Origin of the sequence: Rhodococcus sp. NPDC057135, from assembly GCF_042670865.1 — a bacterium.
GTDB lineage: Bacteria > Actinomycetota > Actinomycetes > Mycobacteriales > Mycobacteriaceae > Rhodococcus_F.
The window spans coordinates 1-57671 of sequence record NZ_JBHUUU010000023.1; the positions used below are offsets into that span (position 1 = coordinate 1).

At 60.7% G+C, this 57671-nt stretch carries 48 protein-coding genes, 2 pseudogenes and 1 riboswitch; of the genes and pseudogenes, 31 read left to right on the forward strand and 19 right to left on the reverse strand.

The annotated features are described in order from the left end of the window. Nucleotides 1-752: pseudogene (locus ACFT1A_RS29320) on the reverse strand (glutamine synthetase); the annotation flags it as partial. After that, nucleotides 745-1419, reverse strand: coding sequence for a hypothetical protein (locus ACFT1A_RS29325; protein WP_378449868.1), 675 nt, complete (start codon nt 1417-1419; stop codon nt 745-747). The gene ACFT1A_RS29325 and the pseudogene ACFT1A_RS29320, both read right to left, overlap by 8 nt. Before the next feature lie 341 nt (nt 1420-1760). Here ACFT1A_RS29325 and ACFT1A_RS29330 point away from each other — a divergent pair, with 341 nt between their 5' ends. The 12 genes from ACFT1A_RS29330 to ACFT1A_RS29385 all read left to right on the forward strand — a co-directional run bounded on the left by ACFT1A_RS29330 (nt 1761) and on the right by ACFT1A_RS29385 (nt 17887). Then, on the forward strand, nt 1761-2354 hold the full coding sequence (locus tag ACFT1A_RS29330; RefSeq protein ID WP_378449869.1) for a TetR/AcrR family transcriptional regulator: 594 nt from the start codon (nt 1761-1763) through the stop codon (nt 2352-2354). Between the two features lie 409 nt (nt 2355-2763). Then, a complete protein-coding gene (locus ACFT1A_RS29335; protein ID WP_378449870.1) occupies nt 2764-4095 on the forward strand; it encodes an APC family permease in 1332 nt (443 codons plus the stop codon). A 583-nt stretch (nt 4096-4678) separates the two neighbouring features. Beyond that, on the forward strand, nt 4679-5626 hold the full coding sequence (locus ACFT1A_RS29340) for a phospholipase D family protein (RefSeq protein ID WP_378449871.1): 948 nt from the start codon (nt 4679-4681) through the stop codon (nt 5624-5626). A 700-nt stretch (nt 5627-6326) separates the two neighbouring features. Further along, the gene (locus ACFT1A_RS29345) at nt 6327-6584 is read left to right on the forward strand and encodes a hypothetical protein (RefSeq protein WP_029256882.1); all 258 of its coding nucleotides are present in this window, start codon (nt 6327-6329) and stop codon (nt 6582-6584) included. A gap of 4297 nt (nt 6585-10881) precedes the next feature. Then, nucleotides 10882-11664, forward strand: a complete 783-nt coding sequence (locus ACFT1A_RS29350; RefSeq protein WP_029256883.1) for a ParA family protein — start codon at nt 10882-10884, stop codon at nt 11662-11664. Then, the gene (locus tag ACFT1A_RS29355; RefSeq protein WP_378449872.1) at nt 11661-11975 is read left to right on the forward strand and encodes a hypothetical protein; all 315 of its coding nucleotides are present in this window, start codon (nt 11661-11663) and stop codon (nt 11973-11975) included. The genes ACFT1A_RS29350 and ACFT1A_RS29355 overlap by 4 nt, the downstream gene beginning before the upstream one ends. 615 nt (nt 11976-12590) lie before the next feature. Then, nucleotides 12591-13565 (forward strand): DUF2637 domain-containing protein, encoded by a 975-nt coding sequence (locus ACFT1A_RS29360; protein WP_378449873.1) that lies wholly within the window; start codon nt 12591-12593, stop codon nt 13563-13565. 109 nt (nt 13566-13674) lie between these two features. After that, complete coding sequence (locus tag ACFT1A_RS29365) at nt 13675-14301, forward strand: TetR family transcriptional regulator (protein ID WP_378449874.1); 627 nt, start codon at nt 13675-13677, stop codon at nt 14299-14301. Between the two features lie 374 nt (nt 14302-14675). Next, the gene (locus tag ACFT1A_RS29370; protein ID WP_378449875.1) at nt 14676-14912 is read left to right on the forward strand and encodes a YlcI/YnfO family protein; all 237 of its coding nucleotides are present in this window, start codon (nt 14676-14678) and stop codon (nt 14910-14912) included. Further along, on the forward strand, nt 14912-15211 hold the full coding sequence (locus ACFT1A_RS29375) for a type II toxin-antitoxin system PemK/MazF family toxin (protein ID WP_378449876.1): 300 nt from the start codon (nt 14912-14914) through the stop codon (nt 15209-15211). Before ACFT1A_RS29370 ends, ACFT1A_RS29375 begins: the two co-directional genes overlap by 1 nt. 28 nt (nt 15212-15239) lie before the next feature. Beyond that, nucleotides 15240-17090, forward strand: coding sequence for a hypothetical protein (locus ACFT1A_RS29380; protein ID WP_378449877.1), 1851 nt, complete (start codon nt 15240-15242; stop codon nt 17088-17090). Then, a complete protein-coding gene (locus ACFT1A_RS29385) occupies nt 17090-17887 on the forward strand; it encodes a hypothetical protein (protein ID WP_378449878.1) in 798 nt (265 codons plus the stop codon). The genes ACFT1A_RS29380 and ACFT1A_RS29385 overlap by 1 nt, the downstream gene beginning before the upstream one ends. A 129-nt stretch (nt 17888-18016) precedes the next feature. Here the strand turns inward: ACFT1A_RS29385 and ACFT1A_RS29390 are convergent, their stop codons facing one another. Further along, nucleotides 18017-19087 carry a YhcG family protein gene (locus ACFT1A_RS29390; RefSeq protein ID WP_378449879.1) on the reverse strand — a complete coding sequence of 357 codons (1071 nt, stop codon included), beginning with the start codon at nt 19085-19087 and terminating at the stop codon, nt 18017-18019. A gap of 250 nt (nt 19088-19337) precedes the next feature. On the opposite strand from ACFT1A_RS29390, the gene ACFT1A_RS29395 reads away from it, so the two are divergent. Beyond that, complete coding sequence (locus ACFT1A_RS29395) at nt 19338-21329, forward strand: cutinase family protein (protein WP_378449880.1); 1992 nt, start codon at nt 19338-19340, stop codon at nt 21327-21329. A 347-nt stretch (nt 21330-21676) separates the two neighbouring features. Here ACFT1A_RS29395 and ACFT1A_RS29400 read toward each other — a convergent pair whose 3' ends face one another. Next, nucleotides 21677-21817, reverse strand: coding sequence for a hypothetical protein (locus tag ACFT1A_RS29400; RefSeq protein WP_378449881.1), 141 nt, complete (start codon nt 21815-21817; stop codon nt 21677-21679). A gap of 94 nt (nt 21818-21911) precedes the next feature. Between ACFT1A_RS29400 and ACFT1A_RS29405 the strand changes: the two genes are divergently transcribed. The 6 genes and pseudogenes from ACFT1A_RS29405 to ACFT1A_RS29430 all read left to right on the forward strand — a co-directional run bounded on the left by ACFT1A_RS29405 (nt 21912) and on the right by ACFT1A_RS29430 (nt 27260). Next, complete coding sequence (locus ACFT1A_RS29405) at nt 21912-22178, forward strand: hypothetical protein (protein WP_378449882.1); 267 nt, start codon at nt 21912-21914, stop codon at nt 22176-22178. Between the two features lie 224 nt (nt 22179-22402). Continuing rightward, nucleotides 22403-22756, forward strand: a complete 354-nt coding sequence (locus tag ACFT1A_RS29410; RefSeq protein WP_378449883.1) for a hypothetical protein — start codon at nt 22403-22405, stop codon at nt 22754-22756. Nucleotides 22757-23151: 395 nt separating this feature from the next. Continuing rightward, a pseudogene (locus ACFT1A_RS29415) lies at nt 23152-23349 on the forward strand (cutinase); the annotation flags it as partial. A gap of 300 nt (nt 23350-23649) precedes the next feature. Further along, nucleotides 23650-24702, forward strand: coding sequence for an Lrp/AsnC family transcriptional regulator (locus ACFT1A_RS29420; protein ID WP_378449884.1), 1053 nt, complete (start codon nt 23650-23652; stop codon nt 24700-24702). A gap of 856 nt (nt 24703-25558) precedes the next feature. Next, entirely contained in the window at nt 25559-27103 is a 1545-nt protein-coding gene (locus ACFT1A_RS29425; protein ID WP_378449885.1) for a CoA transferase, read from the forward strand. A 34-nt stretch (nt 27104-27137) separates the two neighbouring features. Beyond that, nucleotides 27138-27260 carry an alpha/beta hydrolase-fold protein gene (locus ACFT1A_RS29430; RefSeq protein WP_378449926.1) on the forward strand — a complete coding sequence of 41 codons (123 nt, stop codon included), beginning with the start codon at nt 27138-27140 and terminating at the stop codon, nt 27258-27260. Between the two features lie 393 nt (nt 27261-27653). Here the strand turns inward: ACFT1A_RS29430 and ACFT1A_RS29435 are convergent, their stop codons facing one another. Beyond that, the gene (locus ACFT1A_RS29435) at nt 27654-28268 is read right to left on the reverse strand and encodes a trimeric intracellular cation channel family protein (RefSeq protein ID WP_378449886.1); all 615 of its coding nucleotides are present in this window, start codon (nt 28266-28268) and stop codon (nt 27654-27656) included. A 716-nt stretch (nt 28269-28984) separates the two neighbouring features. On the opposite strand from ACFT1A_RS29435, the gene ACFT1A_RS29440 reads away from it, so the two are divergent. The 4 genes from ACFT1A_RS29440 (at nt 28985) to ACFT1A_RS29455 (ending at nt 33533) form a co-directional block, all read left to right on the forward strand. Then, entirely contained in the window at nt 28985-29830 is an 846-nt protein-coding gene (locus tag ACFT1A_RS29440; protein WP_378449887.1) for an SDR family oxidoreductase, read from the forward strand. Between the two features lie 74 nt (nt 29831-29904). Further along, on the forward strand, nt 29905-30387 hold the full coding sequence (locus ACFT1A_RS29445; RefSeq protein WP_378449888.1) for a nitroreductase family deazaflavin-dependent oxidoreductase: 483 nt from the start codon (nt 29905-29907) through the stop codon (nt 30385-30387). A gap of 824 nt (nt 30388-31211) precedes the next feature. Then, a complete protein-coding gene (locus ACFT1A_RS29450) occupies nt 31212-32009 on the forward strand; it encodes a DUF998 domain-containing protein (protein ID WP_378449889.1) in 798 nt (265 codons plus the stop codon). Nucleotides 32010-32456: 447 nt separating this feature from the next. Next, nucleotides 32457-33533, forward strand: a complete 1077-nt coding sequence (locus tag ACFT1A_RS29455; protein WP_378449890.1) for an NADH:flavin oxidoreductase — start codon at nt 32457-32459, stop codon at nt 33531-33533. A gap of 282 nt (nt 33534-33815) precedes the next feature. Here the strand turns inward: ACFT1A_RS29455 and ACFT1A_RS29460 are convergent, their stop codons facing one another. From ACFT1A_RS29460 to ACFT1A_RS29480, 5 genes are all read right to left on the reverse strand, one after another. Next, nucleotides 33816-34049, reverse strand: a complete 234-nt coding sequence (locus ACFT1A_RS29460) for a hypothetical protein (RefSeq protein WP_378449891.1) — start codon at nt 34047-34049, stop codon at nt 33816-33818. An 845-nt stretch (nt 34050-34894) separates the two neighbouring features. After that, entirely contained in the window at nt 34895-35884 is a 990-nt protein-coding gene (locus ACFT1A_RS29465) for an aldo/keto reductase (RefSeq protein ID WP_378449892.1), read from the reverse strand. Between the two features lie 22 nt (nt 35885-35906). Then, entirely contained in the window at nt 35907-36671 is a 765-nt protein-coding gene (locus tag ACFT1A_RS29470) for an SDR family NAD(P)-dependent oxidoreductase (protein WP_378449893.1), read from the reverse strand. Between the two features lie 40 nt (nt 36672-36711). Next, a complete protein-coding gene (locus tag ACFT1A_RS29475) occupies nt 36712-37461 on the reverse strand; it encodes an NADPH-dependent F420 reductase (RefSeq protein ID WP_378449894.1) in 750 nt (249 codons plus the stop codon). A gap of 54 nt (nt 37462-37515) precedes the next feature. Further along, on the reverse strand, nt 37516-38361 hold the full coding sequence (locus tag ACFT1A_RS29480; protein WP_378449895.1) for an SDR family oxidoreductase: 846 nt from the start codon (nt 38359-38361) through the stop codon (nt 37516-37518). 368 nt (nt 38362-38729) lie between these two features. Between ACFT1A_RS29480 and ACFT1A_RS29485 the strand changes: the two genes are divergently transcribed. Then, complete coding sequence (locus ACFT1A_RS29485) at nt 38730-39686, forward strand: helix-turn-helix transcriptional regulator (protein WP_378449896.1); 957 nt, start codon at nt 38730-38732, stop codon at nt 39684-39686. An 8-nt stretch (nt 39687-39694) separates the two neighbouring features. Here ACFT1A_RS29485 and ACFT1A_RS29490 read toward each other — a convergent pair whose 3' ends face one another. Continuing rightward, on the reverse strand, nt 39695-39964 hold the full coding sequence (locus tag ACFT1A_RS29490) for a hypothetical protein (protein WP_378449897.1): 270 nt from the start codon (nt 39962-39964) through the stop codon (nt 39695-39697). 1014 nt (nt 39965-40978) lie between these two features. Continuing rightward, on the reverse strand, nt 40979-41899 hold the full coding sequence (locus ACFT1A_RS29495) for a helix-turn-helix domain-containing protein (RefSeq protein ID WP_378449898.1): 921 nt from the start codon (nt 41897-41899) through the stop codon (nt 40979-40981). Nucleotides 41900-42090: 191 nt separating this feature from the next. On the opposite strand from ACFT1A_RS29495, the gene ACFT1A_RS29500 reads away from it, so the two are divergent. Together ACFT1A_RS29500 and ACFT1A_RS29505 are read left to right on the forward strand one after the other, a co-directional pair. Beyond that, nucleotides 42091-42243 (forward strand): hypothetical protein, encoded by a 153-nt coding sequence (locus tag ACFT1A_RS29500; RefSeq protein ID WP_378449899.1) that lies wholly within the window; start codon nt 42091-42093, stop codon nt 42241-42243. A 38-nt stretch (nt 42244-42281) separates the two neighbouring features. Further along, the gene (locus ACFT1A_RS29505) at nt 42282-42644 is read left to right on the forward strand and encodes a hypothetical protein (RefSeq protein ID WP_378449900.1); all 363 of its coding nucleotides are present in this window, start codon (nt 42282-42284) and stop codon (nt 42642-42644) included. 417 nt (nt 42645-43061) lie between these two features. Here the strand turns inward: ACFT1A_RS29505 and ACFT1A_RS29510 are convergent, their stop codons facing one another. The 6 genes from ACFT1A_RS29510 to gcvP form a co-directional block, all read right to left on the reverse strand. Continuing rightward, nucleotides 43062-43253: a hypothetical protein gene (locus tag ACFT1A_RS29510; RefSeq protein ID WP_378449901.1), complete on the reverse strand. Its 192-nt coding sequence runs from the start codon at nt 43251-43253 to the stop codon at nt 43062-43064. Nucleotides 43254-43503: 250 nt separating this feature from the next. Further along, nucleotides 43504-44886, reverse strand: a complete 1383-nt coding sequence (locus ACFT1A_RS29515) for an L-serine ammonia-lyase (protein WP_378449902.1) — start codon at nt 44884-44886, stop codon at nt 43504-43506. A gap of 3 nt (nt 44887-44889) precedes the next feature. Then, entirely contained in the window at nt 44890-46158 is a 1269-nt protein-coding gene (gene glyA, locus ACFT1A_RS29520) for a serine hydroxymethyltransferase (protein WP_378449903.1), read from the reverse strand. Beyond that, entirely contained in the window at nt 46155-46562 is a 408-nt protein-coding gene (gene gcvH, locus ACFT1A_RS29525) for a glycine cleavage system protein GcvH (RefSeq protein ID WP_378449904.1), read from the reverse strand. Before gcvH ends, glyA begins: the two co-directional genes overlap by 4 nt. An 86-nt stretch (nt 46563-46648) precedes the next feature. After that, the gene (gene gcvT, locus ACFT1A_RS29530) at nt 46649-47758 is read right to left on the reverse strand and encodes a glycine cleavage system aminomethyltransferase GcvT (protein WP_378449905.1); all 1110 of its coding nucleotides are present in this window, start codon (nt 47756-47758) and stop codon (nt 46649-46651) included. Beyond that, on the reverse strand, nt 47755-50553 hold the full coding sequence (gene gcvP, locus ACFT1A_RS29535) for an aminomethyl-transferring glycine dehydrogenase (RefSeq protein WP_378449906.1): 2799 nt from the start codon (nt 50551-50553) through the stop codon (nt 47755-47757). Before gcvP ends, gcvT begins: the two co-directional genes overlap by 4 nt. A 250-nt stretch (nt 50554-50803) precedes the next feature. After that, nucleotides 50804-50895: riboswitch (glycine riboswitch) on the reverse strand. Between the two features lie 356 nt (nt 50896-51251). Here gcvP and lipA point away from each other — a divergent pair. Both lipA and ACFT1A_RS29545 read left to right on the forward strand, forming a co-directional pair. After that, nucleotides 51252-52181, forward strand: a complete 930-nt coding sequence (gene lipA / locus ACFT1A_RS29540) for a lipoyl synthase (RefSeq protein WP_378449907.1) — start codon at nt 51252-51254, stop codon at nt 52179-52181. Between the two features lie 31 nt (nt 52182-52212). Continuing rightward, nucleotides 52213-52353: a hypothetical protein gene (locus tag ACFT1A_RS29545; RefSeq protein ID WP_378449908.1), complete on the forward strand. Its 141-nt coding sequence runs from the start codon at nt 52213-52215 to the stop codon at nt 52351-52353. Nucleotides 52354-52834: 481 nt separating this feature from the next. Here ACFT1A_RS29545 and ACFT1A_RS29550 read toward each other — a convergent pair whose 3' ends face one another. Next, nucleotides 52835-53593, reverse strand: a complete 759-nt coding sequence (locus tag ACFT1A_RS29550) for an IclR family transcriptional regulator (RefSeq protein ID WP_378449909.1) — start codon at nt 53591-53593, stop codon at nt 52835-52837. Between the two features lie 161 nt (nt 53594-53754). Between ACFT1A_RS29550 and ACFT1A_RS29555 the strand changes: the two genes are divergently transcribed. The 3 genes from ACFT1A_RS29555 (at nt 53755) to ACFT1A_RS29565 (ending at nt 57401) form a co-directional block, all read left to right on the forward strand. Then, nucleotides 53755-55089: an SLC13 family permease gene (locus ACFT1A_RS29555; RefSeq protein WP_378449910.1), complete on the forward strand. Its 1335-nt coding sequence runs from the start codon at nt 53755-53757 to the stop codon at nt 55087-55089. Between the two features lie 13 nt (nt 55090-55102). Continuing rightward, entirely contained in the window at nt 55103-55912 is an 810-nt protein-coding gene (locus tag ACFT1A_RS29560) for an enoyl-CoA hydratase/isomerase family protein (RefSeq protein ID WP_378449911.1), read from the forward strand. Nucleotides 55913-55979: 67 nt separating this feature from the next. Continuing rightward, nucleotides 55980-57401: an acyl-CoA synthetase gene (locus ACFT1A_RS29565; RefSeq protein WP_378449912.1), complete on the forward strand. Its 1422-nt coding sequence runs from the start codon at nt 55980-55982 to the stop codon at nt 57399-57401. The last annotated feature ends 270 nt before the right edge of the window (nt 57402-57671 follow it).

The window sequence follows — 57671 nt, forward strand, 5'->3', positions numbered from 1 at the left end:
GGCGACCACCGAGCCATGAAGGTGATGGTGCGACCGTGCTCGTAGGCGACTTCCCGCATGATCTGCTTCGTTCGTACGTACCAGTCCGCTGCGGTGAGAATGTCGGTCGGTGGGAGATTTACTTCGATCTGGCCGTGCGCGGACTCGTCTGCCCAACCTTCCCAAGGGATTCCGGCCCGTTCGATGCGGTCAGCCATTGCGTCCATGAGCGTCGTGTAGTCCCGCGATCTGCTCAACAGGTAGATCGCGCCCTGGGTACCACCGAGTGGATGCAGGTTCGTGAAACGCTGTTCGCGGGCCTGCTCGATCGACTCTTCGAACACCGTGGCCTCGATCTCCACGGCCGCCTTACCTGTGAATCCAAGCTCGGCAAGCTCTTTGACCACACGTGCGAGCGTGGATCGTGAACACACCGGAAGCGGTGCCCCGTGTTGATCGACCAGATCACACATCACCGTGGCGAGACCTGGTAGTGATGCGTCGGTTGACAGAGTCGTAAGGTCGGGACGAAGGAAGACGTCGTGCATCTCACCGCGCCAATCCCCGAAGTCGAACCCGAGCTGAGCGGTGTTCCCGAGATCGACTGCGAGGGCGATATCGGCGAATCCCCAGCCCGATTGCGCTCCGGACTCAAACTTTTTGGGTGACAGATGTTTTCCGACCAAGGCGCCATCCAACGTCACGGTTTGTGCGCGAATCGTGCGAACGGAATTGTTGCCGATCCATTCACCGGGGTTGGTCGTGTCAGACATGGAGGACCGCCTTCATTGATGCTCCCGCGACGACCGACAATTGTCGGTTCGTGCCTTTGATGTAGAACTTCCCTGCGCGCAGGGAGTAGACGAACAGCTCGAAACCCGCGACCAGTCGGCGTAGATCTATCTCGAGGCCGTGAATTTCATACGCATCCGTTGTCGGCCCCACGTGCACGGCTGCGCCCGTGTCGAGAGCAGCCAGCGACAATCCGGGCATTCCCGGCAGGCCCGAAGCTTTCTCCCAGAATTCACACGCTGCGATGTCCAGCGTCGGTGGCTCTGGTTCGACAAGAGGGGTTAACGCGGCAACATTCGCAGTGCCCGCCAGGTGCTCGTCCTCGGATATCGCCAGTTCGTCGACGCTGATGCCGACCACAGGAACTGTCGACCCCTCGGGGCTACTGACGTGCACGCCGGTTGCTGTTCGAGTCAATCGCGCGCTTTGCGGATCACTGGTCGACTGCAGGTCGACTTCGGGGGGCATTGCCTCGAGAGCTTTCCTGCCTGAGTCGGAATCGAGAGCAACGCGCAGGCGGGTCACGACAGCTCGTACCAACGGGGGTGGGTCGAACTCCATCGTGACGGCGACGTCGGGCGCACACCGGGTATGGGATTCATCGGGTCGCGGTGGATCTGTATCCACCCGCTCTCGGATGTCGGTCATGGGGTGGTCCCTCCAGTTTCGGGGCATGGGGCAAGCGATTTGGTTGCGCGTCAGTGAGGCGCGGTTCTGCGCGATGTCGCAGCTCTCGCCCTGGTGTGATCTGCCAAGCGCTATAGTCGAGCAATGAAGTCAGTCACATGACTAACTCATGTGACTGAGATTATGGCGGATCGGAGCTAGCGTCAATAGGCAAACTGCAAGAGACCCCGAAGAGCGGCAACGACGCACCCGGAACGCACCGGGCAGATCAAGGATCGACCAGGGTGTCACGCACGCTGAGTGACATCGATACGCTCGACCCCTGGAGTCCCACGACAACGAGAAGGTGAACGGTAAAGCGAATGGCGTATCTGACAGCATCCGAGCGGCGGACTGCGATCGTCAAAGCCGCCGCCCGAGTCATCATTCGCGACGGACTGGCCGCGGCGACCACCCGCCGCATCGCCGACGAAGCCGGAGTCAACCTCGCTGCGTTGCACTACAGTTTCGACGGCAAAGGAGAGATCTACACCGCCGTGGACGACATGTTTCGTGCCACCACAGTGGGATCACGCCTGGTATCGACAACTGGCCGGACACGTCAAGAGATCATCCGTTCATTGCTCGAACGCTTCCAAGATCTTCTCCACACCGATCGGGACGTCCCGATCGCCCAATACGAGCTGCTGCTGTGGGCGCTGCGCAATCCGGACAAGGCCGAACTCGCCGGAGCCAGCTACACGACGTACATATCCGCCTTCGCCGATGAGCTTCGGCACGCAACCGACATCGCCGGCAGCGACGCCACACTGCTCGCCCGCTACACGATCGGCGCAATCGACGGAATCTACATGCAGAATCTCGCGACTGGCGCGACCGGAGTGAGCGCACCCGAACTCGACGCCATCTCGTCCGCGATCGTCGGCATCATCGATTCGATCCACCCGCCCCACTAGAGTTTTCCCGTTTCCCACCCGGCGCTGCAATCGACAGCGCCGGGCCACAGTCATGCCCGTAATCATCCGAATCCCGCAGCTGCATTCAAGGAATTTTCCGGAACTCCCGGAACTCATTGACGAACAGCAAGGGCGAAGCTAATCTCAGTCGATCGACTGATTCATGTGACTGACATTACCATCTCCTGAGGGCTATCCCGATCCTCACACGCGCGATCGCGGCCGATCCCGGCATATAGCCCCTGCCCGCACTCGACAGTGCACAAATTCAAGGACGCACATATGAATCACTCGTCGAATAATGCTGTAGCACAGACTGATACGAAGTCCATCAACCTTGAATCCGGCCATCTCAGCCGCCTTCAACTGACCCTCGCTGGCCATCTCGTCAATGATCCCTGCCGTCGGCATGGCGTCGTTTCCAATGCTGCTGGTACTCAACGCAGGACTCGGTGGTTGGGTCGCTGCTCTGCTCGCAGCGCTGACAGTCATCTGCGTCGGCAGAGCAGTGACCGTCTTCGCTAGCCGGTATGTCGCCTCCGGATCGCTCTACTCCTACGCCGGCGAAGTATTCGGGCGATGGGCACAGTCACTGATCGCAGCCTCGTTGTTCCTCGGGTATCTGGCGATGGTCGCAAGCATTTTGCTGGTCATCGGCGCGTACAGCGGTAGTTTTCTGCAATCTGTCGGCATCGAGGGCGGCCTCGATCGCCCTGCACAAATCGCGATCTACCTCGCCTCCGCAGCAATTGTCGCGGCGGTCACCTGTCGCGGACTAGATGTTTCGATCGTAATCGCGGTCCTACTCACCGCGATTTGTCTTCCACTGTTGCTGGCCATTACCGGGGCGAGTGCGATTCACACTGGTCTACATCTGCAGGAACAACTGACTCTTCAGGGCGCGTCCGTCAGCGGGATCGTGGCCGGCATCGCATCCGGAACTGCGTTCCTGGTCGGTTTCGAGGGGAGCGCGGCCCTGGCCACGGAGACCCGCGACCCGAAGAAGAATGTGCCGGCCGCCGTGATGAGTGTCCCCATCGTGCTTGGAACCTTGTACGTGATCGCAACCTTCCTACAGGCACCAGGAATCACGGAGACGTCCGACCAAATCCTTTCCGGCACATCATCCCCCGCCGCCCTGGCCGAGAATGCGGGCTTACCGACCGCGATGGGACAAATGACGGACCTCGTTGTCGCCGTAGCGACCTTCGCCGCACTGATCGGATTCGTCAACTACGGATCCCGCTTCGTCGCCACCCTGTCAGCCGAAAAGCTTCTACCACAAATGTTCACACGCATACACTCCCGATTCCACAGCCCTGTTTCCGCAATCCTGCTGATCATTCTCGGTGGCCTCTTCGGCATTTGCACTTTGGTGATCGGCGCCACGGGCCCACTTCCTTCTATCTATAACGCAGTGTCAACTCTGGTCGTCTATTTCTGGGTTAGCCCATACGTCGTCATCAGCATCGGCGCCGTGATGCTCCTCTTCCGCGAGCGCGCAGCCACCGCCGTGACAATCGCAGCACTGAGCGCCGGTGCCGTCGCAACCTCCTGGATCTATCTCAACGGAATCTTCTTCCCCGCACCGTCTCCAGTCAGTGCCATGTCCTACGTTGCGCTCGCAACCATCACGCCGGCCACTATCGCTTTTTACCTGATGGGGCGTCGAAGCCACGCTGACGCCTCCCAGCCACCACCTCACTTGAACTCGGAACGAGCGACTGCCCGAGAGCAGTAGACGAACCTCAAATTCAAGCCAACAAACCGGCTTCCCCGTCGCGAGGCACGGGCCCACTGGTGCATGAAGACCACGCCGCCCAACCTGCACTGGAACTTCGAGAAGCTCTCTGCACGTTCCTTTTTCGAGCACTGTCACGAGTCGCTCGGTCCGCCAGCGATCTTCATCAGTCACCACGTATCCACACGGTCAAGCGCCCACGATTTCAGGCCGACACGCCCCCTCCGTGCGTGGGGCCCCCACGATCCACCAGGCCCACCCTCACCTCCGCGGGATCGCGCACGGCGGAGAGTCTCCCGGTGAACTGTGCATTGCGCTGTTCGGACGGGTGGCAGACGCCTTCACCCGCACGTCCAGCCCTATTACTGCCACTGCCCCGTATCGGGCTCGAATGCCGAATCGACAGCGCTGCAGTAATATTGGGAATCACGCCGTCTGACCCAGCGGGGGGTGATCGCCACACCGTACTTCTACCTCTACGACAGATATCCGGACGGTACATTGCTTCGGAGGTGACGCAGAACAACGGCAGCTTCACTCAGGCGACAGAAATCGGGCACGATTCGCGCTACCGTTCTAGGTTATGGGGACCAGCTTCCACGGACCGAACCCGTGGCCACACATCACTCGCGCGATCCGTACACGAGGCCCGCGCTATGCCGCTGTCCCCTATCTTGGACACCTTGCACCTGAACTACTTCCACTTCGCAGTGGAGACCTTCTGGTCGTCAATGCTTCTACCGCGGCGATCCGCGCCCACGCCACTTCACCTGTCGTTCTTTCGCATTACCTCAGCAAGGGCGTTCGCATCCTCTCGTCGTCAGCACTGCACGCCAAGGTCATCGCGACGAACCAACGAGCTGTAATCGGCTCGGCGAATGCTTCCGAAAACTCTATATTCACCCATGAAGCTGTCATCATTTCCGATGACCCTCAAGTGGTCGCCGACAGTCGCGCATTTATCAACAATATCGACGAAACCACAGCGGTAGACCAGATATTCATCGAGAACGCTGAACGTGAATGGGCAATCGGGCGAGCCGTACCCATCCCCGGCATCGCAGGACGAACGCAGGTCCTCGACAACGACTTTCTTCCAACTCCGATCAACAGAGTATTTATCAGGCAAGACAGCGACCGCGAGAGCCATCCTCACATGCGCACAACAGCTGTGAAAAAGCCTTCAAAGAAGGACCTTTCGGTTGATCCGACTGCGAGATACCGACTCGAAACTGTCACAATCGAAAAGCCACGCAGCATTGCACGCGGGGACGTAATCATCCGCATCTCCATGGATAACGAATTGCTACTGCCACCCGCTGTCGTGATATCCAATCAGGAACGAATACCCTCCTCCCCCAGACAATTTCACTGCTTTCTCCGTGTTCGCAACGACCTACAACCGCTTCCTGTTGCATACGCCGAAAAGCATCTCGCCGACGTCGGGTTTCCCAGCGTACAACTGAGGCCCAACCACTATGTTCGCTCACTCAGGCTTCGGGGCGAACTCTTGGCGTTATGGAGTCTTTGACACCGAGAAACAAACATTGACGAAACGCACAACATCCCATCGAACGCAGGAGCACTTCGCTTCCGATATGTCGATCCGAACATTGCACCAGCGGAAGTCGAACAACATGCAACTCTGGTGCCCCACCTGTCGAACGAAATCCTTTGTGTAACTGCGATGAAGAGCAGTAACCGTGGCATTCACGCAGATCAACCTCGCCCCAACCGAAGTCCCATCACGACTCGCCCGCGAACACGATCGTAAAGTTCCCCCCATTCGAGACGCACATTCGACAAGAGGCCACGTCGAGGTTTCTTTCCGGATCCTTCCGACGCTCCTCTCACCCATCCACTGTCGACAGGCCCCTCTCCGCGTCACACGACAGTGCGCTGCGTAACCCCTCCCCCTCGTTCGATCACACATGATTGCACCCCGGCATTTCACAGTATGAGAGCCAAGCGTCTCTCTCAGCTCCTCAAAATTCGAACCGACTCCGACATGAGGACGCCATCGAGCGAACAAGCGCCGACACACCCAGGATCCGCCTTCGGCGAAGCCGTAGAAACACCTCGTCGAGCTCGTCGCTGGATGGGCCGGCGGCGGCCTGTGACGCGGGCCGCCGCAAAATCCCACAGAACTCCATGGCAACATCAACCACACGCGACACACCGAACAAGCGCGCCTACCCGTATCAGTTACAGATTGGTTCTAGTCTTTCCTCATGGCACAGCACAACAAGGGACCTCGCGGACACATCGCGACTCGTGCTCCCCTCAAGCAGCACAAGGTGTACGAGGATCGGGCCGCCGAACTCGGAATCCCTGCTGGGGACTACTCCGTGCTCATACTGGCCATCACACACGGACTGGATATACCGGACTACATCAGCGACAAGCTGCATCCGGAGCAGCTTCGACTTCTCGAAGTCGAAGCGGCCGGATCGTTGCGTCGCATCGAGCAGCTTGCGGTCGGCGCATGAACTATCCCTAGACAGCGAACAACCCCCAGGGCTTGGCGGCATCGGGGGCTGTCCGTTTATGCGGTTGTGGAAGCTTCCCAGCTTCCTGACCACCACTAACCCAGTGAAGGAAGAGGCGGTGACCACCACTACCTCGAAAGGAAGAGGCGGTGCTTACTCGATGATATCGCAGAAACGCAATTCCGCCACACCCGCGGACGTGTTCGCGGTGTCATTTCTGGCACGTCCAGATCACATTTCAGCTTTCGCGACGCCCAGATCATACTTCTGCGTCCCGAATGTCCCATCCGAGCAGGCCAGCACCGTACCCATAGCGGTACCGATGTGCGGCCGCCGGGTCGAACAGACCTCTCGAATGACCGCGGCCGCAACGCGCGTACAGCGGACCCGCAGACAGGGAGGCCGCCCCTAGTCGGCAGCGAGCGAAGCACCCCGATACCTAACTAAACAGCGCAGACCTCTTGAAAAGCACAAAGGCCCCCGAAGGGGGTGATTGGGAGCGGACCGCATCGCGGCGAAATAGGACTGGCAGGTCCTTGACGTCGACTGAGAACTGGCAGGTTCTCCGACATCTGTTCTCGAACATTCTCGAGAGGTGAGCTTCGAAAGTTAGCGCTTTCTCCGCTCGTACTGCATCCCCTGGAAGGGACTTACCTATGGCAGGTACGTCTCAGGGTAGCGCATACCCTGAATACACCCCAACTCATTCCATATCACCAACCTTCGGCGTGTCGCACATCGGCACCCAATCCGCTGTCCCTCAATCGACAGAAGTCGACGAATGGCACGCGGCAGTCGACGCTGCTCTCTCACGTATCGCTCGCATCGAAGCCGCCACACGGCAACTCAATGAGTCCACTGACCAGCGTGGACGCTCTTGGTCCCTACCTGTCGAACCAAGAGAACAAGCACGCGTTCCAGTTTGGACATCACGCAGGGAATGGCTCCGCCAATTCCGGCATCACACCACCAGTCCGGCCGGCAAGGCGTTGTGCGCGCGCAACCTGATCAAGCCCGACAAGGCTTACGCAGTGGCACAAGCTCACGCACATTTCGCCGAATCCCACACAGGCCGCGGGGTCTCCGCAGCAAAATCAACAATCGCTGCTCGGGCCAAAGTCAGCGAATCCTCTGTCAACCGCGCCAGGAGAGTGCTCATCGCTCTTGGAATGGGCATCGAACACGTCCGGGGGCGAAATCTCAAATCCCTGGAATTTCTCGCTGCTGAGGCCCACCACGGGGGTCAACAGCACCGCGCTGCGTCGACATGGTCACTGTCATCTCCTCGAACAGTCGTAGCAACGACACCACCTCGAAAGGTCGCCAAGACACTGCCGTCTCGTGCCTCTGAAAGAGCACCCCGCCGCGGCGCTCGCGGCCCTCTGAGGGACGACATCAGCCGAGTCAACCAGCCCCACACCGGTCGACCAGGGCCAACAGGAACTGACACCCTATCTAGTGTTGGTTTTTTATCTTCGGAAGTTCTTCCGTTAGGAAGAACTCACCAACGCGTGCGCGCGCGAACTCAGTCCACAACAAAAAAACGAAGCACCTCTCGGAGCACACCCCGGCCTCTGGCACTTCAAAGGACTGCGGCTGAACTCGTCAACCATGCGCCGGCCCTCAGACCACCCGGGCATATCGGGGCGATCTGCGATCTTCTCCGCGATGTCAAGATCGATGCGACGCGATGGACCGGCCGTGACATCGCACTGACGCTCTCCCGAGACACAGCAGACCGGGGGTGGATCTGGCCGACGAGATCCAGCCTGAGCTCGCCGTTGGGGTATCTCAGACGAAGGCTCGATGGCATCGACTGGACCGGAGAATCACCCAGCGAACAGCGTAGGTCGGCCGACATGGCGAGAAGGAGGGAACAACAACTACTTGAAAACTCACATTCACACCGTACGAAAATGGCAGCGGACCCGGACCACCGCTCGAAGATTCTTGCCAGCATTCGTGCGCACCTGAGCAAACTTCAGCATTGAGGCTTGCATGGCCCAATCCAAAGCTGCAAAGCACGTCCAGAATCGCGCGCATGGCGGACGACGATCATTGGTGAGAAGGATTGGGCTTGGATACAACCACAGGTTTGCCCCTGGGTTCGAATGCACATGGCGAGTTGATCGGGCACTAAGAATCAGGAGGACAGTATCCGGATGAGCCCTGCGCTCGACAACCATTTTCGACGAACTGACCCCTCCCAAACCAGTGAATAGTGGCCGTCGGGTCGCGTGGTCGCGCCGAAAACGGTGCGTTGGTGCCGGTTCAGGATCTGGGAAGGTGATCGAACGACTGCCGTCCCACAGTGTCGACGCGTTCGCACGCCTGAGGACGCGTCGACCTGTCGTGCGTCCCGCAATGCTTCGGTGCGGTGCGTCCGATCGTGAAATTTGATTTTCGCAGGTAGAACACTATTTCGCGCGGAGGAAATGCCTTGCGATCACTGCATGTGACGCATGCGTTGCGAGGCATTCTGGTCGCGCATGCCGTACATGCAATGCGTGCTTTGCAAGGCATGCATTGCATGTACGGCACTACTGTCGCGGGAAACTGTGGGCCACCTTGTGACGTTCATATCCGCCGACACGGCAGAGTAGGCATCCTGCATGGGATCCTTGTAGACCCCGGACGCACGTCTCCATCGCTCCCCCCACTCGGTCGAAGGAAATGCATGTTTGGGCTTAGCGAACTACGCGCCGCTGCGTGTGATTACCCTCCACGCGAAAATTCTGGTCTCAAAGCAGCGAAATCGGCCCTGACAGTGCTGATCTTTCCCACCCCGTTCCCTTACCTTGTTTCGTCACTGTGACGTTAGGTCGATGCCTGCTTTGATTCGCTTCGATGCCTACACCTCGACCGAACTTCGGCCCCATTTGGATCTCTGTATGTCGCTTGCCTCGTACCTCCGGATTCACACACTTCGACGTGCATTTCGCGCGGAAGTTTCGTTTCGGTACGGGCCCCGCGGTGCCTGAGATGTTAAAAAATGTTGTTCGCGACTCAGATGACAACACCGCTTGGCAGTGAAATCAGCTGTAGCTGCAAACTCTCAATGGACTTAGGTCTCCCTCCCCCCCCCCACCAAAAATGAGGGGGTTTCAGTGTGGTTGCTCCCCCTCCCCCCGCGTGCCGGACTCCACCTTGAGTGCACTCATGCAGTTTATTTGTGTGCTTCTTGCGGAATCGGTCCTTTGGAGTCCGATGAGATTAAATGTATTTTGGCTTCGAAAGGCAGCATGTGCATGTGTTGACATGCCTCCGCGGGGCAGCATCAGAGAGTTTCTGAAGTGGCAGTCCGTTCCCTCCGGCCTCGAAATGGTGGCCTGGGTACGGATGGCTGGATATTCCCCCTCGCGACTGCTGGACAATCCGTGTTGCCCACACCGGAAATTGTCGAATCCTTCCCTGATTTCGGGCCTTGAGTCCGTTGGCATCCGAGGAATTTCAGTTCGACCTCCTCGACAAGCTCACGGCTGCCATCTGCCTCCCGGTTCGATTCGGTGTCTGCAACATTTCGTGGGCGGGCGATCGCGGTAGTCGAACCGTTCTCGGCCGGTCGAAATTTAGCACCAATGTCGAATACTCGTGGCGGATTATCTTGATTCGCTCGATACCCGCAAGTGCTTTGACCTGCTTTTTTACGCGTGCATGCACTGCGTTTAATGCATGCAGTGCATGCAGAACATGCTGACTATGCAATGCATGTGCGGCATGCTCTGCATGACTGGCATGTAATCCACGCACAACGTGAGACGCGTTGTATGCACGCAGTGCGTGGTGCGCATTCACTGCGAAGATTGCGTGCTGCGAGAGCATCGCAACTGACGCACGCAGGGCATGCCGTGCAAAGATTGCGGGGTGTGCAGACGGTGCGATGAATGCGTTGTACGCAATTCGAGCGTGTATTGCGAGGAATGCAAGAAGAGCGTGTCGAGCGAAGCACGCATGACGTGCGGCGCTTGCATGGAGTGCGTTGTCCGCACAGTGTGCACGTAACGCAATGTATGCACGAAATGCATGACACGCACAGAGCGCAAGGCGTGGACGGCATGCAACACATGCGTGTTATGCTACGCGCGCACGTAATGCACAGTGTGCGTGTCTCGCGGGCAGAGCAGCCACAGCATGCACTGCATGCGGTGCTCAGATCGCGTGTGACGCGCAGTCTGCATGCAATCCACGTACAGCGTGGATTGCGCACACGGCAAGCAGTGCACATATTGCATGCAGCGCGTGATCCACACGCACTGCACGCCTCGCAAGCGTCAATGCCCTCGACGAAAGGTCCGCAATGCAGCCACGCAAAATCGCACTCGGCAACCAGAAGGGTGGCGTAGGCAAGACAGCCTCCACGCTCGGGCTTGCCAGCGCCATCACCGCGGTCGGCGGAAAAGTACTTGTCGTCGACATGGACCAGCAGGGCAATACAACCGGCGGCCTCGGCGTCACGCTCGAAGAGGGCATGATGACGGCCTACCACCTCATGAACCAGACCAGGGAAGGCATTGCAGCGGAGGCGATCATCGCTACTCCATGGGATGGCGTAGACCTCATTCCCGCGGACGAAGAGCTCGGAAAAATCGAATCGGATGGGTCGAATGACCTGGTGTTTCGCCTAGACGTTGCGTTCGAAGGGCTCGACCTTTCTCCCTATGACGCCGTGCTGTTCGACTGCCCTCCCAATATGGGCAAGGTGCTGTTCGCGGTTCTCATCGCAGCAGATGGTGTTGTCGCCATCACCGAGCCCACAATCGACAGCGTCGGTGGCGTTCAGAAGCTCGAAGAGACGATCGACACCGTTCGTAAACGAGCAAATCCCAAGCTGGCGTTCGACAAGATCGTGATCAGTCGAAAACGCTCCACCGGCGAACATGAGTTCCGAGAGAGCGAGTTACGGGAGACCTACGGAGCTCTCGTCGCCAAGACGTCGATCCCGGAACTCGCGGCTCGTCAGGATGCGCATTCGAATCGCACTCCGATTCACCAGTTCAAGGGCGGGAAGGCCTTGACACTGCAACTTGCATACAGCGACTTGCTCGCTGAGTTGCCCATCGTGATCGGAGCGCCGGCATGAGCGTGAAGCGGGAACCTGCCATTCGTAAGACCCATCCGGCTGAACTCATCCCGGAACGTCCGCCCAGGGGAGACGCGACCCCTACGGCACCTACACCTGCACCGGCGGCGCCTTCAGCGGACCTCGGCGGCCGCAAAGATGAGGAGGAGAAGCTGTCGATGACGCACAACACGCGCATCAAACCTTCGACCAAGGATCGTCTCCGGCGCGGTGTCGACAAATTGCGGTACGAGACAGGTGATCGCGAAATCAGTGAGGCGTCGATGACCGAGGCTGCGCTAGATGAATATTTGAAGGCCAGAGGATTGTAGAAACTGTGCGTGCACGGCATGCACTGCGTGCATGCACATGATGGATTGTCTTGATTGTGAATTTCGGTCACGGGCAAGGGTGGGGGCATCTTGTGCTTCGGTTGGAAGACCTGCGCAGCGGTGCTTAGCGCCCGCCGAATGGGTTTGCACCCGGGGAGAATTCCACGGACTTCAATATTTCGAGTGGCAGGCGCACGGCGAACCCGCCCCGGAGTGGGAGTCCTTGCTGGGGCCTGCAATGCCATGTTCCCTCAATCTGCTGACATTCCGCTCTGTAGCTCTTGAAAGCTATGGCAGCGCAAAGCGGCGAGCAATTTGCGTGAGCAGTCCGCTGCAGTCACGCAAAATCGCAGATCGCCCGCCATGCCTCTGGAATCAACAGGCGGGCAGTCGGCACGACATCGCCAATGTGCTTTGAGTACCACGCAAAGACAACATCAGTCGCCTCTCGCATGTGACCGCCACAAATCGCTATGAGCCCACACCGCACGCAAAAGCGGACCAACCACAGGAGTTCCACCACAAGAAATCTTCCGAAAACAAGAGGAGCCCCGCCGGCGGCAACCAGCGAGGCTCCAGACCGAGAACACCCCTTGCAGGAAGGAAAACCCGATCATGGGTGATTTTAGTCTGCGCGCCGCGCGGATCCAGCTTGGAGCACTGATCGCCGCACTACTCATCGCGATCTTCATCGCGATCGGGATCACCGCCGGCGCATTTGTCCTCTCCTTCGCAGTCCAGCGGGACCTCGCGCGCCAAGCAACCATCCCCGAAAACCTCGCATGGATCTTTCCCGTCATCGTTGACAGTGCAATCCTCGGATCCACCGTAGCCATCGTCATTCTGAGCAAACTGAAGATGCATCGGCGCGACAAATACTTCTACATTGGCGTTGCTGTTGCAGTGGTCGCGATCAGCATCCTCGGGAACGCCTACCATGCGTTCCACTCTGCAAATGTTGCGCAACAGGCCGTTGCGGCAGGTCAGAAGATTGGTTACTCGCCTCTCGACCCTGCCGTTGCTGCCATGATCGCGATCATTCCGCCGGTGCTCGTACTCGCCTTCACACACGGTCTGGGAATCCTGATCAAAGCAACGGGTATTGCATATTCCGACTACAAGATCGAGATCGACAATGCCGCTGCAGGCGTGGGCGCGGTCGCTACGCAAAGCCGCGTCGTGCGCAATGAAACAGCCGAAGGAGTTCAGCACTCTCTCGGCGTCGTAGAAACGCATCACGCACCGGAAAGCGATCCGCATCCGAGCCCCTCCGAACAGGCGAGGTCGTCAGTCGATCGGGAATCGTCGAACGACGAGTCGGTAGCGCACGCCGAACTGGAATGGTTCATTGCCACATCGGACCTACCCGACGCAGTCAAGGACACCGCACGACGCAAGCTCGCAGACCCAACTCTCACCTGGGAGATGATCGCTCAGACATCCAACCCTCCTGTTGCAACATCGACGTCGTGGCGCCGGTACGAAAAATTCGACACCGCGGCCCGAGTGGCCGGCTTCGAGAACCCCCCGCTCATCGACATGCGAGCCTCCGACGCCCAGTTCGCCGACCAACTCGTCCCTACAGCGTGACTTGCGCCGCAACTCAGCAATGCCACGGTCTCCGAGGGGCAGGAAACGCGCCATCATGGAGGGGATGGCGCCCGCGAAGTCCCCACCGACTGCAGGTAAGGAACCCGCATTGACTGACCCAGACGACCGACTCCACGTGATCGTTCCGTCCGGCCAACGCCAACGACCCCGACAACAACGAGCGCACGACACGAAGGCAAAGATCCTCAAGGCCGCTGCACGCTCCTTCTCGATCGATGGGTATGCCGCTACCTCGTTGAACGACATCATCGCGGAGGCTGTCTCCACGAAAGGAGCGGTGTACTTCCACTTCGACTCCAAGGAAGCGATCGCGCGAGAACTCATCAACCACTGGTTGACCGCGCTCGGCGGAATCCGACAATTAACCGACGAATCAGCAATACCGGCGAGCGAGCAGTTGGCTGCCTTCTTCAACGGTTCGGCGGCGCTTATCGCTGACGATGCCCTGGCCCGAGCAGGCCTCAGGCTCACCACAGAAGCAGGTCTCGATACCGCTCGACCCGCATTCCGCAAGTGGGTGGAACTCGTCAGCCGATTCGTCGATACCGCGATCGCAGACGGACAGCTCCCTGCCTCCGCCGCCCGGCGCCTGGCTGAGAATCTGTGCGCGGGATTCATCGGCGCGATTCAAGTCATACAGGTGCTCGGCGACCCTGGAGATTTCACTTCGCGGATTGACGACTTAGTGAACGCGTATTTGATCTCAGATGTGTAGTCCGCGCGCTGGCGAGATCGTGGGTAGGGGAGGGGCCGGACTCAATCCTCGCGGTGACGTCGCCAACCGTGTACACGGTGTACTGCTAATTCCTCGACGCTAGCGAGGCCGTCGCGTCGTCGAGAGGGGCGACAACGTGCCAGGCATCGAGAGTTGAATCCCCGAAGGGCTTTGTTTCATGGCGAATATTTCAGCAATAGCGATCCGCGCCGTGCCGACGTGAAAACGTGACCATCGACGGGACCGTGGGAAGGTGTGCCGCATTAGGGCCTCTGAGTACTTCATCGACCCTTGCCTTCCGTGGAAATGATCGGTTCCTCAACTCGCACACGATCGTGGTACCAAAGCGAATCCCATTTCGGTACCATGGACATATGAGCACGCAGATCGCGATACGACTACCGGACGAGATCGTGGCATTTCTCGACGACGAAATCAGGGAACATCGCGCCACCTCGCGGGCCTCGGTAGTGTTGCGCGCTCTCGAACGCGAGCGTCGCCGTCAGATTGCCGCACGTGACGCGGAGATTCTCGCGAACGCCACATCCGACCATGACCTGAGTTCTCTCGCTCACCACGCCGCCAATCCGCAGTCAACAGGCTTGAGTTGATGCGACCAATTCACGAAGCCGACCTCGACACAGTCCGCCCGGTCCTCGTACTCACCCGAGATGTGGTCCGTCCACACCTCGGGACCGTCACGGTAGCGCCCATCACCGACGAGATCCGAGGACTGTCCACTGAGGTGTCCGTCAGTGCCGCGAACGGACTATCCGCCGACGCGGTGGTCAGTTGCGATCACATCACCACCATTCCCGTCAGTGCACTCGGCAACGTCATCGGTTATCTTCTTCCAGCACAAGAAGAATCACTGTCCATAGCCGTGCGCGCCGCATTCGATCTCGAATGAGGACGACAGTGAACGGAAAGGATGCAGCATGGCGCTGAAGAAAGGGGAGCAGTTCGCGCTATTCGAGCTCGAAACACCAGAATCCGCTACCTGTTCGGACGAAATTCCCGAGCCAGACCAGCCTTCACTGTTCGACGTTGACGACATCGCTTCTCTCGAAACGAGTTCCGACGCCGCTGAGATCCCAGCCATCGACCATATCGGCGCCCCTCCGGATAAGCGCTCCAAAGACGTGGAACCGGAACCCACCCCGGCGTCTGAACTCGACACAACCGAACCCGCCGCCCTACCTCCCGCCAGCGAGTCAGCAGACGGCCACGCCGTCATTGTCACAGCAGCTGGAACCTACACACCATCCGGCCATACACTCACCGGCCCAGTCGATTCCATCGAAAAACTCGACAAACTCATCAGATGGGCAACGCTAACCCCTTTGGGCGCACCGGCACAGATCTGGATAGTTGGAATCGAAGCCTGCGAGATGCTCGGATGGATCATCGACCCGGGCAGCGAAGACGACGTCGACGATATGGAAATTCTCCGCACCCGCGCTGCCGAAGAACTCACCGCGATCCTCCATGCCACGCTGACCCCGATGCTGACCGCAGGATGGGAACTCCGCGGAGAACCCGGCCACGTTGTTCACCTCTCCCGCACCACCGGGAACTTCACGTCCATGGTCGACATTTTCATCGAACCCTACGTGTGGACCTACTGGAACAAAGACTTCGGATGGGGCAATCGCGTGGGGGACATGGGGATCCTCGGATCACCCACCGCCGGAACCTACCTACCCGACGACGACCTCCCCGCTGCGCAGGAACTGGGACGCCGACTCGCCTGGTGCGCACAACACCTCGGCGTGCTACCCGGCCCCACCCCAGCACGCACCGGCGCCGCCATCGTCGACAAGATCAAACGCGACCGCACCCGCAGCGGTAAAGGAATCGTCGTCACTGTCGGTGGACCGGTCCCACCGCTGGACGGCGAACCCCGCGGAGATCTCGAACCTGCAGTCGGATGGACCCGCATCCCGGACCTCGAAGAACTTTCCGACGCAACACAACTGGTATCGATAGACCAACGAGCTGCGTACCTCGCTTCCGCTGGCATGCTCGAATTCGGCTACGGAAAACCTCGACATCTTCGCGGCGAGAACGCGCTCGACGCTGCGCGGCAATCGAAAACCCCGTTCGGACTCTGGCGTGTAACCCTCCCCCCGGGTGACATGCTGGCACTCCCACCCGCTCTGCCGTTGCCTCACCCACACATGCTCGCCGACCAACCTGTGCAGACCTGGATCACCACCGTCAGCCTCGACGCACTGCAAACGTCCATCGCAGATGGCGGAATCGGCGCAGAACCCGACGACCTCGACATCACCGAAGCCTGGGTGTATTCGGAACAAGGTCGAGCTCTCGACAAGTGGGCGAAAATCCTCCGCGAAGCCCGCAAAGTTGCTGTCGACACAGGCGACACAGCTATGAAACGGTTCATCGGCGCCTGCTACAAGGGTTACATCGGCCGAATGGTCAACCCCGACATGTGGACCGCCAAACAAATGCAGCACCACCACCAACCGCTCTGGCGAGCAGCGATCATCGCGCACTGCCGCTGGCGAGGTCGCCGCGTCGCGATGCGCATCGCGCGCGAAACCGGCCGATGGCCGCTGCGCACGGTCACCGACTCCTGGGTCTACCCCCTGCCCCCGGGCATCGACATCGCAGACGACAGTGACGCACTCGGGAAGATGACTCTCGAAAAGCACGCCCCGCTCACCGAGGACATGGCCGTCATGCTGACCGACGCCCGCGACACCCACGAGATCAACCTCGCACTCAAAGCTGCGTTCACCGACGAAGATGAAGGAAACATATAGTGGCTCTGCATCTTCCGAAACCACGATCTACCAAACCCGCACAAAAGACCGTCGGCTTGGACGGCCTCAACGTATCCGTCTCGACAGCAGCGTCCAGCGGTATCGAAAAATCCAAATCGGTCAAAAGTGGGGGATTGGCCGGACTCACCAGCAAAGTCTCCGTACGCCAGATCCGTACCGAAATCGGCAAAGAAGGCCTACGGCAAGCAGCTGTCGACGCCGGAAGGAAACCCCCATCCGACCGAACACTGCGCCGCTGGGCCCAACAAGGACGAATCCCACACCCCGACGTCATCGAACGCGCACAACGGCGAGCCGCCATCGAACGGCTCGGCGGAATCGATGCAGTCGCAAAGAAGATCGGCCGTTCACGATCAGCGGTCTCTCGCTACCGCTCCGGCGAAACGAACGAACTGCGCGCCGACGCGAAAAAGAAGCTCAAAAACGTCAAAGCACGCGACATCATGGACCGCGCCGGCGTTCTGCGACCCGACGGACAACCCAAAAAGGCGACCATCCGAGTCCGTGGGGGCGTGTCCGTCCGCAACGGCTCCGAAGAGGGCTACGACTACCGAGTGCGTACCCTCGACTTCGCGAACTCCGACAGCCCCTTCAGTCTCGACGAAACACGGGAACTCGCCATGGCTTTGGCCAACGACGATCATGCCAGGGTGGTTGCCATCCTCGAACGTCACGCCACGATGGACTATCCCGAAAACAAGGGATTCGATCAGTACGGCGACGCTTTCGGATTCCACTTCGATTCCATCGAATCCGTCCACATCGATTGGACGTAGAAACTGCCCTGCCTCTCGACGCGCCTGGCAGGACCGGGAATTTCGTTCGCGGGCCCTCGGACCGAACACCGATATCGATCTCTCAGCACCAGTGGATACGTCGGCCAGGTTCGGAATCGAATGGCGCCCTCAGTCGGAGTTGTCAGGTCTGGCAGGCAGATGGGAGTCGAGTTCGGAGACGGTGGCTTCCACAGCTGCAGCGATCTCGTCGTCAGTAGGAACGAGAGCGCGAACCTGGGAGGGGAGAGTCTCATAGGTGTAGTCGGCTACGGCGAGGGGTGCAGTTGTCCCGGCAAGTGAATACCGGACGACGTTGTCGTTGCGGCCCGCGCAGAGCAAGATTCCCACAGTCGGTGCGTGGATGTCCTTGTTGCGGAGGTTGTCGTCGATCCACGAAACATAGAAGCCGAGCTTCCCGACATACTCCGGCTCAAACCTGCCTACCTTCAACTCGACGACAACGAACCTCGCTTGCACCCAGTTGAAGAACAGCAAGTCGATATAGAAATCCTGATCACCGACCTCAAAATGGTACTGGCGTCCAACAAATGCGAACCCGTGTCCCAGTTCGAGGAGGAACTGTTCCAGCCGACGCATCAGCGCGGACTCCAGCTCCCGCTCCGCGACACGTTCGGTGATATCGAGAAAATCGAAGACGTACGGGTCACGTACCAACTGTTGAGCGAGATCGGAATCCTCGGCAGGAAGATGGTCCTGAAAATTCGACGGTGCCGCACCGATCCTGCGCCGTAAACCGCTGTTGATCTGATTTTGCAGCACATTGCGCGACCATCCGTGTTCAGCAGCGGTCGATGCATACCAGTCGCGGTCGGACTGGTTATCCAGCTTGTCTAGCAATACCGTCACATGACCCCACGGCAATTGGCCAACAGGTTGTTGGCCAATTGCATCGCGACCCCAGATGCTCGCCATCTGCCGCATGTACTTCAGATTGGTCCGCGACAACCCTCGCATGTCGGGAAAGGCGGATCGAAGATCGACGGCGAGCCTGTCGATCACCTTTGAACCCCAGCCCTCGGCCTCCTGGCGCTGCACGATTGCGTGCCCTATGTCCCAATAGAGGCTGAGCAGTTCGGTGTTGACGATTCGGGTGGCGCGAACTCGCGCTTGCCGAACTTGCGACTTGAGATGATCGAGGAGCTGGGCGTAGTCGGCGGGCAGTTCGGCTGGAGCATTCACCCATTCATCTTTACCCAGCGCTGCTGGGAACGCCCACCGGACATGCCCCCACTGGACACCTCAGCCGACAGGAGCGTGGATGCGCACTCGACACAGCATCGCCCGGCCTCGCACAGCTCAGTTCTTCACAGGGCGCGTTGAGCGGAGTCGATCCGTCCAGCACCATGACGGCCCTCACCTGAAATCGGGCGCTTCAGACCAGTCCGCGCGCGGACAGGTACATCGTGTCCCCTGGTAGAGAAAGGTTTTCATGCCGTTCATAGGTTCGACCATCCACCGTCCGGTCTCCATGCTGATGACGGCAACAGTCGTCGCAGCCTCCATCGCTTTGATGTCGCTGGGCATCGCGTCCGCCCAATCGAACGAATGCTCGAAGACTTTCAACCTGGTCATCCCCGGAACCTGGGAAACCGCAGAAGACGCCGATCCCTCGATCCCGGTCGGTATGCTCAAACCGATCGCCGACAGCCTCGCGGACAAGCACGGTAGCGCGGCACAGATCTACACTCTGCCGTACATGGCCCGAGCCTTCGACAACGGAAAAACCTACGCAGACAGCAAATCTGATGGTTCAGCGAGGGCGAAGAACATTCTCTCCGAGATCGCAACGAAATGCTCTGGCATCAAGTTCACCATCACCGGCTATTCCCAGGGCGCGGACATCGCAGGTGATCTTGCCTCTGAAATCGGCAACGGCTCCGGCCCCATCAAGGCAGAGCAAGTCCTCGCGGTCGGGCTTCTCGCCGATCCAGGTTCCGGAACGAACGGTGAAGCAGTCATCGGCCCGAAGCCGTCAGGAAAGGGCATCGCAGATCCGCGACCGCAGGGCATGGGGAAGCTGTCGGGCCGGGTCGCGTCGATCTGCGATCCGAAAGACCTCTACTGCTCGATCCAAAAGGGCTCAAGCCCGCTGCTCGGATCGCTGGGTTCAGTGCTCACCGACGCCGCGAGTACTGGACGTGATGGCCAGGTAGACGGCAATTCACACCTGGCCACCGCGCTGGCGTCGGATTTCTCCCAAGCCGACCTTCCCAGCCTCGCCACAGCCACTGGCAATCTGACCAGTGAACTATCGAAGACGGACGGCACAGTCGACCTCGAACAGATCGCCTCCAGAGCAAAAACTCTGGCGAACACCATCAGCCCGCTTGCCGAATTACTCGGCTCCGGTGCCGCCAATCCTGCGGCGAACGGGCAGCTCGCTGCAGCCCCCGCCGGGACAGCCGAAAACAATGCAGGCCAGGTTCTGGACAAGGCCAGCAAATCTGATCTCAGCAGTGCGCTCTCGACAGTGACCGCGATCGCCGACACCGCGAGCACGCTCGTCAGCAAGGGCTCCACGACGCTGCCGGCCGCATCTCCGGACCTGACCTCCCTGTCGACCACCGCTGGCACCCTCGACAGCCAGATCGCCCCGCTCCTGGCGACACCGAGCGACGTCCTAGGATCCGCCTCCGGAGTCCTTTCCTTGCTCAAACCCACCGTAGTGGTTAACCAAATCCTCAACTTCGCCACCGGCTTCACATCCCTGGATATGCCTGCGATCCTGGCGAACCTGAACCTACTTCCGCAGAAGGTCGCCGCGCTCGACGCGCAGGGTGCCCACAAGGTCGCGGGGGATCTGAACAACCAGTTGTCGTCAATGGTGAAGATGGCCGCCGGTATCGATCTGAAATGGGTCTCACAGGTCCTGTCGGCAATCCCGGATCCGTCCGGGTATTCACAGGTCGCGGCGGTCGCCGCATCGATCCTGGGAGGCGTCGACATCATCAAACTGGCAAACCTCGTCGGTCAGGTGCAGGAAATCGCCTGGGCCGCAGTCGAGAAGCTGCTACCACCGCCAGGGCAGCTCCCCGACCCACTCGGGGCTGGAGCCGCCATGACCGGCCTCGTCCCAGTCGGACTCGAACTCGCCTCCGTCGCGGTCAACATTGTCTCCGGCAAAGCTACGACGACTGATCCGACATTGCTCAGCAAGCAGTCCTCAACGGCCGCGACCACCATCACCGCTCAGACACAGGATCTGGATCTTCCAGCACTGGCTGGGTCGTTGACCACGATGGCCAGCTCACAAGGCGCCAACGACCTTGCCTCCGTGATAGGAGAGGGGCTCGATGCGGCGTCCTTCTTCGCCTCCGGAGCGCACCAGAATTACAACTCCCTCGTCGTCGACAACGCGGGCCGCAATGCGATCCAGTGGATCTCCGACTGGCTCAATCTGCAAATCGGACGTGCAGCATGAGTCGATACCGCGCCCACAATCCTGCTTCTCAATGGTTCATCTGCGAGCATCGCCAGCACCGCGGCTATTTCACAAGGGGTCGTGCCAGGGCGGTCAAAAAGAATCATCACACGGAAAACGTCTGACCGTCTTCTCATGCCCACATCACGAAGGGATGTTTCACGTCGGCCATCGGCCCGAAGCCCTGACAACGGGCCCAATCGATCGATGCGTTCCCGCGGCGTTACCGTCGGAAGTGATGGTCGATCACGCTACATGTTTGGCACGCGGTCAACGGGTCGAGCGGTTTGGCGATTACGTCACGCCTGTCCGTGCCTGTCTCTGTTGCGTGTTGTGCTGCCATGGTGTTACGGCGCTTCTTCGATTGCCTTCGTAGCGTCGACTGCGATCTCGTGTTGGCCGGCGAACGGGGCGCTGCTTTGCGTGATGGTGAAGAGCTTTCCGTCGTCGGAACCTGATTCATGCATCTCGCCCGGGGTCCACAACATGACCTCGCCTAAAGTGATCGAGAAGCGTTGTCCGACTTGATTTGCTACCCAGCCTGATCCGTGGACGACGACGAACAGTTGCCACCGCCGGGTGATGTCTGCTCGGGACGCTGTCGGGGCCGCACCAAACGACGCGGACGTCGTCCGACACGGTGCCACCGACAAGCTCGTGTTCGAACTTCTCTGCCCATGGTTGTTCTCGACGGACTACCTCGCCGATCACCGCAACGTCGAGAGCTTGAGTTTTCTCGAGCGAGTGGAAGTGAAAGCTGGTGACCTGTGGCTGAACCAATACCTCGCCCACCGCACATTCGGAGTTGGCCCGGATCACCGCGCAGACCCTGGTGCTCGGAGAAACTGACGACTACCTGGTGCCGCAAGTCGACATCGAACAGCTCGCCGACGGCATCCCCGGCGCGCGGTTGCCTCTCTATCCCATCTGCGGACTCTCGTGCGCCCCACTGGTTTTTCCATTCGGTGCTTCCGGCCGCCGGCACCGCCTCGACGCGATTGGCGAGGCGTTCGAGCAGCACGTCGAGCGACTCCAGCAGAGCTTCACATGCCTCTGCTACAGCCTCATCCCTGATGCCGTCAACCTTCGATGCCCGCCGTGCAGCTATCACCGTCCCCACGTCGATGCTGAGAGCGGCGACGGTGCTAGTGCCAACCACAGCCAAGATGATCGCGGCGGTATGCCCGAGTCCGCCCGACATGGCAACGCACACCGGAACACACAACTGTGCGGCGACGACAGAGGGCGTGCGAGGAAACCTCAACCTACGTGACGTGCCGACGATCCACGTTGCCACCGCGATGGCACCGACCGCGACGAGCTGTCCGACACCGATCCCGGGATGCGCGCCCACCTCCACGGGGGTGCCTGCCGCTGCGATCATCGACGCCACCATGACGGCTGCTCCGTACAAGGACACCGCGTAGTTCAGCCCGGCGGCGCCGAGGACCGCGACGGACAGGATCCACGCTCCGACCTCAGCGTCGGCGACGAAACCTGGGATCACGGCAGCGGCACCGCACACGCCCAACACAATCGTCGAGACGCGAATTGCGCTGCGGTTGCGGCGGTATCGTTGTTGTTCCCCTCGATACCGCGCAGGCTTCGTGCAGCGGACTCGACAGGATCGCTTTTCGTCGACCCCCAGCGCTGTCCGGTGCGCGTCTGCTGATACTTACGCGGACCACGCTAAACCGTCGAGTTCCGTACTTCCATCGTCTTCCAAGCGTGAGGCGTACCAGTCGCCACGATGAGAGGCTCCGACTCGAGTATCGACCATCCCATGGAGTGGCATGAAAACCATGAAAACCATTGGCCGCCGATCCTGGCGAATGTGGACATCATCAAGCTCGCAAACCTCGTTGGGCAGGTGCAGGAAATCGCTTGGGCCGCAGTCGAAAAGCTGCTACCATCGCCAGGACAGCGCCCGGACCCGCTCGGTGCCGGAGTTGTCATGGCCGGCCTCGTCCCGGTTGGACGCGAACTCGCCTCTTTCGCGGTCAACTTACTCTCCGGGCGCATCGCGATTCCATTGTCCCAGCACGGCGTCCGCGTCGACGGGATCGAACTCTCACCGGACATGATCGCTCGGATACGAGGAAAGCCCGGCGGCAACAAGCTCGACGGGACGACGGGCGACGTGACCCACATCCGCTTCTTACGAGCAGTAGGCGCTCGTCTATCGCGTCTTCAACACGATCCAAAACCTCCTCACGCAGGATGATCAGTTTCGGTGCTTCGAGAACGCGGCTCGGCAATTTGGTGCGCGGGCGGGGTGTCGTCGTACTCCGTCAAGTCCGACATGTGATGACATACATGGATGGGTGCGGCAGGCGTAGATGAGATCGATCTTGCGTTGTTGGACGCAGTTCATGTCAATCCGCGTGTGAAGTATGACGAACTGAGCCGCGTTCTGGGTATCTCCGGGGTGACGGCAGCTCGCCGATGGCGACACCTGGTCGATACCGGGCGAGCTTGGGTTTCGTCATCGATCGGTCCAGCTTTACCTGTCGTAGGCTCGATGATCGAGGTCGAGTGCGAGCCTGGTACTGCCGACGCGGTTGCCGCACGGTTTGCCGCCCTCCCTCAGGTGTTCAGCGTGCATCTGACCACCGGCCGCTTCAATTTGTACGCGCTGATCGTAGCGGCGGACCAGCCGATGACCTCGACACTGCTGATCGATGTTCTGCCTTCGATTTCAGGTGTCCGAGCCCTGCGCACAGCTGCGGTGGTTCGCTTGTTCAGTGGCACGTTCTGGCGACTCGGTGCGATCAGCTCTGTGCAAGCTCGGCAGGTAGCTGAAGCAACGACCCGAACCAACCCACGGCGGGGCTCGACTTTCGACACCGTCGACCGTGAATTGTATCTAGCGTTACAACAAGACGGGAGGATGAGCTATCGAGATCTGGGATCTCGGTTGGGATGCTCGGAATTGGTCGCGCGTCGCCGGTTGCTCAGGCTCACTCGATCGGGATTGCTCACTTTTCGAACAGACTTTGCACGCGCGGATGCGGGTTGGCCGACTAGCGTGGTCCTTGCTCTACGTATGCCGGGAGGCAGCTCTTTGCCCGAAGCCGGCAAGGTGTTGGTCAGCTGGCCCGAAACACGCGTATGCGCGGCGATCATCGGCGGGCCTGCTCAACTGTTCGTGACTATGCAAATCCACGAGTTGGGAGCAATCGACGCACTCATTGCAGCCCTACAGCGGTCGTTTCCCGGGGTCGAAATACTGTCAGCGCAGACTGTGTTGCGTGCGGTCAAGTCTTTTGGTCGCCTGTTGGATGTGGACGGCCACGCATGCGGAGTTGTGCCGGTCGACCCGTGGAGCCCCTCCACATTTGATTGGAAGCAACAATTCAATCCCTCGAAATGATATTTTCCGTCGATATGGGAGTGGGAAAGCTGGGAGCACTCATCCTTGGCTTATGAGGTTCGACATAGTGCCGCACGTTCGCTCCGAGCGGCGTTTTCTGCGAGTGGACGATCGTCAGCGCTTGTTCATCCTAGTCCGCGGGCCGGTGCAGACGCATAAGCCTGCGCTGGTGTTGGTACTGCATGGAACTTTGCAGACCGGCGCCAACATTCGGCCGTTCTCCGGGTACAGCTTCGACGGATACGCGACGAACGGCGATGCGATCGTAGTGTATCCCGATGCCATCCAACGGGATTGGACCGGTGCTCGCCGAGCGGCGATGGTGTCCAAGGCAACGAAGTCGATCGATGACGTGGGGTTCATCACAGCGATAATCAACCATGTCGTGGAGACCGATGGTGTCGATCCGACGCGGGTCTACGTTGTGGGTTTCTCCCCGGGTGGTCAGATGGCGGTCCGTCCGATCCACGAAATACCTGAATTAATGAGCGGCGCAGCGATCCTGAGTGCGAATTTGCCATCGCCGGAGAACTCCGAGGTGTGCAGGGACGCTCGAATTCCGTTGCCTCACAGTGCATGGCACAGCAGTTCCTTTGGCGCCTTACGACGGTGGTCTTGTCGGAATCCGTGGGCGGCTGGCCTAGGGAACGTATCTCCCCGAACTGGATAGCGCACAGTACTTTACCGATCGTAACGGCATCGTCGATCAGCCGTCGGTCAACGAATTGGATTCGCGAGCCGGGGTTCATCCGGTGACTCGTCGCGACTACACCTGGTCGTAGAAGGAGCCGGTGCAGTTTCTCCCCGTCCACGGCGGCGGTCATGTCCTGCACAATCCCACATACGCTTCCGCGCAATGGTTCTGGGGACCTCCAGCAAACGGTTCAGCGTCGCCGACGTTGTCGCGGACTTCTTCACCCTGATCAACACTTCTTCGAAAGGCAATAGAGAAATGAATCGCCACACTCCGAGCAAAGCCGGCACACTCGATCCCCACTCCGCGCTCGATGATCTCCTCGGACAGGTGGGTCTCACGAGTAGCGACTCAGGCGGGACGGTGACCTTCACCGGAAGTGATCCGATCGTCTCCGCACGTCACAGGCTGGGAGCAAGTATCGGTATCCCGATCATGGCCAACGCGGTCGCCGCAGCAGCGTTGCTCCGCCGTCGGGGCGGGCCGGCGCAGGACCTACACATAGATCTTCGCCAGGCGGTTCATCACATTACGCCGCATGCTTTCTGGCACCCCACGCTCGCCGGTGATCTCCCCTCGTTTGCACTCGTGATCGACAATCCGTTCCTCTTGGCGCCGTACCGCACCCGCGACGGACGCACTGTCATGGCCTCCGGGGTGTACCCACATCTGGCGGCGAAGTGGTGCCGATTCCTCGATGTACCACCGGACTTCGAGAAGGTGGTAGCCGCATTCGCCGACCTCGATGCCTTCGACCTCGAAGAGGCCGCCAATGCTGCCGGACTGCCGCTGTGCGTAGCTCGCACCCCCGAGGAATGGCTCGAACATCCGCAAGGTGCGTTGCTGGCGACACAACCGGTAATCGGGCTTACACGGATCGGTGATGCAGAGCCGCGAGAGCTGGGACCTGCGGAACGCGCGTTCGATGGAGTCCGTGTCCTTTCGTTCACACACGCCATCGCCGGCCCAACTGTCGGCAGGACTCTCGCCGAACACGGTGCAGACGTCTTGTGCGCGACGCGCCCCCTGGACTACGAACACGACTTCATCTACGCCGAGGCCAACGTCGGATCGCGCAGTGCCAACATCGATCTCACCAAAGACCGGGGTAAGAGCGATTTCGAGCGATTGTTGGCCGACGCGCACGTCATTGTGAACAATCACCGCAGTTCTAAACTCGAAGCACTCGGGATCGACCCACATCGACTCGCCGAGACCCACCCGGGCCTGGTAAACGTGTCGGTGACGTGCTATGGATCCGAGGGGCCATGGGCCGATCGAGGCGGGTTCGACATGAATGGGTCCGCTGCATCGGGGCTCATGGCCATAGAAGGCGGCGATGGACACCCGAAACTTCCGCCGACCGGGATGTACAACGATTTCATCACCGGGTATATGGGTGCTCTCGGGGCCGCAGCGGGACTACTAAAGCAGGCCACCGAGGGGGGCAGTTGGCATGTCACCGTCAATCTCACACGGACCGCGATGTGGTATCAAACCCTTGGGCTAGTCGATCCTGCGCTGGCCGGAACAACTGCCGAGCACACACTGGCCGATCCGGCCGCATACGACGGGCCCACACCTCTCGGCGACGTGCACATGCTGGCACCCCCGGTGAGTTTCAGTCACACACCGGCCCGGTGGGACGAGCCCGTCCTCGTTCCCAAAGGGTCGAGCAGTCCCGAATGGCGCAGTCTTCGCAGCTGAGCTGGCGGACATTGCCGTTCAGCAGTGCAGTAGAATTCAGGCGAATCTCCAGGTCAACCCCGACCCCCGGGCATGGGCAATCGGCGGTCTTTCCTACGGCGGCACCTGTGCACTCCAACTCGCGACCAACTATCCGCAGATCTTTCCCACTTCCTGAATCTATCCGGTCAGATAGAACCGACACTTGGGGACCGACAACAGATAGTGAACGCTGCTTTCCGCGCGGAGACGATTCTGCCTTCACAGCGGTCACCCAGCCGATGTGATGCGCGGCAACAATTTTCGGAGTCGGCAGGAGCATTTGTGGTCGGCGCAGACGATATCGCTCGCAAACAGAAACCATGTACCAGGCCGTGCAGGCCGCGGGCATGACGTGCATATCCAGATCGTGCCCGGAGGCCACAGCTTCAAGTTCGGGTCGGAAGGTTTGCGCACACAACTAGGTTGGCTCAGAACCCGGCTCGGTTTGACTAGTTGACGGGCCAAAGAATGTGAAGTACTCGTCATCCTCCATTTCTTCGACGATCAGACTTCCCTGTTCTGGGACCTCTTATGAGTCTCGGGCTCGCCGCGGTCCGGGCAGACTCCAGTGCCTCCGTAGCGCTAGTAGTCTGAACACCGCAGCAAATACGGTGCCGCACACCAACGAAGTGTTGGTGGAGAAGCCGGATTGCACGGCTACCACCGTCAACGCAGCGCCGAGGAGTGCGGGAACCGCGTAGAGATCCTTGTGCAGGAGGAGTGGAACCTCGTTGACGAGGACGTCGCGGATCACCCCGCCACCGATCGCAGCTGTCGCACCGATCAACGTCGCTGCTAGTGAGTCGGCGTTGTTGTCCAGCGCAGTGATGGTCCCGGTGCTCGCGAACAGACCCATGCCGAGTGCATCGAGGGTCGAGATTTCACGACGCAATTTGTTGAGCGGCTCGCGTAGGTAGAACACAGCGAGTGAGGTGGCTGCGGCGGTTCCGAAATTCGGCCAACTGCTCAGTGAACTGGGCGGGTAGATGCCGAGTAAGACGTCGCGGATGATGCCGCCGCCAATACCGGTGAACACTCCGACCGAGCACACCCCGAAGATGTCGAGTCGATGAGTGACGCCTGCCAAGGCGCCGGAAGCCGCAAAGACCACGATGCCTATGATCTCGAGGATGGTGAGCAGCACCGGCCAAGCATCGCATGATCGGAAAGAGTGTGGGATCCCGACGGCTCACATCGCGCCGGTCTGGGCTCCTGGTAACGCCAATCCTGGTACGGACGGAGTGCGCGATTCCCACGCGGAACTCAGCGCGCCATGGGATTTGGAATGCTTGGAAGGTAGATCGGAAGTGAGCTAGGAGTGACTATTCCTGACGGCCCGGATGCCCGCGACTGGGTTGCTGCGATGTCGATGCGCCGCTGGGGCTGCTCAAGACGCTTGGTTTGGTCAGATGGACGAGTCCCTTCCCCCACACAAACGAGATGGCGAATTTTCAGCGTGTGAGTATCAGGAATGGAATGCGCTGGGCGAGATTCCTCAGACGGTAGCGATCATCGCGCACCGCTTGGCTGTTGTTGCGGAACTCTGGCCTGTGGAGAGAGTCGAGCCGAGTGTCGTCGACAACGCCGGACGCAACGCGATTGATGGGCCTCAGCCTGGTTTGTTAAAACCTCCAAATGATAGGCGAACGCTGCTGCCACCGCGGGTCGAAGCTCGGGAGAGGTGAAGGCTCACGCGCTCATCGGCTTGCGCCCGGTAGGGGGTCACTGCGAGTGACCCCCTCATCAGGGCCTCCCACACACCCCCAGTCTCCGGTTCTATTGGTGATGCACCGCCTTTCAGCAGTGCATCACCACCGAACACAGCGACTGCTGGATCGCGGAGCCAGATAAAGGACACTCATGAGCAAGGTCATTCTCGTCACCGGTGCCGGACGCGGTCTGGGCACGGACATCGCCCGTGAGGCCCTCAACGCAGGCCACCGGGTAGTCGCCACCGGCTGCCGCCCATCAGAGGTCGAGAAGACCCTGGGCGGACCACAGAACAACCTTCTCGTTAGCAAGCTGGATGTCACCAACGCCGGTGACGCCGAATCTGCCGCGAAAGCCGCCGTCGACCACTTCGGCCGCATCGACGTACTGATCAACAACGCCGGTAACCTCTTCACCGGCTACTTCGAGGAAATCTCACCCTTACAGATGCGGCAGCAGTTCGAGACGAATCTCTTCGGCCCGATGAACGTCACCCGCGCCGTCCTCCCGATCATGCGCCGACAGCGGGCGGGACACATCATTACCATCACCTCGACAGCCGGCCTGGTCGGCACGGAATTCACCTCCGCCTACGCCGCCTCCAAGTTCGCGGAAGAGGGCTGGATGGAGTCGCTGCGCTACGACGTCGAGCCGTACAACATCCGCACCACGGTCGTCGAGCCGGGCTACTTCCGCACCGAATTTCTCGTCGACGGCTCCACCACTTGGCCCGAGCTTTCCATCGACGACTACGCCCCGCGGACCGCCCCGAGGATCGAGGCGATGAAGAGCATGAACGGCCGCCAGCCCGGCGACCCCGCCAAGCTCGCCCGAGCCTTGCTCACCCTCGCCGACCAGGACAAACCCCTGCAGCGCTTCATCGCCGGCGCAGACGCCGTCGAGGCCGCCGAGATCAAGGCAAGAGAACTCCTCACACAAGCCGCAGCATCCCGCGAACTGGGCGGCAGCCTGAGCTTCGACGACGCCAACGCTTGAGTGACACACCCCCGTACCAGGCCGAACCGCACGACCATCAGGGACAAATTTTTTGACAGCACAGAGGAGACGACATGCCGCTGACAGGCGAGTACGAGCCGAGCAAAGCACAATTCGTCCGCGACCAGGTGGAGTTGTACGAGAGCTCCGATGGTATGCAAGGAGCCACACTGGGTGTCCTGGTCACAAGAGAAGATGACGAGCGGGTGCGGGACCTGCCCGTCGTCATCCTGACCACCCTGGGTGTCAGGAGCGGCAAGATCCGCAAGACCCCGCTCATGCGGGTCGAGCACGAGGGCTCCTACGCAGTAGTCGCTTCGATGGCAGGAGCCCCCGAACACCCCGTCTGGTATCACAATGTGGTGGCCGACCCCCGGGTCGAGCTCCAGGACGGCCCGGTTCGCCGGGACATGCTGGCACGCGTGGTGACCGAGGACGAGAAGGCTGTGTGGTGGGCTCGGGCCGTCGAAGCGTTCCCGGACTACGCGGAGTACCAAAGGAAGACGGACCGTGAGATCCCGGTCCTCGTACTAAAACCGGTAGTCCAGGAGTACTGACACCCGCCAGTTCGAATCCACTGACAAGCGGCCACTGCGCGCCGTCACGACAAGGAATACCAAATGAAGCACGTCACCCTCGGTGGGCTGATGTCTCCCGCGTCGGCCTCGGAGCTATGACTACGGCCGGCACGACACCACTGGCGGCGGACTCGATGACGCAGAGGTCATTGCAGCGCAGGCGAACGCCACAACGGCCTAGTTGACCCTCACGTGGTTGCGGATCCAAGGTGACTGCATCGTCCCCACCCCTGGCACGAATCGTTCGGTGCGCGTCGCGGAGGACACCGCGGCAGACGCCGTCGAATTGACTACTGATCGGGCAAAACGACTGAACACACTGAACTTCAGCAACCGGTGCCCGTAACGACGGCACGAACGTGGCCAGCGCTGAGACCGGCAGACCGGTAGGAGGGACGGAAGATGAACGATTGCAAGGGTACTGATGATCAGTGTGATGATTCGGATGAAAAAATCGACCGCACCACGCTAGTGATTTTCGGGTCGATCATCGGGCTAATCGTCATCCTGACTTATCTCGAATCGCGGTAGGGACGATATTTTGGTTGGCCCGCAAAACACAATGTGCTCGAAGTTACGAGTTCGCGCGTCGGATGTGACATCCTTCGCAGTTTTCTGATGAATACCGTTGTGTTGTAGAACCTTCTGCACATAGGTTGCGCCGAAATATGCTGCCCCAGTCGAACTTGACGTTGGAACTGAAAGCGAACGCTGTGCTCGAAAAGGGTGGAAGTGAACCAAGCGCTTTCGTCGTTGCTGGCGCACGACAATGTTAGATCCACGAGGGAGGGAGAGGTAACAGAATGGATCGGGTATATGCACGCGCAGCGACGAAGACCAGCGAAAGGCAACTCGGCGCGATGAATTCGACGCATGAGGGGGAACAAACTCCATCCGGCTTTGCCTTTGTAGGCACTGCAACAATCGGCATGGGCGCCTTGATGGTCTTAGTTCTCGATGTCGTAACCGCATGGAGGGATCCGGACTATCTGAGACAGACAATCAGTGAGTACGGCCTCGGGTCCCAGCAGTGGGTGTTCTCGGCCGGGGTGGTGTTGCTGGCGGTAGGGTCGGTGTCCATCCTGCGCGCAATTATTCTGCAGCGGATGGCGACCTTGTCGTCGGTAGCTGCCCGGGCGCTGGTGTTGTGGACGATCGGTCTCATCGCTGTTGTTGCTGTCCCTAAACAGGACTGGAGTAACGATCCGACGATAGGTGTCGGTGGCGCGGTTCACCGAATAGGGGCGATTGTCGCATTCCTGAGCCTTCCGATTGCAATCTTCGCTACCTCATGGCCATGGTTTCGTGACCCGCAATGGCGGTTCTGGTCCAGACTCACCGGCAGTCTCGGCCTACTGTCCGCGATGTTCTTGGTCCCGATCTTCTATGCACTCGTTGTCGGCCTCACAACTACCACTCCGTGGTATCGGGCGGTCACTGTGGGTTATGTCGAGCGTGGGTTGGTGGTGGCTGAGGTCGTTGCGTTGATATCGCTGGGACTCTGGGTGTGCGCCGTTGAGCGGCGTGCCCGTCATCAAGATGGTTTGGCATCGGGGACTGCATCATTTAAGGGAGACTGTCCAACTTTGGATACTCGCTGACAACTTGTGAGTTTCAGAAGTGGGTTTGCACTTTTCGGGACGTGGGTTGCACGGCACTGGTGGTCTCGGTTGTCGGAGTTAAGGTTCGTCGGGGCGGATGAACCGGATTCCTTCCTGTGGGACTTCGTGAATGAGGATTTCGATGTTGATCACGGCGCTCTGCTTAATGTGCTCGCCTTCAACGGCGATGACGTAGCCCAGTCGTAACCCTGAATGCGCTGGAGAACGGGATTCCGCCTGACCCAGTAGGCGCCGTACGCAGCCCCAGCGACGTCGAGTGCAGCTCGATGTCTCTGTCGGCCAGGGGATCGTGCTCGGCCAGAGAGGGCGGAGGCGCGAATTCCATTGGGCTGAAGGTAATCCCGACAATGCGTGCACCCGGTCCGACTAGCTTGACATTAGATGATACTGCAACCTATTGCTGGTACCCATGAAATGGATGACTTGATGACTCAACTCGATGAGCCCCTGGACCTTCTGCGCGGACCGGAGTGGATTAACCGCATTGCGCTCGCACCCATGACCAATCAGCAGAGCAACGCCGATGGATCGTTGAGGGAGGACGAGGCGCGCTGGCTCGAGATGCGGGCCCATGGAGGCTTCGGCATGGTCATGACTTGCGCGTCGCACGTCTCCCCGGAGGGGCAGTGCTGGCCCGGCCAACTCGGCATTTGGAACGACGACTTGATTCCTGGACTGACCCGGGTTGCCTCCGCAATGCGCGACGCCGGCAGTAGAGCGATCGTCCAACTACATCACGGTGGTCGACGTGCGAACAGTGATCTGACAGGTCTGCCGGTCTTGGCCCCGTTCAACGACGAGCGCACCGGCGCCCGGGCCCTCTCGACTACGGAGGCTGAGCGGATAATCGGGGACTACATCGCTGCAGCACGGCGCGCCGAGAGGGCCGGATTCGACGGTGTTGAGGTCCATGGTGCCCATGGCTTCCTCGTCGGGCAGTTCCTCGACATCGGCAACATTCACCGCAACGACCGCTTCGGTGGATCCTTCGCGAACCGAACGAACTTCCTATTTGACATTCTGGAGAGGATCAGAGCGAGTACCGGACCACAGTTTCAGGTAGGTCTCCGGCTCGATCCTGAGCGCGGTGGCATCATCCTGTCCGAGTCAACGTCTGTCGTAGCGAAGGTGATGGCTTCAGGGCTCGTCGACTTCATCGACATGTCCATGAAGGACACGTTTAAGCTTCCCGACGAGGAAGAGCATGCGGGACGACCGCTTTTGGAGTACTTTACCGAGCTTCCTCGTGGCGACGTGCGACTTGGCGTCGCCGGGCACGTTCTGTCCGGGCCAGCTGCGCAGAAGTGCCTCGATCGCGGTGTTGATTTCGTCCTCATCGGTACGGCGGGCGTTATTCACCATGACTTCGCGCAGCGAGTTCTGACCGATCCGACTTTCGTGTCGAGTCCGAAACCAGTCACTGTTGAGCATCTGCGCAGGGAAGGCGTCGGCGAACTCTTCATCCGCTATCTGACTGACGACTGGGTCAACTTCGTTGCCTGACGCCCGGACACGGTGCTGTGCGTGAGCTCGACGCCAGTAGCTTCGTCGGATCCGTTGCAGCAGTGGCTCACTGCGAGCGGATAGGCGTTGGGTTCAAGAGTTGCAGTGCACGGATCACATCAGAGATGTTTGCGTGGCGCAGAACGGTGCGCGGGGTCGTAGGTTTCCAAGTTCTCAGATCTTGATGTCAGTGATCCGGGCTATCTGCAACTCGTAATTGAGACCTCATCGACACGGGCTGGTTCGCGGTCTATCGACTTCCTACGACGCTTGAGCCGTCCATCAATCTAAGCAGTGAGATCGGCTTCCGATCATCGTAAGCGGGCCTCGCGGGCACTGGAAGTGCACCCGAGACTCGCTCGAACTCACCTGGGGGAGATTCAGACTGACGCAGACTTGGGGATCTTCACCCTGCATGATCGGGACAGCGAAGCTCTCTTCGCAGTGGCCGTACTTGGCCTCGTACGCAGCGTCGATCGCTGCCTCGCCATCGGTTTCGGCGTCGGTGAAGGTCACGTCTGCGTAGGTTCCGGCGATGCGAACACGCCCGGCGCCCTGTGTGATTGCGGCCTGGTACTAACGCGAGCTCTTCCCGGTGACGGCGCGGACATAGCCTTGCCCGTGTCGACGAGTGCTCAGGTCTGGGTGTCGGTGCCGTAGGTCGTGCCGTCGTCGCGATACGGAGCGGCGTCCAGATCTTCGTTCGCTTCGGTGGTTTCGATCTGAGTGGTGGTCCACTCGGCCTTTGTTGTTCCTCCTGGCGGTGGGTTGATGGGTGACAGTGGAAGAGCTCGCCGAGAATCGTGTCACTGGAGTCGGTGTAGCGGCTGTATTAATGCACGCCGAAACGCCAGGATGGGATGGGTAGTCGTTCGGATTCGGAGCGTGACGTCGTCGAGATGTGCAGCAGCGCTCTCACCGAGGTCGAGGTCAGCTGTGGCGAGGTTGCTGTCGAGTTTGGTGCGTGCGTGCGCCCATGGTGGGCGCGATTTCGGCCGAGCCTGCACAACGACGCATCGAGGGTTCCCCTTGTGCCTGGACGAGCGGGCCTCGAGGGGTGTCGGGGCCCGCTCCGAAGCGGGCTTAGGTCGCCAGGACGACGCTCGGTGACTCGGCCGGGCGGGCGGCGAGCCAGGCTCCCAGGACCTCCTCAGAGGCCCCTGCGCCGTGGACGTTAGATGTGTCTACGAAGGTTGCCGCCATCCTCGACGAATCGTTCGAGGATGGCGAACGCTTCCTCACGCTTGGTCTCGGTGCCGAAGCCCACGGTGCCGAGAGTGAGCTTCTAGAACCTTAGATGCCCGTGCCCGGCAACGTGCGGTAATGCATGGTGGTGGTTCTCGTCCTTGGCAGCTTGTCGCTCAGTCGTCGATCGAGGCCATGTTGGCCTCGTCATGCCTGGCTCCGGCTGCAGGCTCGAGCGCTTCGAGCCTGGCGATCTGGTCGGCGGTGAGCTCTATCTGGTCGGAGGCGGTGTTCTCCTCAACGCGTGAGACGCGGCGGGTGCCGGGGATGGGGGCGATGTCGTCGCCGCGGGTGAGGATCCAGGCCAGTGCGGTCTGGGCGGGGGTCGCTCCGATCTCGGCGCCGATGGTCTTGACCTCGTCGGCCAGGGTGAGGTTGCGGCGGAAGTTCTCGCCGGTGAAGCGCGGGTTGGTCTTGCGCCAGTCGTCGTCGGGGAAGTCATCGACCGAGCGGATTCGGCCCGTGAGCAGGCCGTGCCCGAGCGGGGAGTATGGGACGAAGCCGATACCGAGCTCGCGCAGCACGGGGAGGATCTCGTCCTCGACGTCGCGAGTCCATAGCGAGTACTCGGTTTGCAGCGCTGTTACCGCCTGCACGGAGTGCGCACGCCGGATGGTCTCCGGCGATGCCTCGCAGAGGCCGAAGTGCAACACCTTGCCTTCGGCGATGAGGTCTGCAACGGCCTGCGCAGTCTCTTCGATCGGTGTCGTCTGGTCGACGCGGTGCTGGTAGTAGAGGTCGATGTGGTCTGTTCCGAGGCGGCGCAGCGATCCCTCGACTGCTGCCTTGACGCTGGGCGCGCTGCTGTCCATCAGGCCGACCTGCGCCTGGGCTCCGGCGCGGTGGGAAATGAGCCCGAACTTGGTCGCGAGCACGACGTTGTCGCGGCGACCGGAGATGGCTCGGCCGACGATCTCCTCGCTCAGATACGGGCCGTAGATTTCGGCGGTGTCGATGTGGGTGACCCCGAGGTCGAGGGCGCGGTGGATGGTGCGGATGGACTCGGCGTCGTCGAGGGCGCCTTCGCTGGTGTAGGTGCCGGCCATCGTCATGGCGCCGAGACCGATGCGGGAGACTTCGAGGTCTCCGAGGTGTGCTGACTTCATGGGCTTTCTCTCTGGTGGGGGTTCAGACCTGCGAGGTGGGCATGGCCCACAGCTCGGCGATCGATGCCCGTCGCGGGCGGGTGACCATGTATGCGATGCTGTCGGCGATGTCCTCGGGCTGGAGGCGCTCAGGGATATCGTCGCTGGCGTCGAGGCCGTCGCGGATCTGCTGATTGTTGTGGGAGACGAGTTCGGTGAGGACCGCTCCCGGTTCGAGGACGCCGACGCGGATGTGCTGCTTGGTGACCTCTTGGCGTAGCGCCTCGGTGAATCCGTTGACGCCGAACTTCGTCATGTTGTAAACCCCGAAGTTGGCGGAGGCCTGGCGCCCGGCGATCGAGGAGATGTTGACAATGTCGGCGACCCCTCGCACGTCGTCTGTCCCTGCAGACTGCAGGTACGGCAGCGCAGCGTGGGTGATGTAGAGCAAGCCCTTCTGGTTGACGGCGATCATTCGCTCCCACTCCTCGATGTCAGCTCCGGCGATCTGCCCCAGGAGCATGAGGCCGGCGTTGTTGACGAGGATGTCGAGCCTGCCCAGGCTCTCGACGGCGGTCTGAACCGCAGCCTGGGCCTGGCTCTGGTCGGTGATGTCTGCTTCGATGGCAAGGGCTGTTCCGCCCCCAGACTCGATCGCGGCTACGAGGGAATCGAGGCGGTCCTTGCGACGAGCGATGACCGCCACAGCTGCCCCGTGCTCGGCGAGCCGGCGGGCTGTGGCCTCACCGATGCCGCTGCTGGCTCCGGTGACGATCGCGACGGTGCCGTCCAACGAGATGATCTGCATAGCTTTCCTTCCGATGACATGCGTGGGTGCGCTGGTCAGGTCACTGCGTCTCGGGGAAGTACCCGCCGGCGGGTCCGCGCACGGCGCGGGTGATGAGTTCGTCGGCCGACTGCGCCGACAAGGGGATGACCGGTGCGGCGAGCAGCCAGGCGAGCAGCTCGTCGGTAGTGAGCGACTCAGTCGGCCAGGCGGGCATATACGGGTCGCAGTAGATCGGGGTACCCGGTTCGCTGCGCCAGCTGTCGGCGAGCCCACCGGTGTCGAGTGCGTCGTACCCGAGCGTGTCGAGCACCTCGGTGGCGCGCTGCTTTGCATTGGTGCTTTCACCGGCGATCGGGAGGGTACTGCGCTCTGGGGACCCGGCCGGTCGAGCACCGTTACCCAGGCTGGCGAAGGTGATGTTGTTGAACGCTTTGACGACATGGGAGTCCGCGAGGTGGGCCTGGACGAGCTCGCTCGCGGTCGAGGTCTGATCGTCGAGTGTGTCGATCTGCCCGTCACGCTGGGGGTAGTAGTTGGTCGTGTCGATGACCACCTTCCCCGCCAGCTCGTCGGCCGGGAGCTCAGTGTGAGCAATCAGGGGGATAGCGGCGATGACGACGTCAGCCTCTCGGGCGACCTCCGTCACCGTTGCCGCGCGTGCGCGGGGGCCGAGCTCGCTGACGAGCTCGGTCAGGGTCTGGGGGCCGCGAGAGTTGCTGACGATGACGTCGAAGCCAGCTGCGACGGCGAGACGGGCGAGGGTGCTGCCGATCGCGCCGGCGCCGATGATACCGAGTGGAGCTGTCATGGGTGATGTCCCGTTCTTGAGAAGAAGAGGTGATCGAGGAGTGGTGCGGTGAGCTCAGGAGTCGTAGGACAGCGACGCGGACAGGTCCCGGTTCGCGTCTATCTGCTGTTGGACGGTGGCCTGCTTCTGCTCCACACCGCCCATGGCGTCGGCGCCGGCGACGAACCGGCCCGGAAGCTCGCCCGCGTCGGAGAGCGTCACGAGCGCGGCGGCGAGCTTGGCCGGGTCTCCGCCCTGGGTGCCGTTCATCGCGCGCCAGGCCTCGATGGTCTGCGCGGTGTTCTCGGCGTAGTCGTCGACGTGCACTTCGGGCCAGATGGTCGAGGAACCCTCGACGAGTAGTTCTGTGCGGAAGAACCCGGGCACGACTGACATGGTGGAGATCCCGAACGGTGCGACTTCTTCGGCCAGGGATTCCATCCATCCTTCGAGGGCGTGCTTGGATGCGGCGTAGGCCGACATGAAGCCGCCTCCGACGAGGCCTGCGGTCGAGGTGACGGTGATGATCTGTCCTGACCGCTGGCGTCGCAGGACGGGCAGAATCGCCCGGGTGACGTTGAGGGGACCGAAGAAGTTGGTCTCCATCTGGGCGCGCACCTGTTCGGGGCTCAGGGTCTCGAAGTACCCGGCGTAGAAGTTGCCGGCGTTGTTGACGAGCACGTCGATGCGACCGAACCGTTCGACGGCCGCGGCTGCTGCGGCTTCGGCCGCGGCGGGGTCGGTGACGTCGAGAGCGAGGGTGTGCAGGTTCTCGTGCTCACCGACGGCGTCCAGGACGCGCTGCGGGTCGCGGCCCGTCGCCACGACCGAGTGGCCGGCGGCAAGGGCCGCCTGAGCGATGTCGATTCCCATGCCGCGGCTCGCGCCGGTGACGAACCAAACTTTGGTGGTGTCAGCCATGAAGACTGTCTCCTTTTCGTGGATCGCCGCACCCGCTGGGGGCGACGACTTCGATGTAAACAACATGACAACATCAGCCAACGAGGTCCTCGCCTGCTGATGGGTCCCTCTCGGTGGGGCTCACTGCCAGTGCCCCCTCCTAGGCGTTCAGTCCTTTCCCTAGCGAGAGCCATGAACATCCGGAAGAGGTTCCGTGTGAGGCTCGGCCCTTTCCGACGGGCACCCGCTGTGTGCGGTGGTGAAACGTGCACTGCCGAAAGGCGAGCATCACCAATAGAACTGGATGTCGCACAGGTATGGCAGTCCCTGATGAGAGGGGCACTCACAGTGACCCCCAACCTGGCGGAAGCGCTCGTAGAGTGGGGCCCATGACTGGCGACAACCGTGACCTCCGTGATGATTTCCGCGCGGAGATCCGAGAATTCCTGGGTACGCGGCGGGCCCGGATCACCCCGGAGCAGGCTGGACTGCCCCTGTACGGGGGAGAGCGCCGACGGGTCGCCGGGTTGCGCCGCGAAGAGGTTGCCCTCCTCGCGGGAATCTCCGGCGAGTACTACACCCGGCTCGAGCGTGGCAACGCTACCGGTGTCTCCGAAAGCGTCATCGAGGGTATCGCGCGCGCACTCCAGCTCGACGAGGCTGAACGGCTCCACCTGTTGGATCTCCTGCGCGGTGCGAACACCACCCGTCGGCCACGCCGCCGGCCCGCGTTGCAGCGCGTCCGGCCCACTGTGCAGCGGGTCCTCGACTCGATGAGCGGCACACCAGCGTTCGTCCTCAGCGGGCGCGGGGACATCCTGGCCACCAATCATCTCGGTCGGGCATTGTTCTCGCCGGTTTACGAGGATCCGGTGCGGCCGCCCAATAACGCCAGGTTCGTCTTCCTCAACCCCCGCGCGACGGAGTTTTTTCGCCATTGGGACGAGGTCGCCGGGGACACGGTCGCCATGCTGCGCGCCGAGGCCGGCCGTGATCTCTACGATCGTCGGCTGACGGACCTGATCGGTGAGTTGTCTACTCGCAGTGAGGAATTCCGTCGACGCTGGGCGGCTCACAATGTGCGAATGCACACCACCGGCGTGAAACTCCTTCACCATCCGGTGGTCGGTGACCTCGACCTGCCCTTCGAGACGTTCCCACTCGGTGACGGCCCGAGCCAGGCCCTTCTCACCTACACCGCCGAGCCTGCGTCACCGACGCAGGACGCACTGAACTTGTTGGCCAGCTGGGCCGCGACCACTGTGGACATCGAGCGGTCCGAGTCGGACAACTCCTCGTCGGCCAACCACTCCGAGTCGGCGGACTCCGCCGAGACACCCGACTGACCGATGGGTCAACCTCGAATACGCGTAATGGCGGCGCTCCGGTCGTAGGATTTTAACGCGAGACCTCGGCATCGGCGGCGAACATTTCCGCCGGTTGTGCGGCCCTCTATTTCGAGGGCCTTGAGGCAGTGGGCGTTGCAGGACTTGCCCGACACCAGCGCCGTTTCGGTGGTCGGCATCGGGGTTCCTGCGGTGTTCGCGCCGAGATTGCGCATCAGGCCCGAGCTATAGACGTCCGGATCGTCGCAATGGCGCAACGCTGATCCGTTGCGCCGCACGGCGATGCACTCTTCGAGTTCAGCGGGAGGTGTGCCCGTTCGCCTGGCCTCCGGGCGGAGGCCCACGCATCCTGGTCTAAGGGTCTCCACTCGAACGGAACACCAGTCCGTCAGGCCCCTGGACCAGCATTGTTGCCGAAGTTTTGCGCGGTTTTTACACGTGATAACCCGAAACTTTCCGGAACCAATCGAAAGACGGTTGAACGAAATTTTCCTGCACGGCAGCGAAATAGAACCACCTGGCTTGGCTGCGAAGATGTCAGATTGCGCTGGCGAGGGTGAGGCTGGGCAGAGCGCCTCGTTCTAGTGAATGCGAGCCGTAGTCGGGATGGCTTCAACAACCCAGGGGAGGGGTAACAGCAAAAACTGGCAGCTGCTCTCTAGCGATTCCGGGAGTGAATTGTACTCGAACACAACCATCCGAGACCAATGGGACCGTTCCGGTCACCCACGAGTACACCCAGGGCCCTTCATCGAGTTCGACAATGGCGATTGTCTGCGGCGTGAACGCATCACGTGCGCGGTCGTCCCCTCGTTCGACGACCTTCGACGAGACAATGAATCCAAGGCCGGCGGATTCGACTTGGGTGAGGCGGTTTCCGTGGCAACGAGAACACTCCGCAACAGACGGTGCGAGAAGTGTTGCGCAACTGAAGCACTGTTGAATTACGAGCTTGCGCTTCGCAGATGAATGTGGGGAGGGAAAACTGTCGATTGTCATTGCTCGGGCCTTGGGGAGAGGGCGGGATGTGTCGAGCGATTCGCTCTGAGCTGTGTGGTAGGTCCGGGGGCGTTGGCCACCGCCGAAGCGCAATTTGGGTCAAGTCAAGCTCGTCGCTCGGTCTGTGATGGATCGACGGTGTTCTTGGTCGAGCTACTACGAGTTGCGCCTGAAGAATCAGCCTGGTGTGGAGAATGGCGTGCCGTAATTCTCGCAATCGGACACTCTCGGGTCTTGCTGATCGCCGACAGTAGGTTGATTCATCGTGACAACGTCACGAGATCTGACTGCGGTCAGCGATAGCGAGCGCGGAACTGCGTAGGGTTCACTCCGTACTGAGCGCTGAAGTTGCGGCTGAACTGCGCGAGATCGAAGTATCCGTAACGCGCGATGACAGCTGTGATGTTTGTGTGTGGGTCGACCAACAGTGCGTGGCGGCATTTGTCCAGGCGCCTGCGGCGTATCCAGTGGGCAACGGTGGTGCCTTCTTTGGCGAAAAGTCGATGCAAAGTTCGAGTCGAGATGAAGAAGTGGCGGGCGACCATACTCGGGTCGAGCTGCGGGTCGGATAGGTTCGCTTCGATATAGCCAAGAATTCTTCTCATGAGATCGTCGGGCGTGATCAGGTTCTCGCGATCTTGGCGTCCGACGGTCACTGTCATCGCGGCGAGCTCGTCCGCGAAACGGATGCCGTCGCAGGCGGAGATGTCGCCCCCGAGTTGTACGACGTCGGTCAGAGTACGTGAGAGTATTCCGCTGATTCCAGAGTCGCCCGGAAGCGTTCGCGCAGTTATTTGTTCGGATTCACGGGTGTCAAGGTCGATTGCATCGCGTTGCCAGGTGAATACCAGTAGCTTCCATTCACCGTCGAGTCGCCACTGAAATGTCCGCGCTGTCTCGTACACGGCAAAGTCGCCTGCTGAAAGTTGGCATGTGCGACCGTCCTGGATCAGGCGTCCGGTGCCCTGGGTAACCAGTCCGACCTGAAAGAGATCTGCGGGGGCATCGGAGATCAGACGTTTCGATCTGGTGAAGGTTTGCGCAGACGATGACACTTCGGCTGCCGAAAGGTGACCTACATTATGGTTCCGAATGCGGCCCCTGAGAGAGTTTTTTGTCTCCGGTGCGATGGCAAGTGAGACGAAGGTGGATCCGATCAGTTCGATCCAATCGTCTAGGCTATCGGCGAAGGGATCTGAGGGTGCAGTGTCCATCAGTGCTTCTCGGATCTACGAATATGCTCACCGGCGGCAAGATCACGGCGAGAAGGTCTTGTAGTCAGGACCGGACGTCCGCACCAGCTTTCTGGCGACCAGTTGCCTGCTACGCACCCATCGTACGCCGACCCCGTCGAGGTCGCGACACGACTCGTGAGCGGGCATCCGACAGCTACGGCGGAGTGACTATGCGTACCAGAACAATCGGAGGGGCTCGATCGTGCCGCTCCGTCGAACACCTCGACGCCACCATCCGCGCCGGCGGCATCCGTTGCGATGCCGACGTCCTGTGCGAGCTCGACCGGATCTGGCTCGGGCCCGGCGGATCACCGCGGTCCTAGGTCTAGTGATGGCATGACCGGACACTGGCGCGGCCGCCGTGGAGACCACCGCTCTGGCAGAGCGCATCCACATGGAGGGGCGACAACTCATGATCGACAACGGATTCGAGCAGATTTTCCCGCTCGGAGAGCCCAAAATGACGCCTACGCGCAATAAATCACCGGGCAGCTACCTCGCACAGCTCACCGACGGAAGCGTGCCCGTCAGCAACGTGACGTTCGAGCCGGGATGCCGAAACTATTGGCACATTTTCCACGACGCCGCCGGAGGCGGCGACCAGATCCTGCTGTGCACCTCTGGTAGCGGTTGGTACCAAGCCGAGGGCGAGGACTCGATCAGCAAGTACGAGGCGAAGGCCTCTCGTGCCGTTCCGGAGCTCTGCGTGCAGGCCATTCACTGATGCAAAGTTGGACGATGACAAAGGTCAATCGTGATGTTTGACCGCATCGGAAGCGTCTGCCGATGATCTCCAAAAGTAGTTGTACAAGAGCATCTTCGATAAATCGTGGAGCCTGGTAGTTCTTCATCTGCCATCCCTGCGCTCAGAGCGGTGGCGCATCCGGCCTGAAAGCATGCAGCGCTGCGGTGACCGTTTCGGAGTTCTTTGGCGAGTTCGGATTCTCGACTTTCCAGGTCGCCACTCTCGGCAGGTGCGTGTTGTCGGCATCGTCGGTGAGCGCGAGCGATACGCATGCGTATGTAGCGGCCCGAGCGCACCACATCAACTCAAGTCTCGTGGTGGCTTTGCCGGGCCCACGCCGTGCGACGTCGACGCGCGGGTTCTCTTGCACTTCTCGTCCCACCGACAGTGGCACCATCAGGTCGTTGTCCGTCCCGGCTGACTCTGCACGCGGCGAGCCTTGCGGTCGAGTGCGCCCGCCCGGTTCTGGGTGAAGGTCTGAGTCGTGCGCTGAACGAGCGCATGTTGAACCAGCGCACCGCAGTCAATCTGATCATGAACCACACAGGTGCCACCGGTGTCGGTTTCGTACAGCTTGACCAGCGCCATCAGGTACAGCGTTCCTGTGTGTTCCGCGGCCGGTCGCCATGTCCAATCGCGGAGACGGTGAACCCGAGGGAGCTCACGCTGTGGAGTGCGCGAGGCCGATCCGAACCTGGCGCACCACCATTATCAACATCCCGACAGCGTGGAGAACTGTCGGACTTCCAGCCATCGGCGATGATGGACGGCGTCCCAGTGCTCAGCGAGGGTTGGCGGTTGCCGGAGACTTCAACGCACTATTTGCACCGCCCCGTATTTAGCACTCTGCCAAGTTGACCGAGACATTGATAGCGAGGCCTCCCGTCGAGGTTTCCTTGTATTTCGAGCTCATGTCGGCACCGGTAGCTTTCATTGTCTCGATTACCTGGTCCAAGCTGACACGATGTATTCCATTGCCGCGCAGAGCCATTCGCGCCGCATTGACGGCTTTTCCTGCTGAGATGGCGTTACGTTCTATGCAGGGAATTTGGACCAGCCCACCGATCGGATCGCAGGTGAGACCCAGGCTGTGTTCCATGGCAATTTCTGCCGCATTTTCGACTTGTTCTGGTGTGCCACCGAGAATTTCGGCGAGACCAGCAGCCGCCATCGAGGCAGCAGAACCAACCTCGCCCTGGCATCCCACCTCTGCGCCGGAGATCGACGCTCGTTCCTTGTACAAGGATCCAACAGCAGCGGCGGCGAGGAGGAATCTGATGGTGGTGTCTTCCGGGTCGGTTCGGCCTGCGGGGGTGTAATAGACTGCGTAGTGCAGGACGCCGGGAATAATCCCGGCGGCACCGTTGGTGGGGGCAGTGACGATCCGCCCGCCCGATGCGTTCTCTTCGTTCACCGCCAAGGCAACGAGATTCACCCAGTCTTCGGCGAATACGGGGTCATGATGGGTGTCTTCGGCGGATAACTTCTCGTACCAGTTCTTCGCACGCCGCTGCACCTGCAGATTCCCGGGTAGGTAGCCATCGCGTGTCACACCGCGCTTTTCGCAGTCGACCATCACGTCTCGGATATGCAACAACCGACGTCGAACTTCGAGTTCTGATCTGTCGACACACTCATAGGCGAGCATGAGCTCACTGATGCTGAGACCGTAGTGGTCGGTGAGGTCCAACAGTTCGCGACCTGAACTGAAGGTGAACTCGTTGGCGCGATGAACGCTGACTCTGTTCTCGTCGTCGCCGGTGACGACGAACCCGCCACCGATCGAGTAGTAGGTGCGCACATACAACGTCGCACCTGCATTGCCGGTTGCGGTCAGGGTCATGGCGTTCGGGTGGATGTCGAGGAACGTCAGGGGGTGTAGAACCATGTCCTCCTCGGCGAGGGGTATTTCGACGACCCCGCCGAGTCTGATTCGACGGGAGGAGCGCATCTCCTTCAGACGCCGCTCCATGACATCGGTTTCTATCTCCTCTGGTCGATTGCCTTCCAGACCCAGCAGAATTGCGGACATGGTGCCGTGTCCGGCGCCGGTAGCCGCGAGAGACCCGTAAAGATCCACACGCACACCCGCGATGTGAGGGAGAACGCCGTCCTTGTCGAGATCACCGACGAACTGGACTGCAGCCCGCATGGGGCCGACAGTGTGTGAACTCGACGGCCCGATCCCGACCGAGAACAGGTCGAACACACTGATGGTCATCGATTAGAGCTCCGGGTAGAGCGGGTATTTCGCGGACAAAGCGCGCACCTTTGCTGCGAGTTCGGAAGTGTCCGCGCCATCCTCGGCGACAAGCGCCCGGGCAATCAGGTCCGCTACGATAGCGAAATCGGGCCCGTCGAAGCCGCGGGCTGCCAGCGCGGGGGTACCGATCCGCAAACCCGAAGTCACAATTGGTGGGCGGGGGTCGAACGGAACTGCGTTTCGATTGACGGTGATACCTATTGCATCGAGACGATCTTCGGCGTCCTGACCGTTGATAGCGGCGTCACGTAAGTCCACAAGGACTAGGTGCACGTCGGTCCCGCCGGTGAGAACACTGATTCCAGCTGCTTTGACGTCGGTCTGGATGAGCCGGAGGGCGAGCGCTTTCGCGCCTTCCAGAACTCGCTGCTGGCGCCGAGCGAACTCGGGTTCGGCGGCCATCTTGAAGGCCGTGGCCTTCCCGGCGATCACATGTTCGAGAGGGCCGCCCTGTTGGCCGGGAAACACTGCAGAGTTGATCTTCTTGGCGATGACGGCGTCGTTGGTGAGGATGACGCCGCCGCGCGGACCGCCGAGAGTTTTGTGCGTCGTCGACGTCACCACGTGGGCATGCTGAACAGGAGATGGGTGCAGTCCGGCGGCGACCAAGCCTGCGAAGTGCGCCATGTCGACCATCAGGTACGCACCGACCTCGTCGGCGATCTTGCGGAAACGTGCAAAGTCGAGGTGTCGCGGATAGGCGGACCATCCAGCGATGATCAGCTGGGGGCGGTGTTTTCGGGCAGCCTCAGCGACGGCATCCATGTCGACGAGGTAGTCCTCTTTCGATACCCCGTATGCGGCAACATTGTACAGCTTGCCAGAGAAGTTCAACCGCATGCCGTGAGTCAGGTGTCCGCCATCGGCCAGGGACAATCCGAGAATGGTGTCGCCTGGCTTGATGAGTGCGTGCATCACAGATGCGTTCGCGGTGGCACCGGAATGTGGTTGCACGTTGGCGAATTCGGCATCGAAGAGCTCTTTGACTCGGTCGATGGCGATCTGTTCGATGACATCGACGTGCTCACAGCCACCGTAATACCGTCGCCCGGGGTAGCCCTCTGCGTACTTGTTGGTCAGGACCGACCCTTGGGCTTCCATAACAGCCACGGGGGCATGGTTTTCAGAGGCGATCATCTCTAAGCCGTTGCGCTGGCGTTCGAGTTCCTTGGCGATCAGGGCAGCGATCTCGGGATCGAAGTCCGCAAGACGGCTGTCGAGGACGCTCATGCCTCGACACCGTTCTTGTCGGCGTACACGGCGGCCGTATGCAACTCGGCCGAATCGGTGGGTTGAACTGCGAACAGCCAGCCCTCGATGTAGGGATCCGCTGTGATCAACCCTGGGTCCTCGACGACCGCCGTATTGACCACCGTGACCCGGCCGCTGACGGGCGGAAAAAGCTCGGACACGGTTTTGGTCGACTCTACTTCGCCGCAGGATTCGCCGACGGTGATCGTCGCCCCCACCTCGGGAAGTTCGACAAAGACCAGTTCTCCAAGCGAGTCGACGGCGATCGAGGTGATTCCGACCCGGACGGGATGGTCCGGAAGCGGCTCGCCCGGCGCGATAGCGACCCATTCGTGGTCGTCGGTGTAGCTACGGTCGTTGGGGATGGAGATATTCGAGGTCATGTGTAAACACCTTGTGGTTGAGGCTTCGTGTTGAAGCTGCTACGGAGGACTGAGCCGAATCGTGCTGAGCGGCCGCGCGGTTCGGCTCAGGAACGGCGGTAGAACGGGACCGGGGAGACAGTGAAGGGTTCGACTTTGCCGCGGATATCGACGGAGACGAGCGTGTCATTTTCACTGTGGGCGATGTCGATGTAGGCCAGGGCGATTGGACGCCCCAGAGTTGGAGACAACGCGCCGGACGTGATCTGTCCTATCGGGAATCCGTCGGCGTCGAGCACAGGGTAACCGGTGCGTGCCGCGCGGCGTCCGCTGCCGACGAGCCCAACGAGTCGTCGTTGGGGCTTCTCTGTCGAAAACGTCTGTAGGGTGTCGCGTCCGATGAAATTCTTGTTCAACCGGATGACTTTGCCCAGGCCTGCCTCGTACGGGTTGGTGTTGACGTTTAGTTCGTGCCCGTAGAGCGCCATGCCGGCCTCGAGACGCAGAGTGTCTCGGCATGCTAGGCCGGCCGGGACGCCGCCGCGGGCGACTGTGCTCGCGGCCAAAGCACGCCACAGATGCACGGCACCGGAATTGGGAACGTACAACTCGAACCCGTCCTCGCCGGTATATCCAGTCCTGGCGAGTAACACTTGCTGTCCGGCGATGTCGGCGGTTGTGACTGCGTAGTATTTCAGATCGGCGACGACCTGAGTCTGTTCCGCAGGGGCGAGGTCGGCAACGATGTCCTGCGCGGCCGGCCCCTGCACTGCGATGAGTGCCGTTTCGGTCGAACGGTCGGTCACCGCGACATCGAAGCCTTCGGACCGGGCGAGCAGGTTGGCGAACACCGCTGCTGCGTTGGCTGCATTGGCAACGATCAGAAAGTGGTCCTCGGCGAGGCGGTAGACGACGAGATCGTCGACCACACCGCCATTCTGGTTGCACAGCAGTGAGTATTTTGCCCGGCTGACCGCGATTTTCGACAGTTCCCCGACCAACGCGTGATCGAGCATGACCCCGGCGTCGGTGCCGGTGATGTCGATCTCACCCATGTGGGACAAATCGAACAAGCCCGCGCGGGTGCGCACGGCTCGATGTTCGACGAGTTCGCTGGTGTACTTGAGCGGCATCTGCCAGCCGGCGAAATCGGTGAAACTCGCACCGAGCGAGACGTGTTCGTCGAGCAACGGCGACTTAGGTGTCACTGTGGTCATGCGAGCGTCTCCTGTTTCGGTGCAGAGTCGGGTGCGGCCTCGAACGCTTCTGGGGCGGGGCAGGAGCAGACCAGGTTGCGATCGCCGTGAACGCCGTCGATACGGCGTACCGGCGACCAGTACTTACCGGATCGCAGGGATGCAACAGGGTAGGCGGCGGTGCGCCGCGGGTAGGGCAAATCCCAAGTGTCTGCGGTGACTTGTTCTGCGGTATGCGGTGCCTGACGCAGCGGGCTGCGTTCGAGAGGCCAGACGCCTTCTCCGACGAGGTCGATCTCGTGCCGGATCGCGATCATCGAGTCGATGAAGCGGTCCAGCTCGGTCAGATCCTCGGATTCGGTCGGTTCCACCATCAGGGTGCCGTTGACCGGGAACGACAATGTCGGAGCGTGAAAACCGTAGTCGATAAGGCGTTTTGCTACATCCTCGGCGGTGACACCGGTCGCCTTGGTGAGTTGCCTTAGATCGAGGATGCACTCGTGGGCAACAAGCCCCGAAGGCCCGGTGTAGAGCACGGGGTAATGCTCGTGCAGCGCCTTGGCCACGTAGTTGGCGGTAAGTACCGCATTCTTGGTGGCCGCGGTGAGCCCGTCCGGTCCCATCAGGGCAATGTATGCCCAGGTAATCGGAAGAATTCCGGCTGAACCGTAGTTGGATGCGGACACCGGCACGCCGAGTTGGCCACTGGCGAGAGGGTTCCCGGGTAAGAACGGTGCCAAATGTTTGCGCACCGCCACAGGTCCGACCCCCGGTCCGCCGCCGCCGTGCGGGATGCAGAATGTTTTGTGCAGATTCAGGTGAGAAACGTCGCCGCCGAACTGGCCGGGCTGGGCAAGTCCGACGAGTGCGTTCAGGTTCGCTCCGTCGACATACACTTGGCCTCCTGCATAGTGCACGAGGTCGCAGACGGTGCGCACGTCGGTCTCGTACACCCCATGGGTCGAGGGGTAGGTGAGCATGATCGCCGCAATCTTTCCTTCGTGTGCAGCGATTTTCGCGCGCAGGTCGTCGAGGTCGATATTGCCGTTGTCAGCGGTCGCGACAGCGACGACGCGCATACCTGCCAGGACCGCGGATGCGGCATTGGTGCCGTGCGCGGACTGTGGGATCAGGCAGATGTCGCGGCGGGTGTCACCGCGGCTTTCGTGGTAGCCGTTGATCGCGAGCAGCCCGGCCAGTTCGCCTTGTGAACCTGCATTGGGCTGCAGCGATACGCGGTCGTACCCGGTAATCTCGCTGAGCGAGCGTTCCAGGCCGCGGATGAGCTGCAGGTAGCCCGCTGTCTGTTCGACGGGGGCATAGGGGTGGATGGAGGCGAATCCCGGCCAGCTGATCGGCTCCATTTCCACTGCCGAATTCAGCTTCATCGTGCACGAACCGAGGGGGATCATGGTGCGGTCGAGCGCAAGATCTTTGTCGGATAACGCGCGCAGGAAGCGGATCATGGCGGTTTCGGACCGGTAGTTGTGGAAAACGTTATGCCGCAGAAAATCGCTCGTCCTGCGGAGCGAAGGGGCCAGTGCAGATTGGGATTTGGGATGATCGTCTGCGCCGAACACGTGGAGGACCCGGGCGATGATGTCATCGGTGGTGCATTCGTCACAAGCAATTGCGACATGATCGTCATCGACAAATCGGAGATTGATGCCGTTACTGTCTGCACGATCAACGAACGTGCGCGCCGATCCCGGAGTGCGGACGAGGACGGTGTCGAAGAAGTCCTCGTGGACGACGATGTGCCCTGCCGCTTGCACACCGATCGCGAAGGTCGTTGCGTGTGCGTGGACGCGTTCGGCGATGGCGCGCAACCCTTCTGGGCCGTGATAGACAGCGTACATCGCGGCCACGTTCGCGAGCAGCGCTTGAGCTGTACAGATGTTGCTCGTGGCTTTGTCGCGACGAATGTGTTGCTCGCGGGTCTGCAGCGCCAGCCTGTAGGCACGCTTCCCGTCGACGTCGACCGAGACGCCGACCAGCCGGCCAGGCAGCATGCGCTCAAGTCCTGCGCGCACCGCCATGTAGCCGGCGTGGGGACCGCCGAAGAACAACGGCACACCGAATCGCTGCGCTGAGCCGACGGCTATGTCCGCGCCCTGCTCACCAGGAGGTGTCAGAATTGTCAGCGACAGCAGATCGGCAGCGACCGTCGTGAGCGCTTCGCGTTCCTTCGCGAGCGCGATCAGCGGTTCGAGGTTGCGTACCGCTCCGTTTGCGCCTGGTGCTTGGAGCACCAGGCCGAAGAAGTCGCCTTCGGGCAGTCCGTCGGTCAGGTCGGCGACCTCGACCTCGATGCCTACGAACTTGGCCCGACCGCGCACCACCGCAAGAGTCTGCGGCAGAATTTCTGCGTCGATGATTACCCGAGGTGACGAGGTTTTCGTCTTGTTCGCGCGGCGCATGAGCAGCACCGCCTCCATCACGGCCGTGGCCTCGTCCAACAATGAGGCCCCTGCCAGCGGCAGGGCGGTCAGATCCTCGATGACAGTTTGGAAAGTCAGCAAGGCTTCGAGTCTGCCCTGCGAGATTTCCGGCTGGTACGGGGTGTAGGCGGTGTACCACGCTGGCGACTCAAGCATATTGCGGCGCAACACTGCCGGGGTGATGGTGTCGTGGTAACCGAGCCCGATCATCTGTACGCGGATTTCGTTGCGCTCCGCCAGAACCCGCAAGTCTGCAAGTACCTGCTGCTCGCTGCGCGCTTCGGGTAGGTTAAGTGGCTGGCTGCTGCGGATCTGTTTGGGGACGGCGTTGTCGATCAGAGTATCGAGATGCTCGTAGCCGAGCGATTCCAACATACGTTGAGTAGCTTGAGGATTCGGACCAATGTGGCGACCCGGGAACTCACCGTGAAGCCGACTGGGTGGGTGATCTGACAAGGGGTGACTCCGATTTCGGTGATGTCCGGACGGCACCGGACAAGCGACTTGGATACACCTCCCCGCTCTGTCCTTGAAACCTGAGAGTCTGGGCAGATCGCCATAGGCGACGTGCTCTACACCTTCGGTAAGTTTCGGTCTTGCAACCGATCCTGTTCTCCAGAGTTGCCTCTGCGCGGCGGTACTGGGGCCTGAGAGATTCCTGGGGAGGAAATTGCTCCTACGGCGCCTCCACAAAGGAGGTTCTCCCGCTGCGCGTCATCAGCGTATTCAATTTTCTGGTGTCAACATACAAGGAAAATTGACCCATGTCGCCTTGAAAAACAGCAGTGCCGTTCCGTGGCGTCGCTCGCGCGGGCCCTTCATTCCGCTCTATCCCCTCATGCATGGTGCATGCCCCCTTGATTTCAAACACTCTGTTTGGCATCCTTATCAAGGTTTGCCTCGCTATCAAGGTGTGCCTCGCTGTCACACGCGAGATGCTGAACCACTCGGACGACACTCGTGCAATGGTTGTCCTCCATTCATCATTTTCCGTTCGTTCGTGTGTTTCGTGGCGCGCTCGGATCGGTAAGCGTTCGTAATTCATTCGGTTCGCCGCCGAGTAAGGAGTCCTCATGACCGTTGCCCCGGAAGGACGTCGGCTACTGCGCCTCGAAGTTCGTAATTCGCAGACACCAGTCGAGCGCAAGCCGCCGTGGATGAAGGTGCAAGTGCGTACGGGCTCTGAATATCGCGAGCTGGCGTCCCTCGTGCAGCGTGAGGATCTGCATACCGTGTGCCAGGAAGCAGGTTGTCCCAACATCTTCGAGTGCTGGGAGGATCGGGAGGCCACTTTCCTTGTCGGGGGCGACCAGTGCACCCGCCGCTGTGATTTCTGCCAGATCGACACCGGCAAACCAACCGTGCTCGACCGCGACGAGCCGCGTCGGGTCGCCGAATCGGTGCGCGCGATGGGCCTGCGCTACGCCACCGTGACTGGGGTGGCCCGAGACGATCTCCCCGACGGTGGGGCCTGGCTCTACGCCGAGACCGTGCGCAGAATTCATGAGCTGTGCCCCGGGACCGGTGTGGAATTGCTCGCACCGGACTTCGACGCAAATCCGGACCAGCTGCAGGAAGTGTTCGACAGCAGGCCGGAAGTGTTCGCGCATAACATCGAGACAGTGCCGCGTGTGTTTCGCCGAATCCGACCCGGTTTCGCTTACCAACGATCCCTCGACGTGATCGTGAAGGCACGTGAGGCGGGGCTGATTACAAAATCCAACCTCATTCTCGGGTTAGGGGAAACCACCGACGAGGTCATCCTGACTCTGACCGACCTCAGGGCCGCCGGCTGCCAACTGATTACCATCACCCAGTACCTGCGTCCCTCATCGCGACATCATCCAGTTGAGAGATGGGCTCCTCCCGAGGAATTCACCATGCTCGACGGAGTCGCGCGGGAACTCGGTTTCCTCGGAGTGATGTCGGGTCCGCTGGTTCGCTCGTCCTATCGAGCCGGACGACTCCACGCTCAGGCGACGTCGGGTGTCGCATCACGCTGAACCCTTCGTGGTCTTATGTCCGCCCATCCCAATGACCACCCCAGCGGCCCGCCAACACCCGCAGCCTGCTGCGCGGGTGTTGGTGGTCGTCTCCGATCCCACCGGCACATACCTCGGGGAGCTGACCGAACCGACCGCCGTCATGGCGCCCGGCGATTCGAGGAGATGTTGACGATGCTCGACGCCGGCTCCCATCTATCGTTCGGCACCCCGGGCGGTAAGGTCCCCACGATCGATGGCACCTAGTGCCGCTTGACGTACTTCCGCCTCTTCCGCGCCAAGCGGGATGCGGCTCTGGCCAGCTAAACCCGGCTGCTCGGACTCGGCTTCGCGATGCCGGCCAAAGCTCAAACAAGTCGCCCACGCAGTTCTGGCATGACTGTGAAACACGGTATCGAGGACGCATACGTTGTCGCAGCTCAACGAGGGTAGGTGACCGCTTCCGGAAGCTGTGATCCGGCCGTCGACCGTCTCGATCCGTGACTCTTCGGTCAGCTCGGATCGTTCGGCGTTTCTGCATGGATGCAGTCCTCCCGGGGTACCGGGTCCCCTCAATCCCCTCCGAGCAACAATTTGGCGCCTCGGCGCCTTCGGCATGCACGTGGCGGAAACGTCCGCCGACGTGATCGGACGCAGCGCTCCGTCGTAAGGGATTAATTCCAGCCCGTCGTTGACAGCCTGCCGCTGCTGATCTCCTTGCTCGCTTGTAGTGCCCGCTGTCCGTAGTCGATGTAGAGATCGGGGGTTAAGCGGATGCTGGGTGCCGAGATCGAGAGCGCAGCGATTGATTGTTGATCTGGCCCAACGATCGGAGCTGCAATAGCGGTTGTGCCATCTTCCAAACCTTGCTCATTGACTACGTAGCCTTGCTGCCGAACTTGCTCCAGCAGCGCACGAAACGTGTCTGGGTCGGTGATGGTTTGCCTGGTGGAGGGGGCCAGGCCTGCGGCGATGTACTTTTCGGCCACGGTGAGGGGTTGGAAAGCGAGGTACGCGATGCCATTTGCGGTTGCGTGCATTGGTCTCGCCCCGCCGATTGGGAGGAAGACGCGAACCTGGTGCGCGCTGTCGAGGCGTTCGATGAGCACCATGTCGCGGCCCTCGGGGACCGTGAGGTGCACGTTCTCTTTGGTGTAATTCTGGAGGTCGCTCAGGGCCAGTAGCGCCATCTCCCGGATCCGCTGTGTATCGGGGACTTGAGCGCCGACAGTGAAGGCTTTCGTGGTCAGTATCCACAGCCCTGATTCCTTGGTCTGACGGATCCAGCTTTCATCGCGCAGCGTCGTAAGACAGCGCTGCACGGTTGCCTTCGAGACGGAGGTTGCGCGGGCGAGCTCACTGAGTCCGATCGGCTGAAGGCGTGCAACAGCTTCGAGAATGTGTAGCGCGGTCGCCACGGCCTGCGTCGCCATCAAACCTCCATCAGATCGTGTATCCCGCGAGCATACGGCCGATCGCCTCATGTCCCGGCGCGCCCTCAACGTTGACGTGTGCTAGATCACACTCTAATGTGATCGGATCATCTTGTAAACCGCTCGGTTTGCACATTGGACCATTCGGAGGTTTGACCGAAGTGACTCTTCAAATTGCCGCGTTCGCGGTGTTGGTGGCAGCGTTCGCGCTGGCGACTGTCCGACCGGTGCACATGGGCGCATTGACGCTTGCCGTTGCGCTCGGCGTGGGAACGACGCTTGCCGGCTTGTCGATCTCAGAGATCCTGTCCGGCTTCCCGGTGGACATCATGCTGCTCCTGCTCGGAGTGACCTATCTGTTTGGAATAGCCCGAAGCAACGGCACCCTTGATTGGATCGTGCAGGGCGCAATTCAGCGGACCGGAGCCCGGGACGCTCTCCTGCCGTGGGTGTTTTTCGCCCTTACTGCCGGAATCAGCAGTTTGGGTTCCCCGCTCGCTGGCGTGGTGCTCGCGCCTCTCGCATTAGGAATCGCCAAGCAGCGCGGGCGTGATCCGATCCCGCTGGGCCTGGCGGTGCTCACCGGAGGTTCCGCGGGTGGGTTCGCCCCCACCAGCCTGTTCGGCATCATTACCGTGGGTGTGGCTGAGCGTAGCGGCATCGAAATCAATGCTCTCGCATTCTTCGGATTCGTCGTAGTCGTCAACCTTGTATTGCTTGCCGCCGCGACCCGACTGTTCCGTCGACACGGAGCGCCGACCGAGCCGGGTGAGCCTGTGGACCACGGTGGCGCTGTTTCTGTATCGGCCCCTGGCCAGGATCACCTTCGCGGCGGCGCAACGACGGGATTGCTGGCGCCGGAGAAGGCGCCGATACTCAATCGCCTCAATGCTTTCCAGCGAGTCACCGTCGTCGCATTGGTCAGCTTGATCGTCGGCGTCGTGGCGTTGTCAGTGGCCGGAGTCAACGTCAACGTCGGGGCACTTGCCCTCGGTCTCGGGGTGACTGTCTCGGTGCTCTTCTCTGATCAAACCCGCTCCGCTGCAAAGGATGTCGACTGGTCGACCATTCTGCTGGTTGGTGGGATCATCACTTACGTCGGAGTGCTTCAGGAAATGGGCGCCGTCGATCTGATCAGCGATGGCGCCGCCCATATCCAGGCTCCACTGATCGCCGCATTTGCGTTGTGTCTCACCGGTGCGTTCGTGTCGGCGTTCGCGTCCACGACCGGGATCCTCGGTGTACTCATTCCGCTCGCGCTCCCACTGATAGCGCAGGGACAGATTCCCGCCGCAGGGCTGATCTGCGCGTTGGCGGTCTCGTCATCTCTCGTGGACAGCACACCCTTTTCCACCGCGGGCGCCGCCGTTGTCGCCTCCGCCGACGAATCTGATCGACCTCGAATGACCAAGAACCTCATGCGGTGGGGAATGTCGATGATCGTCATCGGTCCATTGATCACGTGCGCGATCCTCGTTGTTCCCGGCTACTTCTGACAGGAAACTTCTCATGACACAGCCGACCACCGATATTCTCGACCACTTGTCGTCCCCGACGGTCACGCTCGAGTTCGATTCTCGAACACCAACTCTGACTATCGATAATCCCACCCACCGCAACGCACTCACCGCCGAGATGCGACGGGAGATGTTCGATCACCTCAGGCATCTCGCACACCGGACCGACATCAGAGCGATCATCCTCACCGGCAAAGGTACTGACTTCAGCGCCGGTATGGATATCAGTGAAATCGACGCCCAGGCCGTCGACGGTGTCGCCGAGGACATGATCCAACTCGAAGAGGCCATCGCGCAGTTCCCGGTGCCGGTCATCGCCGCGATCCGCGGAAACTGCATCGGCGCCGCCGCCCAACTGGCCGTAGCATGCGACCTACGAATCTGTGACACCACCGCCCGTTTCGCCATTACACCGGCCAAACTCGGACTCGTCTACCCCGCACGTTCGATCGAGCGACTTCTCGCTGTCGTCGGCGTTGCGGCGGCAAAGCAATTGCTTCTGACCGGGGCCACCCTTGACGCCGAGACCGCGAAGACCCTCGGCATCGTCACCACCCTCGTCGACACGGACCTCGACGCGCAGGCGGCAGCGACGGCCTGCACCATCGCCAGTCGCTCACCGATCAGCGTTCGTGCAGCAAAGGAAATGCTCGAAGCAGCATCGATCGGAGGTCGGGTTCCGGAAGAAGTCCAAACTCGTTGGTCCGCATCACGTATCACTGATTCTGCTGTCGGTATCACAGCCTTCGGAAACCGATGCGCACCAATCTTCCCGGACTTCAAAGTCAATACGGACGAGTAAATGGTCGGCACGAACCAATAACACGAACCAATAAGACGCCTACAAACGATCAAGAAATGGAATCACAATGCTCCTGACCGCTCTGCAGCCGAGCTTTCCCGTTCCCGACTCGCCGGATGCACTTGTCATCGGTGATACGCACATGTCTCGCGCAGATCTCTTGCACGCCGCACAGGCCATCATCGCCAGCCTGCCAACCACAGGTGTTGTCGCGGTGAACGCTCAGCCCACGGTGGACACGATTGTAGCCATCACAGCCTGTCTGCTCGCGAATGTGCCGGTTGTCCCCATCCCGCCGGACTGTGGGAAAGCGGAACTCACCCATTTCCTTACCGACTCGGGCGCGATCCACTGGCTGGGTCCTACGCCAGAAATATGCGATGTCCACGCAATCATCAGCGGTAACCGAACTTTGGCGGCCGTACCCCGGGTGGGCACCGACACCGCTCTGGTTGTCTACACGTCCGGCACCACGGGTGCGCCGAAAGGTGTCGAACTCACAGAATCCTCTCTCGCTGCGGGACTCGACGCGATTGCGGAAGCTTGGAGCTGGACTGCGGCCGACATCGTCGTCCACGGACTCCCACTTTTTCACCTCCACGGACTGATCCTCGGAACCCTCGGCTCCCTTCGTATCGGTTCCCGAGTTGTGCACACACGGCCCAAGCCCGCCGCATATGCGGCCGCGAACGGCACCCTCTACTTCGGGGTCCCCACCATTTGGTCGAGAATCGCGGACGATCCAGATGCTGCCCGCTCGCTGCGGTCCGCACGGCTTCTGGTCTCGGGCAGCGCCTCCCTGCCCGTTCAGGTCTACGACCGCCTTGTCGAGCTCACCGGGCAGGCGCCCCTCGAGCGATACGGCATGAGCGAAACACAACTCACACTCAGCACGCGCCCAGACGAACGTCGAAGGGGCTGGGTCGGGCGACCCGTAGCAGGCATGGAGACGCGCCTACGCGGCGAGGACGGCGGTATGGTCACGTACGACGGCGAAACCATCGGACAACTCGAGGTCCGTGGCCCGTCGCTGTTCCGCGGATACCTGGGCCGGCCCGACGACACGGCACGCTCGTTCACAGACGACGGTTGGTTCGTAACCGGTGACCTTGCGGTGCGAGATCCGTCCGGATTTCACAGGATTGTCGGACGCGCCTCCACCGATCTGATCAAGTCGGGTGGTTACCGGATCGGTGCTGGCGAAATCGAAACGAGCCTGTTTAACAACCCCACCGTCAAGGAAGTAGCCGTCGTTGGTCTGCCCGACGACGATCTCGGCGAGCGTCTTGTCGCCTACATTGTTCCGGCGGACGACCTCCGTGACAAAAGTCAGATCGAACAGGAACTGATCGAGTACGTCGATGAGCATCTGTCACGGCACAAGCGACCGCGCGAGTTCCGCATCGTCAACAGTCTTCCTCGAAACGCCATGGGCAAGGTCCAGAAGAAGCTTATTATCGAACAGGCGAAGGCAGTTTCGCTCTCGTAAGTGAAGCCATACTCGTCCGCCTTCTCACTCGGGGCGGAAGCGCCCAAACATTCGGGTTGAGCGGCCACCTTCTCCAGCGCGGGTGCGGCTTCCCGTATGGGTTCATGCACCGCCGGTTGGCCAATAGTCCTCGAGATGGATGAGGAGTGTGTGGGGAGCGGATGACTCAGGTGAGGCGTCGAAGGACGAGAATTTCTATCGACGGCGTAGACTTTCTGGGCAGCCATTAACCTAGTGAAAGGCGCTCGACCCGGTAAGTCGGTCGAGCGC

Bases quoted from the DNA above. Each gene is read 5' to 3' on its own strand.
- glyA (WP_378449903.1), bottom strand. From the start codon at position 46,158: ATGAGCGTCCTCGACAGCCGTCTTGCGGACTTCGATCCCGAGATCGCT.
- ACFT1A_RS29550 (WP_378449909.1), bottom strand. From the start codon at position 53,593: ATGGCGACGCAGGCCGTGGCGACCGCGCTACACATTCTCGAAGCTGTT.
- ACFT1A_RS29410 (WP_378449883.1), top strand. From the start codon at position 22,403: ATGCCGTCAACCTTCGATGCCCGCCGTGCAGCTATCACCGTCCCCACG.
- ACFT1A_RS29515 (WP_378449902.1), bottom strand. From the start codon at position 44,886: ATGACCATCAGTGTGTTCGACCTGTTCTCGGTCGGGATCGGGCCGTCG.
- ACFT1A_RS29325 (WP_378449868.1), bottom strand. From the start codon at position 1,419: ATGACCGACATCCGAGAGCGGGTGGATACAGATCCACCGCGACCCGAT.
- ACFT1A_RS29335 (WP_378449870.1), top strand. From the start codon at position 2,764: ATGGCGTCGTTTCCAATGCTGCTGGTACTCAACGCAGGACTCGGTGGT.
- ACFT1A_RS29425 (WP_378449885.1), top strand. From the start codon at position 25,559: ATGGTTCTGGGGACCTCCAGCAAACGGTTCAGCGTCGCCGACGTTGTC.
- ACFT1A_RS29560 (WP_378449911.1), top strand. From the start codon at position 55,103: ATGACACAGCCGACCACCGATATTCTCGACCACTTGTCGTCCCCGACG.
- ACFT1A_RS29395 (WP_378449880.1), top strand. From the start codon at position 19,338: ATGCCGTTCATAGGTTCGACCATCCACCGTCCGGTCTCCATGCTGATG.
- lipA (WP_378449907.1), top strand. From the start codon at position 51,252: ATGACCGTTGCCCCGGAAGGACGTCGGCTACTGCGCCTCGAAGTTCGT.
- ACFT1A_RS29510 (WP_378449901.1), bottom strand. From the start codon at position 43,253: ATGGCGCTGGTCAAGCTGTACGAAACCGACACCGGTGGCACCTGTGTG.
- ACFT1A_RS29380 (WP_378449877.1), top strand. From the start codon at position 15,240: ATGGCGCTGAAGAAAGGGGAGCAGTTCGCGCTATTCGAGCTCGAAACA.
- ACFT1A_RS29445 (WP_378449888.1), top strand. From the start codon at position 29,905: ATGCCGCTGACAGGCGAGTACGAGCCGAGCAAAGCACAATTCGTCCGC.
- ACFT1A_RS29440 (WP_378449887.1), top strand. From the start codon at position 28,985: ATGAGCAAGGTCATTCTCGTCACCGGTGCCGGACGCGGTCTGGGCACG.
- ACFT1A_RS29450 (WP_378449889.1), top strand. From the start codon at position 31,212: ATGGATCGGGTATATGCACGCGCAGCGACGAAGACCAGCGAAAGGCAA.
- ACFT1A_RS29420 (WP_378449884.1), top strand. From the start codon at position 23,650: ATGGGTGCGGCAGGCGTAGATGAGATCGATCTTGCGTTGTTGGACGCA.
- ACFT1A_RS29545 (WP_378449908.1), top strand. From the start codon at position 52,213: ATGACCACCCCAGCGGCCCGCCAACACCCGCAGCCTGCTGCGCGGGTG.
- gcvH (WP_378449904.1), bottom strand. From the start codon at position 46,562: ATGACCTCGAATATCTCCATCCCCAACGACCGTAGCTACACCGACGAC.
- ACFT1A_RS29405 (WP_378449882.1), top strand. From the start codon at position 21,912: ATGTCTGCTCGGGACGCTGTCGGGGCCGCACCAAACGACGCGGACGTC.
- ACFT1A_RS29360 (WP_378449873.1), top strand. From the start codon at position 12,591: ATGGGTGATTTTAGTCTGCGCGCCGCGCGGATCCAGCTTGGAGCACTG.
- ACFT1A_RS29330 (WP_378449869.1), top strand. From the start codon at position 1,761: ATGGCGTATCTGACAGCATCCGAGCGGCGGACTGCGATCGTCAAAGCC.
- ACFT1A_RS29470 (WP_378449893.1), bottom strand. From the start codon at position 36,671: ATGCAGATCATCTCGTTGGACGGCACCGTCGCGATCGTCACCGGAGCC.
- gcvT (WP_378449905.1), bottom strand. From the start codon at position 47,758: ATGACCACAGTGACACCTAAGTCGCCGTTGCTCGACGAACACGTCTCG.
- ACFT1A_RS29465 (WP_378449892.1), bottom strand. From the start codon at position 35,884: ATGAAGTCAGCACACCTCGGAGACCTCGAAGTCTCCCGCATCGGTCTC.
- ACFT1A_RS29340 (WP_378449871.1), top strand. From the start codon at position 4,679: ATGGGGACCAGCTTCCACGGACCGAACCCGTGGCCACACATCACTCGC.
- gcvP (WP_378449906.1), bottom strand. From the start codon at position 50,553: ATGTTGGAATCGCTCGGCTACGAGCATCTCGATACTCTGATCGACAAC.
- ACFT1A_RS29345 (WP_029256882.1), top strand. From the start codon at position 6,327: ATGGCACAGCACAACAAGGGACCTCGCGGACACATCGCGACTCGTGCT.
- ACFT1A_RS29480 (WP_378449895.1), bottom strand. From the start codon at position 38,361: ATGGCTGACACCACCAAAGTTTGGTTCGTCACCGGCGCGAGCCGCGGC.
- ACFT1A_RS29370 (WP_378449875.1), top strand. From the start codon at position 14,676: ATGAGCACGCAGATCGCGATACGACTACCGGACGAGATCGTGGCATTT.
- ACFT1A_RS29455 (WP_378449890.1), top strand. From the start codon at position 32,457: ATGACTCAACTCGATGAGCCCCTGGACCTTCTGCGCGGACCGGAGTGG.
- ACFT1A_RS29565 (WP_378449912.1), top strand. From the start codon at position 55,980: ATGCTCCTGACCGCTCTGCAGCCGAGCTTTCCCGTTCCCGACTCGCCG.
- ACFT1A_RS29495 (WP_378449898.1), bottom strand. From the start codon at position 41,899: ATGGACACTGCACCCTCAGATCCCTTCGCCGATAGCCTAGACGATTGG.
- ACFT1A_RS29355 (WP_378449872.1), top strand. From the start codon at position 11,661: ATGAGCGTGAAGCGGGAACCTGCCATTCGTAAGACCCATCCGGCTGAA.
- ACFT1A_RS29475 (WP_378449894.1), bottom strand. From the start codon at position 37,461: ATGACAGCTCCACTCGGTATCATCGGCGCCGGCGCGATCGGCAGCACC.
- ACFT1A_RS29350 (WP_029256883.1), top strand. From the start codon at position 10,882: ATGCAGCCACGCAAAATCGCACTCGGCAACCAGAAGGGTGGCGTAGGC.
- ACFT1A_RS29500 (WP_378449899.1), top strand. From the start codon at position 42,091: ATGCGTACCAGAACAATCGGAGGGGCTCGATCGTGCCGCTCCGTCGAA.
- ACFT1A_RS29400 (WP_378449881.1), bottom strand. From the start codon at position 21,817: ATGTTGTGGACCCCGGGCGAGATGCATGAATCAGGTTCCGACGACGGA.
- ACFT1A_RS29375 (WP_378449876.1), top strand. From the start codon at position 14,912: ATGCGACCAATTCACGAAGCCGACCTCGACACAGTCCGCCCGGTCCTC.
- ACFT1A_RS29485 (WP_378449896.1), top strand. From the start codon at position 38,730: ATGACTGGCGACAACCGTGACCTCCGTGATGATTTCCGCGCGGAGATC.